The sequence below is a fragment of the Paraburkholderia fynbosensis genome, from assembly GCF_902859935.1.
Classification (GTDB): Bacteria; Pseudomonadota; Gammaproteobacteria; order Burkholderiales; family Burkholderiaceae; genus Paraburkholderia; species Paraburkholderia fynbosensis.
The window spans coordinates 1-57,438 of sequence record NZ_CADIKI010000017.1; the positions used below are offsets into that span (position 1 = coordinate 1).

Annotated in this window: 52 protein-coding genes and 1 pseudogene (1 of these 53 only partly in view); 30 read left to right on the top strand and 23 right to left on the bottom strand. The window is 64.1% G+C overall.

Translation table 11 applies throughout. The features are described 5' to 3' along the window. The 3 genes and pseudogenes from HV770_RS25195 to queF form a co-directional block, all read left to right on the top strand. Positions 1 to 220: pseudogene (locus tag HV770_RS25195) on the top strand (threonine ammonia-lyase, biosynthetic); the annotation flags it as partial. Positions 221 to 239: 19 nt separating this feature from the next. Beyond that, positions 240 to 1,142, top strand: a complete 903-nt coding sequence (locus tag HV770_RS25200) for a 5'-nucleotidase (protein WP_175164087.1) — start codon at positions 240 to 242, stop codon at positions 1,140 to 1,142. Next, complete coding sequence (gene queF / locus HV770_RS25205; protein ID WP_175164089.1) at positions 1,139 to 1,963, top strand: NADPH-dependent 7-cyano-7-deazaguanine reductase QueF; 825 nt, start codon at positions 1,139 to 1,141, stop codon at positions 1,961 to 1,963. The genes HV770_RS25200 and queF overlap by 4 nt, the downstream gene beginning before the upstream one ends. A 50-nt stretch (positions 1,964 to 2,013) precedes the next feature. Here queF and HV770_RS25210 read toward each other — a convergent pair whose 3' ends face one another. The 3 genes from HV770_RS25210 to HV770_RS25220 form a co-directional block, all read right to left on the bottom strand. Continuing rightward, entirely contained in the window at positions 2,014 to 2,400 is a 387-nt protein-coding gene (locus tag HV770_RS25210; RefSeq protein WP_175164410.1) for a RidA family protein, read from the bottom strand. 77 nt (positions 2,401 to 2,477) lie between these two features. Continuing rightward, positions 2,478 to 3,959 carry an N-acyl-D-amino-acid deacylase family protein gene (locus HV770_RS25215; protein ID WP_175164091.1) on the bottom strand — a complete coding sequence of 494 codons (1,482 nt, stop codon included), beginning with the start codon at positions 3,957 to 3,959 and terminating at the stop codon, positions 2,478 to 2,480. A 3-nt stretch (positions 3,960 to 3,962) separates the two neighbouring features. Next, complete coding sequence (locus tag HV770_RS25220; protein WP_175164093.1) at positions 3,963 to 4,853, bottom strand: MurR/RpiR family transcriptional regulator; 891 nt, start codon at positions 4,851 to 4,853, stop codon at positions 3,963 to 3,965. Positions 4,854 to 4,999: 146 nt separating this feature from the next. Here HV770_RS25220 and HV770_RS25225 point away from each other — a divergent pair, with 146 nt between their 5' ends. After that, entirely contained in the window at positions 5,000 to 6,277 is a 1,278-nt protein-coding gene (locus HV770_RS25225) for an amino acid deaminase (RefSeq protein ID WP_175164095.1), read from the top strand. A 141-nt stretch (positions 6,278 to 6,418) separates the two neighbouring features. Here the strand turns inward: HV770_RS25225 and HV770_RS25230 are convergent, their stop codons facing one another. Continuing rightward, positions 6,419 to 6,922 (bottom strand): MarR family winged helix-turn-helix transcriptional regulator, encoded by a 504-nt coding sequence (locus tag HV770_RS25230; protein WP_175164412.1) that lies wholly within the window; start codon positions 6,920 to 6,922, stop codon positions 6,419 to 6,421. Between the two features lie 31 nt (positions 6,923 to 6,953). Further along, on the bottom strand, positions 6,954 to 8,549 hold the full coding sequence (locus tag HV770_RS25235; RefSeq protein WP_175164096.1) for an MDR family MFS transporter: 1,596 nt from the start codon (positions 8,547 to 8,549) through the stop codon (positions 6,954 to 6,956). Positions 8,550 to 8,703: 154 nt separating this feature from the next. On the opposite strand from HV770_RS25235, the gene HV770_RS25240 reads away from it, so the two are divergent. Next, entirely contained in the window at positions 8,704 to 9,543 is an 840-nt protein-coding gene (locus tag HV770_RS25240) for an EcsC family protein (RefSeq protein WP_175164098.1), read from the top strand. Here HV770_RS25240 and HV770_RS25245 read toward each other — a convergent pair. After that, positions 9,513 to 10,490 carry an alpha/beta hydrolase gene (locus tag HV770_RS25245; protein WP_175164100.1) on the bottom strand — a complete coding sequence of 326 codons (978 nt, stop codon included), beginning with the start codon at positions 10,488 to 10,490 and terminating at the stop codon, positions 9,513 to 9,515. The genes HV770_RS25240 and HV770_RS25245 overlap by 31 nt on opposite strands. Before the next feature lie 114 nt (positions 10,491 to 10,604). Then, positions 10,605 to 11,039: a CHRD domain-containing protein gene (locus tag HV770_RS25250; RefSeq protein ID WP_175164102.1), complete on the bottom strand. Its 435-nt coding sequence runs from the start codon at positions 11,037 to 11,039 to the stop codon at positions 10,605 to 10,607. A gap of 102 nt (positions 11,040 to 11,141) precedes the next feature. Between HV770_RS25250 and HV770_RS25255 the strand changes: the two genes are divergently transcribed. Next, complete coding sequence (locus tag HV770_RS25255) at positions 11,142 to 11,420, top strand: hypothetical protein (protein ID WP_175164104.1); 279 nt, start codon at positions 11,142 to 11,144, stop codon at positions 11,418 to 11,420. Between the two features lie 137 nt (positions 11,421 to 11,557). Here the strand turns inward: HV770_RS25255 and HV770_RS25260 are convergent, their stop codons facing one another. The 6 genes from HV770_RS25260 to HV770_RS25285 form a co-directional block, all read right to left on the bottom strand. After that, positions 11,558 to 15,976, bottom strand: coding sequence for an ATP-binding protein (locus HV770_RS25260; protein WP_175164106.1), 4,419 nt, complete (start codon positions 15,974 to 15,976; stop codon positions 11,558 to 11,560). 55 nt (positions 15,977 to 16,031) lie between these two features. Further along, entirely contained in the window at positions 16,032 to 16,778 is a 747-nt protein-coding gene (gene aqpZ, locus HV770_RS25265) for an aquaporin Z (protein ID WP_175164108.1), read from the bottom strand. A gap of 242 nt (positions 16,779 to 17,020) precedes the next feature. Next, positions 17,021 to 17,665 (bottom strand): response regulator, encoded by a 645-nt coding sequence (locus HV770_RS25270; RefSeq protein ID WP_175164110.1) that lies wholly within the window; start codon positions 17,663 to 17,665, stop codon positions 17,021 to 17,023. A gap of 140 nt (positions 17,666 to 17,805) precedes the next feature. Continuing rightward, entirely contained in the window at positions 17,806 to 18,495 is a 690-nt protein-coding gene (locus HV770_RS25275; protein WP_175164112.1) for a response regulator, read from the bottom strand. A 139-nt stretch (positions 18,496 to 18,634) separates the two neighbouring features. Then, entirely contained in the window at positions 18,635 to 19,261 is a 627-nt protein-coding gene (locus HV770_RS25280; protein WP_343048333.1) for a response regulator, read from the bottom strand. 333 nt (positions 19,262 to 19,594) lie between these two features. Beyond that, on the bottom strand, positions 19,595 to 21,016 hold the full coding sequence (locus HV770_RS25285; protein ID WP_175164116.1) for an MFS transporter: 1,422 nt from the start codon (positions 21,014 to 21,016) through the stop codon (positions 19,595 to 19,597). Positions 21,017 to 21,113: 97 nt separating this feature from the next. Between HV770_RS25285 and HV770_RS25290 the strand changes: the two genes are divergently transcribed. The 7 genes from HV770_RS25290 (at position 21,114) to HV770_RS25320 (ending at position 27,792) form a co-directional block, all read left to right on the top strand. Next, the gene (locus HV770_RS25290; RefSeq protein ID WP_175164119.1) at positions 21,114 to 22,001 is read left to right on the top strand and encodes a LysR family transcriptional regulator; all 888 of its coding nucleotides are present in this window, start codon (positions 21,114 to 21,116) and stop codon (positions 21,999 to 22,001) included. Between the two features lie 419 nt (positions 22,002 to 22,420). Next, positions 22,421 to 23,137: a c-type cytochrome gene (locus HV770_RS25295; RefSeq protein WP_175164121.1), complete on the top strand. Its 717-nt coding sequence runs from the start codon at positions 22,421 to 22,423 to the stop codon at positions 23,135 to 23,137. Continuing rightward, positions 23,134 to 24,597 carry a c-type cytochrome gene (locus HV770_RS25300; RefSeq protein ID WP_246291155.1) on the top strand — a complete coding sequence of 488 codons (1,464 nt, stop codon included), beginning with the start codon at positions 23,134 to 23,136 and terminating at the stop codon, positions 24,595 to 24,597. Before HV770_RS25295 ends, HV770_RS25300 begins: the two co-directional genes overlap by 4 nt. 25 nt (positions 24,598 to 24,622) lie before the next feature. Continuing rightward, positions 24,623 to 24,799, top strand: a complete 177-nt coding sequence (locus tag HV770_RS25305; RefSeq protein WP_168670655.1) for a hypothetical protein — start codon at positions 24,623 to 24,625, stop codon at positions 24,797 to 24,799. 2 nt (positions 24,800 to 24,801) lie between these two features. Beyond that, the gene (locus HV770_RS25310) at positions 24,802 to 25,374 is read left to right on the top strand and encodes a cupredoxin domain-containing protein (RefSeq protein ID WP_175164123.1); all 573 of its coding nucleotides are present in this window, start codon (positions 24,802 to 24,804) and stop codon (positions 25,372 to 25,374) included. Beyond that, the gene (locus HV770_RS25315) at positions 25,361 to 26,986 is read left to right on the top strand and encodes a b(o/a)3-type cytochrome-c oxidase subunit 1 (protein ID WP_175164125.1); all 1,626 of its coding nucleotides are present in this window, start codon (positions 25,361 to 25,363) and stop codon (positions 26,984 to 26,986) included. Before HV770_RS25310 ends, HV770_RS25315 begins: the two co-directional genes overlap by 14 nt. Continuing rightward, the gene (locus HV770_RS25320; RefSeq protein WP_175164128.1) at positions 26,983 to 27,792 is read left to right on the top strand and encodes a c-type cytochrome; all 810 of its coding nucleotides are present in this window, start codon (positions 26,983 to 26,985) and stop codon (positions 27,790 to 27,792) included. Before HV770_RS25315 ends, HV770_RS25320 begins: the two co-directional genes overlap by 4 nt. 118 nt (positions 27,793 to 27,910) lie before the next feature. Here HV770_RS25320 and HV770_RS25325 read toward each other — a convergent pair whose 3' ends face one another. Beyond that, positions 27,911 to 29,563 (bottom strand): methyl-accepting chemotaxis protein, encoded by a 1,653-nt coding sequence (locus tag HV770_RS25325; protein ID WP_175164130.1) that lies wholly within the window; start codon positions 29,561 to 29,563, stop codon positions 27,911 to 27,913. A 302-nt stretch (positions 29,564 to 29,865) separates the two neighbouring features. Here HV770_RS25325 and HV770_RS25330 point away from each other — a divergent pair, with 302 nt between their 5' ends. After that, positions 29,866 to 30,663 (top strand): bestrophin-like domain, encoded by a 798-nt coding sequence (locus tag HV770_RS25330; protein WP_175164132.1) that lies wholly within the window; start codon positions 29,866 to 29,868, stop codon positions 30,661 to 30,663. A 98-nt stretch (positions 30,664 to 30,761) separates the two neighbouring features. Here the strand turns inward: HV770_RS25330 and HV770_RS25335 are convergent, their stop codons facing one another. Together HV770_RS25335 and HV770_RS25340 are read right to left on the bottom strand one after the other, a co-directional pair. Beyond that, positions 30,762 to 31,301: a single-stranded DNA-binding protein gene (locus HV770_RS25335; protein WP_175164134.1), complete on the bottom strand. Its 540-nt coding sequence runs from the start codon at positions 31,299 to 31,301 to the stop codon at positions 30,762 to 30,764. 166 nt (positions 31,302 to 31,467) lie between these two features. Further along, complete coding sequence (locus HV770_RS25340; protein WP_175164136.1) at positions 31,468 to 32,655, bottom strand: MFS transporter; 1,188 nt, start codon at positions 32,653 to 32,655, stop codon at positions 31,468 to 31,470. A 374-nt stretch (positions 32,656 to 33,029) separates the two neighbouring features. Between HV770_RS25340 and uvrA the strand changes: the two genes are divergently transcribed. From uvrA to HV770_RS25355, 3 genes are all read left to right on the top strand, one after another. Next, the gene (gene uvrA, locus HV770_RS25345) at positions 33,030 to 35,903 is read left to right on the top strand and encodes an excinuclease ABC subunit UvrA (protein ID WP_175164138.1); all 2,874 of its coding nucleotides are present in this window, start codon (positions 33,030 to 33,032) and stop codon (positions 35,901 to 35,903) included. 34 nt (positions 35,904 to 35,937) lie between these two features. After that, entirely contained in the window at positions 35,938 to 37,023 is a 1,086-nt protein-coding gene (locus HV770_RS25350; protein ID WP_175164140.1) for an AI-2E family transporter, read from the top strand. A 225-nt stretch (positions 37,024 to 37,248) separates the two neighbouring features. Beyond that, positions 37,249 to 38,475 (top strand): PepSY-associated TM helix domain-containing protein, encoded by a 1,227-nt coding sequence (locus HV770_RS25355; RefSeq protein WP_175164142.1) that lies wholly within the window; start codon positions 37,249 to 37,251, stop codon positions 38,473 to 38,475. Between the two features lie 111 nt (positions 38,476 to 38,586). On the opposite strand, the gene purU is transcribed toward HV770_RS25355, so the two are convergent. The 5 genes from purU to HV770_RS25380 all read right to left on the bottom strand — a co-directional run bounded on the left by purU (position 38,587) and on the right by HV770_RS25380 (position 43,885). Continuing rightward, entirely contained in the window at positions 38,587 to 39,456 is an 870-nt protein-coding gene (purU, locus tag HV770_RS25360) for a formyltetrahydrofolate deformylase (RefSeq protein ID WP_175164144.1), read from the bottom strand. A 110-nt stretch (positions 39,457 to 39,566) separates the two neighbouring features. Then, the gene (locus HV770_RS25365; RefSeq protein ID WP_175164146.1) at positions 39,567 to 40,439 is read right to left on the bottom strand and encodes an NUDIX hydrolase; all 873 of its coding nucleotides are present in this window, start codon (positions 40,437 to 40,439) and stop codon (positions 39,567 to 39,569) included. Between the two features lie 74 nt (positions 40,440 to 40,513). After that, complete coding sequence (locus tag HV770_RS25370) at positions 40,514 to 41,128, bottom strand: LysE family translocator (RefSeq protein ID WP_175164148.1); 615 nt, start codon at positions 41,126 to 41,128, stop codon at positions 40,514 to 40,516. Between the two features lie 59 nt (positions 41,129 to 41,187). Further along, positions 41,188 to 41,754, bottom strand: a complete 567-nt coding sequence (locus HV770_RS25375; protein ID WP_175164150.1) for an adenine phosphoribosyltransferase — start codon at positions 41,752 to 41,754, stop codon at positions 41,188 to 41,190. A gap of 127 nt (positions 41,755 to 41,881) precedes the next feature. Next, a complete protein-coding gene (locus tag HV770_RS25380; protein WP_175164416.1) occupies positions 41,882 to 43,885 on the bottom strand; it encodes a monovalent cation:proton antiporter family protein in 2,004 nt (667 codons plus the stop codon). A gap of 171 nt (positions 43,886 to 44,056) precedes the next feature. On the opposite strand from HV770_RS25380, the gene kdsD reads away from it, so the two are divergent. The 11 genes from kdsD (at position 44,057) to HV770_RS25435 (ending at position 53,451) form a co-directional block, all read left to right on the top strand. Continuing rightward, positions 44,057 to 45,040 (top strand): arabinose 5-phosphate isomerase KdsD, encoded by a 984-nt coding sequence (gene kdsD, locus HV770_RS25385; RefSeq protein WP_175164152.1) that lies wholly within the window; start codon positions 44,057 to 44,059, stop codon positions 45,038 to 45,040. Further along, a complete protein-coding gene (locus HV770_RS25390) occupies positions 45,040 to 45,600 on the top strand; it encodes a KdsC family phosphatase (protein WP_175164154.1) in 561 nt (186 codons plus the stop codon). The genes kdsD and HV770_RS25390 overlap by 1 nt, the downstream gene beginning before the upstream one ends. Beyond that, entirely contained in the window at positions 45,597 to 46,196 is a 600-nt protein-coding gene (gene lptC / locus HV770_RS25395) for an LPS export ABC transporter periplasmic protein LptC (RefSeq protein WP_175164156.1), read from the top strand. The genes HV770_RS25390 and lptC overlap by 4 nt, the downstream gene beginning before the upstream one ends. Before the next feature lie 29 nt (positions 46,197 to 46,225). Then, positions 46,226 to 46,897 (top strand): lipopolysaccharide transport periplasmic protein LptA, encoded by a 672-nt coding sequence (gene lptA / locus HV770_RS25400; protein ID WP_175164158.1) that lies wholly within the window; start codon positions 46,226 to 46,228, stop codon positions 46,895 to 46,897. Next, entirely contained in the window at positions 46,894 to 47,679 is a 786-nt protein-coding gene (gene lptB, locus HV770_RS25405; protein ID WP_121316468.1) for an LPS export ABC transporter ATP-binding protein, read from the top strand. The genes lptA and lptB overlap by 4 nt, the downstream gene beginning before the upstream one ends. A gap of 188 nt (positions 47,680 to 47,867) precedes the next feature. Further along, a complete protein-coding gene (locus HV770_RS25410) occupies positions 47,868 to 49,382 on the top strand; it encodes an RNA polymerase factor sigma-54 (protein ID WP_175164160.1) in 1,515 nt (504 codons plus the stop codon). 170 nt (positions 49,383 to 49,552) lie between these two features. Continuing rightward, positions 49,553 to 49,909 (top strand): ribosome hibernation-promoting factor, HPF/YfiA family, encoded by a 357-nt coding sequence (gene hpf, locus HV770_RS25415; protein ID WP_020066967.1) that lies wholly within the window; start codon positions 49,553 to 49,555, stop codon positions 49,907 to 49,909. Positions 49,910 to 50,187: 278 nt separating this feature from the next. Continuing rightward, positions 50,188 to 50,703, top strand: coding sequence for a PTS sugar transporter subunit IIA (locus HV770_RS25420; protein ID WP_175164161.1), 516 nt, complete (start codon positions 50,188 to 50,190; stop codon positions 50,701 to 50,703). 112 nt (positions 50,704 to 50,815) lie between these two features. Beyond that, positions 50,816 to 51,784 carry an HPr(Ser) kinase/phosphatase gene (hprK, locus tag HV770_RS25425; protein ID WP_121316466.1) on the top strand — a complete coding sequence of 323 codons (969 nt, stop codon included), beginning with the start codon at positions 50,816 to 50,818 and terminating at the stop codon, positions 51,782 to 51,784. Between the two features lie 98 nt (positions 51,785 to 51,882). Then, positions 51,883 to 52,776 (top strand): RNase adapter RapZ, encoded by an 894-nt coding sequence (rapZ, locus tag HV770_RS25430; protein ID WP_121319229.1) that lies wholly within the window; start codon positions 51,883 to 51,885, stop codon positions 52,774 to 52,776. 39 nt (positions 52,777 to 52,815) lie between these two features. Beyond that, positions 52,816 to 53,451 carry an LON peptidase substrate-binding domain-containing protein gene (locus tag HV770_RS25435; RefSeq protein WP_175164171.1) on the top strand — a complete coding sequence of 212 codons (636 nt, stop codon included), beginning with the start codon at positions 52,816 to 52,818 and terminating at the stop codon, positions 53,449 to 53,451. 34 nt (positions 53,452 to 53,485) lie between these two features. Here HV770_RS25435 and mutY read toward each other — a convergent pair whose 3' ends face one another. Further along, positions 53,486 to 54,640, bottom strand: a complete 1,155-nt coding sequence (gene mutY, locus HV770_RS25440; RefSeq protein ID WP_175164173.1) for an A/G-specific adenine glycosylase — start codon at positions 54,638 to 54,640, stop codon at positions 53,486 to 53,488. A 7-nt stretch (positions 54,641 to 54,647) separates the two neighbouring features. Further along, entirely contained in the window at positions 54,648 to 55,478 is an 831-nt protein-coding gene (gene mutM, locus HV770_RS25445; protein WP_121316463.1) for a bifunctional DNA-formamidopyrimidine glycosylase/DNA-(apurinic or apyrimidinic site) lyase, read from the bottom strand. Between the two features lie 87 nt (positions 55,479 to 55,565). Here mutM and HV770_RS25450 point away from each other — a divergent pair, with 87 nt between their 5' ends. Then, entirely contained in the window at positions 55,566 to 57,407 is a 1,842-nt protein-coding gene (locus HV770_RS25450) for a tetratricopeptide repeat protein (RefSeq protein ID WP_175164175.1), read from the top strand. Beyond that, positions 57,407 to 57,438 carry the 5' portion of a lipoprotein insertase outer membrane protein LolB gene (gene lolB, locus HV770_RS25455; RefSeq protein ID WP_175164177.1) on the top strand. Its footprint extends 601 nt past the window's final position, so the window shows 32 of its 633 coding nt (coding positions 1-32); it begins with the start codon at positions 57,407 to 57,409; its stop codon lies off the right edge, out of view. Before HV770_RS25450 ends, lolB begins: the two co-directional genes overlap by 1 nt.

Here is a 57,438-nt window from a genome sequence, read left to right on the forward strand (position 1 = left end):
GCGCCCGGGCGCGCTGATGAAGTTCCTGTCGTCGATGGCGCCGAACTGGAACATCAGCCTGTTCCACTATCGCAACCAGGGTGCGGACTACAGTTCGATCCTCGTCGGCATCCAGGTGCCCGCGAGCGAGACCGAAGCGTTCGAACGTTTTCTCGCCACGCTCGGTTATCCGAACTGGGAAGAGACGCAAAACCCGGTGTATCGGCTGTTTCTCGCATAACAGGGACTGACACGCGCAGATGGCTCTCTCGCTCGCCGACAAGCTGGTGGTGGCAATCTCGTCGCGCGCGCTGTTCGACTTCGAAGAAGAGAACCGCGTGTACGAAGAAGGCGACCTGCACACCTATGAAGCGTTGCAGCGCGACCGGCTCGCGGTGCCCGCCAAACCGGGCGTCGCATTTCCGCTGATCCGCAAGCTGCTTGCGCTGAATGCCGGCGGCCATCGCGTCGAAGTGGTGATCCTGTCGCGCAGCGATCCGATCAGCGGATTGCGCGCGTTTCATTCGTGCCGCGAACATGGGCTCGCGATCGAGCGCGGCGTCTTCACGCGTGGACGCGCTCCGTTCGGCTATCTGAAGCCGCTGAACGCGTCGCTGTTTCTGTCCGCGAATCAGCAAGACGTGCGCGACGCGCTGGCCGCCGGATTTCCCGCCGCACGCGTGTTGCCCGAATCGGCGAAAATGGCGAGCAAGTATCCCGACGAAATCCGCATCGCGTTCGACGGCGACGCCGTGCTGTTTTCCGACGAAGCGGAACGCGTGTTCCAGAAAGACGGCTTGCGCGCCTTCGTCGGCCACGAGATTCACAACAAGGACTTGCCGCTCGCGGACGGTCCGTTGAAACCGTTGCTCGAAGCACTGCACCGGCTGCAAAAACTCGCGGATGAAGCCGCGCCGATGCATATTCGTACGGCATTGGTGACGGCGCGCTCGGCGCCCGCGCATGAGCGCGCGATCCGCACCCTGATGGCGTGGAACATCGAAATCGACGAAGCGATGTTCCTCGGCGGCCTCGACAAGAGCGCATTCCTGCGCGAGTTCGAGCCGGACTTTTTCTTCGACGACCAAATTGGCCACTGCGAATCGGCTCGCATCGTGACGGCGACCGGGCACGTGCTGAGTGGCATCGTGAATGCATCATGACACCCGAACAATCTCCGCTGGGCAAGGCCTCCACTTACACCGAACACTACGACGCATCGCTGCTGTTTCCGATCGCGCGAAAAACCGCGCGCGAGGCGATCGGCATTGGCGCGCAGTTGCCGTTCTTCGGCACGGACATCTGGAATGCTTACGAGTTGTCCTGGCTGAACGCGCGCGGCAAACCGCAGATCGCGGTGGCGACGTTCTTCGTGCCGGCGGACTCGCCGAATATCGTCGAGTCGAAGTCGTTCAAGCTGTATCTGGGCTCGTTCGCGCAGACGGCGTTCGAGTCAATCGACGTGGTGCGCGACACGATCAAGCGCGACGTATCCGCTTCCTGCGGCGCGACGGTGTCGGTTCGTCTGGCCACGCCGCATGAATTCGGCAAGCTGCAGATGGAAGAATTCGAAGGTTTGTCGCTGGACCGGCTGGATCTGGATACCGACATTTATCAGCCGGACGCGTCGCTGCTGAGCGCGGCGCACGATGAAGCGCCGGTCGAGGAAACGCTGTTTTCCAACCTGTTGAAGTCGAACTGCCCCGTGACCGGGCAGCCCGACTGGGGCAGCGTGCAGATTCACTACATCGGCCCGCAGATCGATCACGCGGGCTTGCTGCGCTACATCATCTCGTACCGTAATCACACCGGCTTTCACGAGCAGTGCGTCGAGCGGATTTTTATCGACGTGCTGAAGGCCTGCAAGCCGGTCAAGCTCGCGGTATATGCGCGCTATACGCGGCGCGGCGGGCTGGACATCAACCCGTTCCGCACCAACTACAACCTGCCGATGCCGGACAACATGCGTCTGGCCCGGCAGTAACAACGCAGTGGTTCGCCGCGGGTTCAGTCAACCGCGGCGAACGCAATGCCTCAAGCCGTCGGCTTCTTATACGCGACGCAATCCACTTCCACCTTGCAGTCGATCACCATCGACGACACCACACAGGCGCGCGCCGGCGGATTGTCGCCGAAGTATTCGCGGAACACCTTGTTGAACGACGCGAAGTCACGCGGATCGTCGAGCCACACACCGCAGCGGACCACATGCTCCGCGCCGTAGCCGGCTTCCTTCAGAATGGCGAACACGTTCTGGATCGCCTTGTGCGACTGCTCGACGATGCCGCCATTGATCACTTCGCCGTTTGCCATCGGCGTCTGGCCGGACACGAAGAGCCAGCCGTCCGCTTCGACCGCACGCGAAAACGGCATATGCTGACCGCCCGTTCCCTTTCCGCCTTCAACGCCATAACGCTTCATCATCACACTCCTTAAAAAGTCCGGCACGCGCCCCGGCACCAGCGCCACGCGCACCGCAATCAATCGAACAAAAATAGTTAGAACGCGCCGTGCGCGTCACCCTTCGACGCCGCGCCGCGCGCCACGAAATGACCAGCCCGCTCGCCCGTCACCGCGCCGTCGCGATACGACAGCACGCCGTTCACCCAGACCGCGTCGATGCCGTCCGCCGCCTGCTGCGGCTTGTCGAACGTCGCCGCGTCGCGCACCTTGTCCGGGCTGAACAACACCAGGTCGGCGTGATAGCCGATATGCACTTCGCCTCGCTGCGCCAAACCAAAGCGACGCGCCGACAGACTGGTCATCTTGCGCACCGCCTCTTCGAGCGGCAGCAGACCGGCGTCGCGCACGTAATGGCCGAGCACGCGCGGAAACGCGCCCCACAGGCGCGGATGCGGCAGCGGATCGTTCGGCAAGCCGTCCGATCCGACCATCGTCGCCGGATGCGAGAGGATGCGCCGCACGTCGTCTTCGGACATGTTGTGATACACCGCGCCCGCCGGTTGCAGACGCTTGCCCGCTTCCTGCTGCGTGACGCCCCACTCCGCGGCGATCTCCTTGACGAGCTTGCCCGCCATCTCGGGATGCGGCTCGGACCACGTGATCGTGATGTCGATGTCGCCCGTCACCTGTTTGAGATCGAGCGTCGACGAGCTACGGTTGTACGGATAGCAGTCGCACCCGATCGGCTGCATGCGCCGCGCCCCTTCGAGCGACTTCAGCACTTCTTCGCTGCGCCCCCAGTTCGACGGCCCCGCGCACTTCAGATGCGAGATCACGACCGGCACATGCGCGTGACGGCCGACGCGGTACGCCTCGTCCATCGCGTCGAGAATCGCATCGAATTCGGTGCGCATGTGTGTGGTGTACAGCGCGCCCGCTGCGGCGAGCGGTTCGGCCAAGGCCATCACTTCTTCGGTCGGTGCGGCGAACGCCGAGCCGTATGCGAGCCCCGAACTCAAACCCAGCGCACCGTTGGCCAGCGCCTCTTCGAGCTGCGCACGCATGCCGTCGATTTCCTGCGCCGTGGCCGCGCGATCGAGCCGGTCCATCTGATTGCTGCGCAACGCCGTGTGGCCGATCAGCGCGCCGACGTTCACCGCCGGACGCGCGGCGTTCACCGCCTTCACATACTCGGCGAAAGTCGCGTACTGGAACGCGTCGCGCTCGCCGAGCAGGTTCATCGGATCGGGCGGGTCGCCCTTCAGTGCCACCGGCGACGCGCTGATGCCGCAATTGCCGACGATCACCGTTGTTACGCCTTGCGTAATCTTCGGCAGCATTTGCGGCGCCTGAATCACGTGCGTGTCGTCGTGCGTGTGGACGTCGATGAAGCCCGGCGCCAACGCGCGCCCCTCGGCCTCGATCACCTCTTCGGCGAGCCAGTTCGACAGATTGCCGATCGCGACGATGCGGCCGTCGCGCACCGCCACGTCGCGTTCGACAGGCGGTGCGCCCGTGCCGTCATACAGTTGCGCGCCGACGATCAGCGTATCGGCGGCTTCGGGATGCGAGTGCATGGATCAGTCTCCTAACGGTTGTCGATCGCCGCCGCCGCGATGCGCGTCGAGCGCGTGCTTCATGCGGCGCAGCAATTCGCGGCTCTCGTCACCCTGACTGACGGCAAGTTCGGTGACGAGCACATCGAGCGCCATCATCATCGCGTAGCGCGACGACGACGGCTTGTAAATGAAATCGGTTTCGAACGCGACGATCGGGATCACCCAGTCCGCGAGTTTCGCCAGCGGCGAGGTGGGCGCGGTCAGCGCGATCACGGTCGCGCCGTAGCTGCGCGCGATCTTGCAGTTCTCGATCATCTCCGGCACGCGCCCGGTGGTGGACAACGCAATCACCACGCATTCGCGCGATACGGTGCTCGCCACCATGCGCTGCAACAAGCCGTCCTGATAGGTCGCGACCGGGCGGCCAAGGCGCACGAGCCGAAAGCGCATTTCATCGGCAAGCGCGGTCGAGCCGCCCCCCATGCCGAACACGTAGATCATGCGCGCCGCGCGCAAGGCGCTGGCCGCTTCATCGAGCGGCGCCTTGCGCAGTAGTTGATGGTTATGGGCCAGCGCGGTTTGCAGTTCGTCGAATACGCGGGTCGCGATCGGCTCGGGTACGTCTGTTGCGCCGCCCGGCTGCAGGAAGCGCTGCCCCACCGCCGCCGCCTGCGCGAGCCGCAGCTTCAGCTCGCGCACGTCGCGGCACCCGACCGCCTTGGCGAAACGCGTGACGGTCGCGACGCTCACCTGCGCGTGCTGCGCGAGCGCGCCGATGCTGGCGCGCGAAGCGCCCGTCAGATCGTCGAGGATCAACGCGGCGACCTTGCGTTCGGCCGAGCGCAGGTCCGGCGCACATTCGGCGATGCGCGCGACGATGTCGAAAGCCAGCGGTTCGGCGGTTGAGTTCATGGCGGACTGGGGCAGGTCGCGCGAAGACTTGCAATACGCCTTCGGAACGCCGTGGTACTAAATAACATTTCTCCTCGCATCGTACTTTCGGTAACATGATAAAGTCAAATTTGATTCAATTTAACTGGACGATGGAGCAAGGAGACATGAAAGTTACAAACTATCAGGGCGCAACGATTGATCCTTATAGCAAGGGCTTGGGCATGGTTCCGGGCACCAGCATCCAGCTCACGGATGCCCCGCGCCTCGAATGGAACCTGCTCAACGAAGACGTGAGCCTGCCGGCGGCCGTGCTGTATGCGGATCGCGTGGAGCACAACCTGAAGTGGATGCAGGCGTTCGTCGCGGAGTACGGCGTTAAGCTCGCGCCGCACGGTAAGACCACGATGGCCCCGCAGTTGTTTCGCCGTCAGCTCGAAACCGGCGCGTGGGGCATCACGCTCGCCACCGCGCATCAGGTGCGCGCGGCGTATCACGGCGGCGTCTCGCGCATCCTGATGGCCAATCAGCTGGTGGGCCGCCACAACATGATGATGATCGCCGAACTCCTGAGCGATCCTGACTTCGAATTCTTCTGCCTCGTCGACTCGGTCGAAGGCGTCGAGCAATTGGGCGAGTTCTTCACGTCAGTGAAGAAACCGTTGCAAGTGCTGCTCGAACTCGGCGTGCCGGGCGGCCGCACGGGCGTGCGCGACGAAGCGCAGCGCAACGCGGTGCTCGCCGCGACCGCCCGCTATCCGAATGTGCTGAAGCTCGCCGGTGTCGAGTTGTATGAAGGCGTGCTGAAGGAAGAGCACGAGGTGCGCGAGTTCCTGCAAAGCGCGGTCGCGCTCACGCGCGCGCTCGTCGAAGAGGGGCGTTTTGCGCGCACGCCGGCGGTGCTGTCGGGCGCGGGCTCGGCGTGGTACGACGTGGTGGCGGAAGAATTCGTGAAGGCGTCGGAGACCGGCAAGGTCGAAGTCGTGCTGCGTCCCGGCTGCTATCTGACGCACGACGTCGGCATCTATCGCAAGGCGCAGACGGACATTTTCGCGCGCAATCCGGTCGCGAAGAAAATGGGCGAGGGCCTGCTGCCCGCGCTGCAGTTGTGGGCGTACGTGCAGTCGATTCCGGAGCCGGATCGCGCCATCATTGGTCTCGGCAAGCGCGACTCCGCGTTCGACGCGGGCATGCCGGAACCAGCGCGTCACTATCGTCCGGGTAACGTTGCGCCGCGCGATATCGCAGCGAGCGAAGGCTGGGAAATTTTCGGCCTGATGGATCAGCACGCGTATCTGCGGATTCCCGCCGGCGCCGATCTGAAAGTGGGCGACATGATCGCGTTCGACATCTCGCACCCGTGTCTGACGTTCGATAAGTGGCGTCAGGTGCTGGTGGTCGATCCCGCGTATCGCGTGACGGAAGTGATCGAAACGTTCTTCTGACGCGGCCGTGAGCGGCGCGCGCCTTGCGGTCACAAGGCGCGCCGCTTGCGGTGGTTCTGATGACGAGTGGCTTGCGCAACGCAAGGCCAATGCTTGCCAGCGGCATCCGTAAGCCATCCACGCGACGAACGCGGTAGTGAATCAGGGTTGTCGCAACGCCCCACTGTGTGCAGCTTCACCTGGCTGTCCTACCTCAGCACCAGCCGCGCTCGCCGCGGCTGCCACTTCACCGATCCGCGCTTCGAGCATCCTCAGCGCGCCCGATAGCGCTCCCAAGGCCTCGTCTGGCAGCGAAGCCATCGTGTCGTGCAAAAATGCGTTGCGACGCGGCAAGCTCGCTTCGGTCGCCGACTGTCCCGCCTGCGTCAGACGCACATTGGTGACGCGGTTGTCGCGCGTATCCATGCTGCGCGCAATCCAGCCCAATCCTTCCAGCGTTTTCAACTGCCGTGTGAGCGCGCCCGGATCGACCCGCAGGCGCTCGACCAGCCTTTTCTGTGACGACTCGCCCGCCTGCTCGTGCAACGCAAGCAAGATGCGCCAGCGCGGCAGCGGATGGCCGACCTGTGCCTCGAACGCCGACATGAACGCCCGATAAGTGCGGCCAAATTGTTGCATGACGGCGACGCGGTCCTGTTCTTCCATGATCTGTTCAGTCAAACGGTAAGTCTAAAAATCAGTCCGCGTGGATCACGGGCTCGAGCTTGCGCTGGAGCTTGATCGGCGGCACGCGGCGGCTTTGCCACACGGACACCACGGCGATCATCGCCGCCATCGCGAGACCCAGATGAATCGCCCCGACGAGCGCCTCGCGCGCGCTTTCCAGCAGCATCGCGCCGTTGTGGCCCGCATGCGTCAACTGCTCGACCAGGGTGGTCTGCGCTTCCCGGTTGATCAGGATTTGCGGATCGCCGAGATCGGCAAACCAGTGCGATGCGCTCGCGCTATCGAGCGCGCTGCGCACGCCGCTCGCGTACATGTGGCTGACGAGCGTGCCGGTCAGCGCCGTGCCGATCATCCCGCCGATCATCCGCAGCGACTGCAGCAGCGCCGTCGCGATGCCGAGGTGTTCGCGGCCGGCCGTCTGCTGCGCGAAGATCGTCAGGTTCGGCATCACGAAGCCGAGCCCCAGACCGCCCACCACCATGAACGACATCAGCACCCATTGCTGCATGGAACGCGTCGCGACGACAATGCCGAGGCACGACAACGCCACCAGCGAAAAGCCGATATACAGCATCAGATTCGGATTGCTCACGCGCGACACGATGCGCCCGTTGGCAATGCTGCCGATCGTGATGAACACGACCAGCGGCGTAATGACGAGCCCCGCTTCTTTCGGCGACATGCCGAAGCCGCCCTGAAACAGCAGCGGCGCGTAGAACAGCAGCGAGAACATCGTGAAGCCGCCGAGCACCGCGAGCGTGAAGAGCGCGGCAAGACTGCGGTTGCGGAACATGTCGACCGGCAGGATCGCCGTCGGGCAGCGCTTTTCCCACTGCCAGAGCGCGTAAGCCGAGGCGATGCTCAGCGCGAGCAGCGCAAACGCGCTCAGAGTGACGCCGTGTTTCGGCAGCAATTCGACGAACAACTGCAGCGAGCCGAGCGCCACCGCGATCAGCACCGCACCGGGCCAATCGAGCCGCATCTTGCCCTCGTGCTCGACATGCCGCAAGTGCGGCAGGAAGCGCCAGACGAAAAACAGCGACAACAGCCCGACCGGCAGATTCACGTAGAACACCGAACGCCAGCCGTAGTACTGCGTGAGAAAGCCGCCGAGCGACGGCCCCACGGCGTTGGCAATGCCGAACGCCGAGCTCATCAGCACCTGCCAGCGCAGGCGCACGACCGAGTCGGGAAAGAGATCGGGAATGCAGGCGAACGCAGTGCCGACCAGCATCCCGCCTCCGATACCCTGCAAGCCGCGCGCAAGCACGAGGAACAGCATGTTGTTAGCCGCACCGCACAGCACCGACGCCGCGGTGAACACGACGATCGACGCGATCACGAATGGCTTGCGCCCGTAGTAATCGCCGAGGCGGCCGAAAATCGGCACCGTGATCACCGAGGTGAGCAGGTACGACGTGGCGACCCACGCGTACAGTTCGAAGCCTCTCAGTTCTGAGACGATGGTGGGCAGCGCGGTGCCGACCACGGTCTGGTCGAGCGCGACCAGCATCGTTACGAACGAGATGCCGAGCATTGCCAGCAAGGATTCACGGAAGGGTAAGACTTGCCCACTCGAGTGGTGGGCCGCGGTATGGACAGCCATTTTTTTTAATGGAGCTTTTGATAGCGCAACAGTTGACTCGTCAATCGATCGGGAATCATACCACGGTGTGGCGCTCTAAGCGGGACGTGCTCGCGCGGTTCGACGCGTCGGCAATCGACTGAAAAACGCACACGACATGACGCCAGGGAGGCCCATGCAGCCGAGTTCGCTCGCAACACCATCCTTAACGGAGCAGGATCTGAACGCGCTGCGGCGCGCGAAACATCAACTCGAAAGCCCCGCGCTGGCGATGAAGCTCGCGAGCGTCGTCGGCGCGCCGATCGAAAAGCTGTTGGCGCGGCTTCCGGCATTCGCCAACGCCAAGGTCACCGACGCGACCGAGCTGGCGCTGCGCAAGTGCCTGTCGATCGCGCTGCGCACGCTGAACCGGCGCGATGCCACGTCCCTGATTGCGCCGGACAAGCCGAGCAACCTGCTGCACAAGTTCGCAGTGGCTACGACCGGCGCGGCCGGCGGCGCATTCGGACTGTTCGCGCTGCCGGTCGAGTTGCCGGTTACCACCACGCTGATGTTCCGCTCGATCTGCGATATCGCGCGCAGCGAGGGCGAGGATCTGTCGTCGATCGACACGCAACTGCAGTGTCTGACCGTGCTCGGCATGGGCGGCACGTCGAGCGAAGACGACGACGCCGAGTTCGGCTATTTCTTCATGCGCGGCGCGCTCGCGCAGGCGGTGTCGAAGGCGTCGTCGGAGATTGCGACCAAGGGCTTTACCTCGCATGGCTCGGCGGCGTTGCTGCGGTTGCTGCATGCGATCGCCGCGCGCTTCTCGGTGCAGGTGAGCGAACAGATCGCTGCCAAATCGATTCCGGCGATCGGCGCGGTGCTCGGCGCGATGGTCAATACCGTCTTTATCGACCATTTCCAGCAGGTCGCACATGGCCACTTCACCGTGCGTCGGCTGGAGCGGCAGTACGGTCAGGCAGCGATCGAAGCCGTCTATCAGACTCTTGACATCGCGCTCGACGGTTGAGCGGCCGCTTGTGCCCCGTTCGCAGCGCGGCTCGTCGCGCGCCGCACGAAAGCAGCTGCATGATCGAGCGCGCGGTTCGCTTCCGGGATGAACGGTGCGAACAGCGGCCAGACGTGCGGCATCTTCTTCCATACTTCGAACTCGCAGTCGACGCCCGCCGCGCGCGCGTTGTCGGCGACGCGTTGCGAGTCGTCGAGCAACACTTCGGTACTGCCCGCCATGATGAAAAGCGGCGGCAAGCCGTGCAGATCGGCATAAACCGGCGACGCATACGGATCGGTGGCCGGCGTATCACCGAGATAGACCTTCGCGGCACGCGCGATCGCCGCGCCGCAAAACATCGGATCGACGCTGTCGTTACCGCGGATGCTGGCGCCGGCCGCCGCCAGATCGGTCCACGGTGAAAACAGCAGGCCGCCTGCGGGACGCGGATCACCGGCGTCGCGCAGCGCCACCAGCGTGGCGAGCGCAAGGCCGCCGCCGGCTGAATCGCCCGCGATCACGATCGACTCGGGCGCGATGCCCATGGCGAGCAACTGTCGATACGCCGCGCTCGCATCGTCGAGCGCCGCCGGGTAGCGATGCTCGGGCGCAAGACGGTAGTCGAGGGAAAAGACCCGCGTATCGGCACGCGTCGCCAGTCCGAACACGAGCGAGCGATGCGTACGTGGCGAGCAGAAGTAGTAGCCGCCGCCGTGGCAGTACAGCACGGTCGGCGGCGCGTGGCCGGCCGGCGTCTGAGCGACGCGCTCCAGCCACTCCCCGCGCAGCGGCGCATCGTGCGTGCGGTAGGTTTCGCGCAGACGCCAGTCGCGCGGCACGCGCGGCGACCAGACACGCTTCGCCGTCAGCGCACGCGCTTTCGCGACATCGACGCGAGGCGCGAGGGTTTGCGGACGAAACTGCCTGCGCAGATACCAGCACGCAAGTGCGCTTTGCCAACTCATCAGGACACGCTCCTTCGATAATGTCCCGTCATGGGACGTGCATTCGCGGCTGCGCCTGTGGACGGCGGCTTCTAAGCGGATAACGGCGGCTCTGCGCGCAGACCGGCGCGCCTTCTAGTTCGCCGGTAACACCTGGCCGCGAATCTCGCCCATCGGGTTCTGCGCGGTATGCACGTTGAAGTACCACTGTCCCGCCATCAGGTCGGTGACCTGCTGCTCGGTGAGCGCCGCCGATCCTTTGATCGGGCTCGCGAGCGCGCTCTTGTCGATCGGTACCTGGACTTTCGCGTTCTGACCGACCGGCGCCGGTCCGTGGAAATGCGCGGCGGTGGGCGCGCCGCTCAAGCCTTCATAGGTGACGGTCCATTGCAGGGATTGCGTCTTCGTGTCGAAGGTGGCGTTCAGCATGCCGTGCCCGTGACTCACGCGAGGCGGCACTTCGCTCGACGGCTCGAGGTCCGCCTTCAGCGCCACCGTATCCGCGAACGCGGCTCCCGACGCCAACGCCCACACCACTACCGCCAGATTCAATTTTCGCAGCGAAATCATGGTCTTCTCCGGACTTTGATGCGCCGCCGCACCGACAGTTCGGCCACGTGCGGAGCCACCACATACTAGTGCAAATCCCTCCGATATGTTGGCGTGGCAAGCGTGTTCGAATCGATGGCGACCTTGCCGTTATATCGCGGCGCGGATTGGATCTGTAGTTATCCGAAACTGTTTGCCGTGTTGGTCATGCGTGTTCGGGTTCACGAGGTCGAGCAGGACGTGCACGCCATTGAGGCATTTCGAACTCCGGTTCGGAGCGATTTGACAATCGATCCACTCGTCTTCACCGGTGCTTTACTCGAATTATCCGAACAATTATTTGCGAATTTTGTAATGAATCAATCGCGGCATCCCGGTTATGCTTCCGCCTGCGAGAAGTGACTCCTTCATCGAGGGAAGTCTCCAAACCTTTTAACGCGGCCTCGGCCGCGTTTTTTTTCGTCCGCTTTGCAGCTGGTTATCGCGCGCTCGTCTGCATTTTTTTGCATTCGGCTGCACTCGCTTGCAGGTGTTGTCGCCTACGCGAGCAAAGCCGCCTGCTGCTCGATGCCGTCCAGCATCGCATTGCACTTCTTGATCAGTGCCCGCCCTTCGCGGCGCAAACGTTCCGGTGACTTCAGGGCGATGTCGCGGCGATAGTCGTCGAGCGCGTTGAGCAACGGCGGATATTGCAGGACGCCCGCCGCCCCTTCCACCCGGTGCAGCCACTCGCGCACATCCGCAATCTCCATGCGTTCGAGCAGCGGCGACAACGACTGCATGTCTTCACGCACCGCTGAAACGAACGCGTCGAGCAATGCCTTGACGGTCGATGCGCTGCCCCACAGCTGCGTCATGTGCGTGAGATCAACGGGAACGAACGGCTCCTCGCCACCCTGAACGAGCGGCCCGGCAATCTCCGGCTCGCTCTGCGTTTCCGCGGGCGCGGTCTGCCACGCGCTGTCGGTGCCGAACCAGCGGCTCAGATAGTCGCGCAACGTGGCGAGCCGGGTCGGCTTCACGAGGCTGTCGTCCATGCCGGCATCGCGGCATAGATTCAGATCGTCGGGCGCGGTATTCGCCGTGATGCCGAGGATCGGCAGACGCTGCGTGCCGCCCCGCTCCTTCTCCCGGATGTGCCGCGTGAGTTCGTAGCCGGACAGATTCGGCATATGGCAATCCGTGATCAGACAGCCATAGTTCGTGCGCTCCAGCGCGGCAAGCGCCTCCACGCCGTCGTTCGCCACGTCGCACGCGAAACCGAGCAAAGCCAGTTGATGGCGAATCAGCTCCTGATTGACCGGATGATCTTCCGCGACAAGGATCAATCGGCCGCTCGCGATCGCGCGCTCACGGTCCGGCGGCGTCGTGACGCCTTGGGGTGTGCGCGAGAGGCCCGCCGCGGGCCGCGCCACCGAAGGCAGCCCCGTCATCGCGGCGGCGCACGCGGCGCCAAGACCGCGCCACGAAATGGGGTTGACGCTCACGCGCACGGTATCGTCGAGAATGCGATACCCCGTCGGCTTCGGCTTCTCTGTGAGGATGATGACCCGTGTGTCCGGGCCGATGCATGCGGGCAACTGCACCTCCTCGCTCACGAACAGCAAATCCACGTTGGCCAGCGTGCCGCGATCACGCAACGCACTGGCGTGCGGCGCGACGCTGCGCAACTTGAGCCCGAGCGCCTTGCCGAAGTGCATCAGCGCACGGCCGACCCGCCTGTCGCCGGTAGCGACAATTCCGCGTTTGCCCCGCAAGCGGCTCACGGAATAGTGCTGCGCCACGACTGGCATCGTGACCCGCACGGTCATGCAGGTGCCGTGACCCGGCGCGCTCCGCAACGCGAGCGTGCCGCCCATCAGGTCGATCAGCTTGCGGCAGATCGTGAGCCCGAGCCCGGTGCCGCCGAAGCGCCGCGTGGTGGACGACTCCGCCTGCACGAACGGCTCGAACAGACTGGCCTGCACGTCCGGCGCGATGCCGATGCCGGTGTCCTCGACGCTCATTTCGAGCGTCTGCGCGGCGCCATTCTGTTCGACGACCGACACGTCAACGTCGACCTCGCCCTGCGGCGTGAACTTGATCGCATTGCCGAGCAGGTTGAACAGAATCTGCCGCAAGCGCACGCTGTCGCCACGCATGACGGCGGCGACGCCCGACGCGATGTTCACGCGCACTTTCAGCCCCTTCTCGTGCGCGCGGCCCGCGAGCAGTCCGACGGCGTTATCGACCAGCTCACGCAGGTCGATCGGTTCAGCTTCGAGCGTCAGCCGCCCCGCCTCGATTTTCGAATAGTCGAGCAGATCGTCGAGAATCTGCAGCAGCGCGCCCGCCGACTCGTGGATCATGCTCAGCATCTCGCCTTGATCCGTATTGAGCGGCGTGCGCTCCAGCACTTCGACCAACCCGAGCACGCCGTTCATCGGCGTGCGGATTTCGTGGCTCATCATCGCGAAGAAATCGTCTTTCGCGCGCGAAGCCGCCTCGGCCATGTCGCGTGCGCGAGCGAGTTCCTCGGAGCGGGCACGCTCCACACTCGCGTCCACCCAGAAGCCGCTCCAGACGACGCTGCCGTCCGCCTCGCGGCGCGGCACCAGCTCCGCGCGCACCCATTTGGGCTGCTGTCCGCTGCGCAGGCGAAACTCCATGTGCACCGGCGTTTCGCTGCGCGCAGAGCGCTCCAGTTCGGCCTGCACGAACTCCCGGTCTTCCTCCGCTATGCGATGGAAGTCCACCTGGGCGCGATGACTCAGCGACACGCCGTTGTCGCCGAGCAGGTGCCGCGTGTCGCCGCCGATATACGGAAACGAGTACGCGCCGCTCGCGGTGCGGCGCAACTGAAACACCACGGCCGGCAATGAACGCGTCACATCGAAGAGGCGCCGCTCGGTATCGCGCGCGAGCATTTCGGCACGCCGGATAGTGGTGATGTCGACCATCGCGCCGACGAGGCAAACGGGTTGTCCGTCACTGCCGCGGCACACGCTGTTCCAGAACAGCCCGTGCCGCACATCGCCCGTGCTGCTGCAGAACTGCAACTCCACTTCGGCGATGCCGCCGCTCTTCAGCACCTCGCGCGTCATGCCGTCGAGAATGCGGCTGTTCGCTTCGCCCCATGTCTGCACTTCGATCGTCGTGCGTCCGAGCACTGCCTCGCGGCTGATACCGCACGCATTCTCATAAGCGCGGTTGACCGCGATATAGCGTCCATCCAGATCTTTGGCGACCAGCGCATAGGGCACCGTCTGCATCATGGATTCCTGGAAATTCAGTTGCAGCGCGAGCGCACGCTCGGTCTTCTTGCGCAGCCTGACTTCCCGTTGCAGCAGCAGATAGGCGCGCAACGTGACCACCAGTACGACGCCGACGCCGATCAGCACTGGCAGCAGGCGCACCGCGGTCACGCTCCATATGCCGCTGTGCGGAACCGCGTCGACCACCCAGCGTTGCCGGATGCGCTGCGTTTCCGCCGCCGGCATTGCCAGCAGTGCTCGGTCGAACAACCCGGCGAGCGGCTTCAGGTCCGAGCGTACCGCGATGTCGAGCGAGTCGGATTCGCCGAGCGCGCCGAGAATCTTGAGAACGCCGGCATAGCGGCGCTTCAAACGGATATCGACAGCGGCCATGTTGCCGACCGTCACGTCCGCTTCGCCGGCGGCCACCATTCGCAGCGCGTCGTCCGTACTGGGCGCGACGACGATATGATCGGGCGCAACGGCCTCGAACGCGTGCGGGACCGAGCCGGCAATCCGAGCCGGGATGACGATGCGACGCGACGTGACATCGTCGAACGCGCGCGCCGGTTCGCCAACGCGGCCGACGACCACCATCGGGTAGCTCGCGTAGGCGCGAGTATGGGCGGCGTTATTCAGTTTCGGACCGTTGCTGGACGCCATCGGCAGAATGGCCAGTTCGCCGCGCTGGAACGCTTCGACGTTCGCGGACCAGTCGGACAGTCGGGCCCGGTTGAAGACGACGCCGAGAGTCCGGCTCAGGTATGCCAGATAGTCGGCGGTCATGCCGGCGGGACGGCCCGATTCGTCGATGAAACTGAACGGCGGGCAGTGGCTGTCAAAGCCGATCTGCAACGGCGGCAAGGAGCGAAGCCACGCTTTCTCTTCCGATGTCAGCACGAACTGACGCGCCGCGGCGGCCGGCTGTGCGTTGACGCTGTCGGACAGCCAGCGCACGCGAATCGCCGTAGCGTCTGCCGGGCTCATCGACGCGAGTGCGCGATCGAGCTGGTCGCGCAGCGCGACCTGATTGGGGGGCACGCCAAAGCGCAGGTTGGAAATTCTCCCGCTCTCGTCGAACGCAACGTGCAGATCGCGGAAAGGCTCCGTCGCCAACTCGTACTGGACGACCGTGGTCAGGCCGAAATAGGCATCGGCCTCACCGCGGGCCACCGCAGAGAGCGCGGCGCGCGTGGTGGCGAACGCGTTGACTTCGGCGCGTGGAAAACTCTCGCGGATTGGACGCTCGAGCGCGAAACCCCGCTCTATCGCGATGCGCGCGCTGGCCAGTTCGCCACGGCTCGCGTACCGTTCGCCGCCGCGCCGCACCACTGCCGAGACCGACGAGCGGAAATACGGCGCCGTGAAACTGAGGCACCGTTCGCGCTCGGGCACGCGAGCGACGCTCATCATCAGATCGATATCGCCCGCGCAAGCCGCGGCCAGCAACTGCGGCATGTCGGGAAACGCTTTGGCTTCGATAATGACGTTCGGCCCCACCAGCGCGCGCAGATAGTCGCCGCTGATGCCGGTGAGGCGGCCGTCCTGCAGCATGTCGAACGGCGGCCAGCCACCCGCGAGCACGCCGACGGTCAGCCTGGCAGGGAACGCGCGCGCGGCCGGATAGCGCGCGTTGCTGCCGAACGGCTCGGCGACGGACGTCACGGCCACCGACAGGCAGACGGCGAGCAGCCACAGCGGCAGGTGCCGGAACGCTCGCTTCATTGCAATGCGCTCGACGAGACCCGCGATGAACGGACCACGCGGCACCAGGCTAACCTCACGCTGCGTCGCCAGGACCGTCGGCTAGCGTCGCCGCGGAGGGATCGGTGTCGCCATTCAGGAACGAAAACAGCACGCCGGCAACGACGCCGCCCGACAGCGGCGCGGCCCAGAACACCCAGAGTTGGTCCAGCGCCCAGTTGCCGACGAACAGCGCCTGAGCCGTGGAACGGGCGGGATTGACCGAGCCGTTGGTCACCGGGATCGACACCAGATAAACAAGCGTCAGACACGCGCCGACAATCAGCGGAGCAATCGGCGCGAGGTTCTTTCGGTCGACGATCAGCAGGCACACCATGACGAACGCGAACGACAGCACGAATTCGATGGCCAGCGCCGAGTGCAGTTGATAGTCGGCGGGAGAATGGGCGCCGAAGCCATTCGCGGCGAATTCGCTTGCGCCCGGATCGAAGCCGGGGCGGCCGCTCGCCACGTACACGAGGAGCGCCGCCGCGGAGATTGCGCCAACAACCTGCGCGGCAATGTAGGGCAACAGATCACGCACCGGAAAACGCTGGGCGACCGTGAAGCCTACAGTGACGGCGGGATTGAAATGCGCCCCTGAAATGCCACCGAACGCATAGCCGGCCGTGGCGAATGCAAGGCCGAACGCCAGCGACACGTCCAGGCTGCCATAGCCCTGCAGGATCACGCTGGTATCCAGCACGGTGCTGCCGCATCCAACGAACACCAGCCACGCCGTTCCCACTCCCTCCACCCACAACCGCTTACCCAGCGTGACCATCCGCCCCTCCCATTTTTTCTCTGTACGAGGCAGACGCACCGCATGATTGCACCGGACCTCTGCTCTGAACTGTCTAAGGCCCGTTACTTCCTGGACAACGAAATACGAGTCGCCGTCAGGTAGGCAAGCAATAACGCCTCAGTCAATTCAGAATTATTGAATTCGGGGGTTGTTATACGAATCAGAAAATTCTTAAATCTACTGCCCTTTAATCATCAATGTTATTCAAAAGTCAAGCAATGTCAGATCACGCCGATTTGCCTTGCGTATTCGACTAAATCGTCTTCCGTTTCCAATCCGAGCTTGCGCATCGCGCTGCGTTTTTGCGTGCTGATGGTCTTGCCGCTGCGCTGCAGGCGTTCGGCGATTTCATGAACCGCGAGGCCCTGCGCATAGAGCTGGAAGACTTCCCATTCCCGCGCGCTCAGCGCATTGGCGTAAAGGTGCGGCGCCCGCTGTGCGACGTTCAGTGCGACACGCACCTGCTCCGACAAATGAACGCGGCCGGAAACCACGACAGCGATGGCATCGACCAGCGTTTGAGCCGCGTCGCGCTTGTCGATTATTCCGCTCACGCCGATGCTTTGCAGTCCGGACAACAGGTGACCATTGCCGACCATGGTCAGCGCGACGACATGCGGATGCGGCCGGCGCCGCAGCAGCCGGCGCAGAAACGGCACCGCGTTGCTGCTTCCGTCGATCCCCGGCATGGCGATGTCCGAGACGACGACGTCGCACGCGCAGGCATCGAGCAGGACAGCCAGGCCATGGGTGTCGGCCGCCTCGCCGACCACTTCGATATTGGGCCTCGCCTGCAGCAGATATTTGACGCCGACGCGAATGCATTCATGATCGTCGGCCACGATGACGCGGATCTTGTGTGTCATTTTGTTGTTGTCTTTGTCGACTGACACTGCCCGCACGCGCTGTGCTTCCCCGGGCTGTGTCAACACTTGTGCTGTTCGCCATGCGACGGCATGGCGCGTCACTGGATTGCCAGTGGCTTTAGTCGCATCTTCATGACCTTTCAGCGGCTTTGACCACGCCACGCGGAAATGACGCCGTGCTCGGCGGCGAAGCGAAACAGTTCGGCGTCACTGCGCAACGAAAGCTTGCGCATCGCCGTGCATTTCTGCGCGCTGATCGTCTTGACGCTGCGCCCCAGGCGCGCGGCGATTTCACTGACGGCGAATCCCGACGCGTACTGCACGAACACCTCGAGTTCACGACGCGATAACGCACTGCGAACGAGGTCGAGCCGCTGGGTCACCGTTGCTTCGGCAATCAGCGTGCGCACCGCCGGTCCGACATAACACTCGCGCGCGAGCGCCGTGACGACCGCCACGTGAATCAGATCGATCCGGTCGCGCTTGCTCACGAGTCCGTCGACCCCGAGCGCGATCACGCTCTGCAGCGCGGCCGCCTCGGTTTCCATGGTGAGGACGATGAGCGCGACATCGGGATAACGCGTTTTGAACTGCTTGACGACATCGAGCCCGCTACCGTCGATATTGCCCGGCATGTAGAGATCCATCAGCACCAGGTCGCATGGGCCGCGATCGACTTGCAGGAAGAGTTCGGTGGCGTCGGCGGCGCGTCCGACGATTTGCATGTTCGGATAAGTGCGCACGAGATTTTCGATTGCCAGCAGAACCAGTGGATGGTCGTCCGCTATGATGGCTCGAACCGGTGCGCTCGCCTCAGCGGTGTCGTTCATCGTCTGCTGCTCCTCGGTATTTTGTATTTGTGCCGCTTTCTACGACGCAACCGGCTCGATCACCATATTTGAATATTTTTGCGCCGATAAACATAAGAGCGTTCCGAAATAACCTTAGTCAATTGGCCAGGGACAATGCTTAAATGTGCGAATCAATTTCAACAATGCCGCATGCGTACAGGCGCGAAAATAGACCCGGGTTGTTGGTGACGCCGAGCTTCGTCATCGCTGCGCGCTTTTGCCGGCTAACCGTACGGCGATGACAACCGAGCGCCTCCGCTATCTCGGCGATAGACTGCCCTCTGACAAGCCGCTTGACGACCTCCGTCTGTCGCCATGACAGACGGACTGCCGGGAGCGACGTGCGCTCGTCGTTCTGCGGGCACGCGAGTGGGTCCGCGATAGAGCGGCCGAGGTAGCGCGCACCGTTTGCGCTGGCTTCGATCGCCTGCCAGAGCGTGTCCATCGACTCGGCTTTACCAAGCGCGCTCACCGCGTCGTCCGCCGCGACCGCGCGCAGGACCGAAGGGTCCGTCAGCGTCGTGACCACGACGACGCGCAACTGCGGCCAGTCGCGGCGAATCCGCCGCATCAGGGCGAGATCGTCTTCGGGGGCGCCGTCGGCGTCCGGCATGAAGAGGTCGGTCACGAGCACATCACAAGGGACGCGCTGCAGCAGTTCAATCAGCGCCCGAGGCGTGTGCGCCTCGCCGGCGATCGTGACGCCGGCCTGGGTTGCCAGCATCGCCCGGTAGCCGAGCAGCACGAACGGATGATCGTCTGCCAGAATGATTCGCAGATGCACGGGAATTTAGCTCGTTCGTTGTAGGAATGATTGGCTCGCGCGCCAGACACTCTGAGCGCACAGCGCGCTTTGACTTAGCGCATGACGACGACGTCATGCGCTAAGGCGCCCATAAAATCATCACTAAAATTCCGCAAAAATCAGAGCATTCCGAATCATGTAAAAATAAATGGTCTATTTTTGTCCTTATGAAATAGATCAAAATTAATTATCCGGGCTGAATCAGTCCGGCATTGGCATATCGCTTTTTCTGTGCTTTTTCTGTGTTTGTTCTGTTAAAAGGCAACGGTTCGACTACCGGATTGCATCGCAAGCCCCCGCCGCCGCCCTGGACCTCGGCATCGCGCGCGGGAAAACGGGCAACGCGAGCAGCGCGCACGCACTCGCCACCGCCCACACCATCGGCCACGAACCCACGGACAATAGCGGCGGAATCCCGAGCGGCGTCAGAAAGAGTGTGAGAAACACGCAGGTGTTGCCGATCGCCAGCGCCGTGCCCGCGCGGTTCGTCCCAGCCAGCGTGGCGAGTTCCGTGAAGGCGACGCCGTGCCATGCCGACGCGCTTACGCCGCCCAGCACGACCATCAGCGCGAACAGCGTAGTGATCGCCGTGTGATGCGGGCCGGCGAGCCCCGTCGCCAGCGCCAGCGACGCGAACAGCATCGCGGTCAGCAAGCTGCACGCGCGCATGTAAGCCCGGCGATTGCCACGCCGATCGGTCCAACTGCCGCTCCAGACCCGCGCGATCGCTGCGCCCGTTTGCACGGCGGCCATCGTCACGCTGATCGCCAGCACGCCCGCGTGGCCGTAATCATGCAGAAACACGGTGCCGAACGTGACGACGGCGAGTTGCGGCACGCACAGCACGCCGGCGCCTAGCGCGACCCGCCAGATGCCGACGTCGCGTAACGGCGAGACTTTCGCAGGGGCGTCGGCCGCCGCAGTCTTGCCGCGCCTCGCAGTGCCGACCGCGGGCATCGAGCCGTGCGCCCCCGAAGCGAGCGCACCTGCACCTGCACCATGCGCCTGCCGGGTCGGCCGAAGCAACCGGGGAGCGGGCCAGCCCTCCGCTGCCTCAGCGTGCGCACGCGGCGGCTCGTGCAGCCAGCGCCATGCGAACAGCGCCGTGACAGCACACGCGAGAGCCAGCACGGTATAAGCGCTCGCAAAACCGAATCGCGACGCGAGCGCCGGCAGCATCAACGCGCCGATCCCTCCGCCCGCGGGCACGGCGGTCTGACGGATGCTCATCGCCAGCCCACGCTCGCCCTCGCGAAACCACGCCATCACCGCGCGGCCGCTCGATCCGTTGACGCTGCCGCCCAGCAGGCCGACCAGCAGCAGCCCGAGCGCGAGCATCGTCACGCTGGGCACATGGGCGCCGCTCGGCGCGACGAACAAGGCGAGGCCGGCGAGCGCGGCGGCGGTCGACAGCAGCCCGAGCAGCAGCACACGGCGGTCGCCCCAACGGTCGGTCAACAGGCCCCACGGCAACTCGCTGATCGCAATGCCGAGGCCGAGCATGCCGAGCACCAGTCCCAGTCCGTCATTGCCGAGGTGATAGCCCGAGCGCAGAAACACCGCGGTCGTCGGAATACCCGAAAACGCGGCGGAAAAGCTCGCGTTCGCGGCAAATCCGACCCCGAGCACCTTCCACCGGTGATTCGCGCCACGCTCGTGGGTCCCGCCTGCAACCGCAATCGACCTGTTTCCCATGACACCCCTCCGCAATGATCTTTGGCGGTATCCTACGGCTGGGCTTTCCATCGGAAAAGCCGGAAATTCAGATGTCTTCTATCGGATATACCGAATCATGAGCCAACGCGGATTCGACCTCACCCAGTTGCGCACTTTCGTCGCCGTTGCGGAATCGGGCAGCGTTTCGGCGGGCGCGGAGCGTGTTTTCCTGTCGCAATCGTCGGTGAGCGAGCAGTTGAAAAAACTCGAGGAGCGCGCCGGCCAGCCACTGTTCCTGCGCAGCAAGCAGGGCGTGAGCGCTACGCCCGCCGGCAGCCGCCTGCTCGATCATGCGAGACGCATCATCGCGATGAGCGAAGCGGCGTTCGAAGACCTGCAAGGCCGCTCGCTCGACGGCGAGCTGCGCATCGCGATCACGGACTACTACCGGCCGCACGACATTGCGCGCATTCTCAAAGCGTTCTCCGAACAGCATCCACGGCTGAAGCTGCACGTCACCGTGTTGCCGAGCGCCGTGATCGACAGCAAGGCCGATGACGACGCGTCGTTCGACATTGGCCTCTCGCTACGGCTCGTGACCGGCAACCCGCGCGCCGCCGGCCGGCGCAGCGGCGCGCCGAGCACCGTGGTGCGGCGCGAGAAACTGCTATGGGTGTGCGCCGCCGATGCCCAGCAACGGCCGGCCGCGCCGTATCAACTGGTACTGCTGCCGTCGAGCTGCCAGTTGCAGCGTTTCGTCGTGAAGCTGCTCGACGAGCACAAGGTGCCGTATCTGATCTCGCATTCCGCGTCGGGCGTGGCGGGCTTGCAGCTGGCATTGAAGGCCGGGCTCGGCATTTCCTGTCTGAACGAATCGTCGATCGGCGGCGGTCTCCTGGCCTGTCCCACCAACGTCGGACTGCCTGCGTTGCCGGCCGTGGAGTTTCATCTGCTGCCCGGACGACTCGGCGAAAGCGAACTGGTCAGCAATGCACGCACGGCCTTGATGCGCCTGTTCGCGTGACGGCGTCGATACGGATGCGTGCGCAATCCCATTTGAAAGCGTTTTAGCCGACGCCTATGATGGTTTGATATAGATCAATTCGAGGTTTTTTCGGCTATTGACGCGTCGGATAAATTCCTGCACCCTGCTACACGCTGCCTGACGTTTCAAACGTCCTTTCTCGCGGCCCGGAAACCGCAGTCCCGCCGCGCATTCAGCGCAGATTATCGTTTTCGCCAAACATTTGTATCGCCGTACAGCATCAACGCTTCGTCATCCGAATAAGTCCGTTTCGATTCGCCGTAATGCAGTCGTTATAAGAAAAAAAGCAAAACAACTGGCAGACCCGCGATGCGTCGTGCGTCAGATTCGCGCATGAATCCACGAACGAACGCGTGACAAACAAATCGAGAAGCAGAACGCTCCCAACGAGGCTTGGCGTGCATCGTAGAACTATCGGATCTTCGGTTCTGTTCGTGCTTCATGTCGTGTGGAGTGGCGCGGCGCTCGCGGCCACCGATACGTCCAGCGCGATGCCTTCCGCGATGGCCGAGCGCATGCGCGCCTGCACCTCGTGTCACGGCGTGCAGGGCCAAGGCCGCAACAACGACTACTTTCCGCGCATCGCCGGCAAACCGGCCGACTATCTGTTCAATCAGTTGACCGCCTTTCGCGACGGCGGCCGCACTTATCCCCCGATGGGCTATCTGCTCGCCTTCCTGCCCGACGACTATCTGCGCCAGATCAGCCAGTACTTCGCCGATCTGCAACCGCCCTTTCCCGACGCCGATCACACCGACGTCTCGCCCAAGGTGCTCGCGGCCGGCGAACGACTGGTCATGCACGGCGACCCGGCGCGCGGCATACCGGCGTGCATCGCCTGCCACGGCGCGCGCATGACCGGCACGCAGCCGGGCATTCCCGGCCTGCTTGGCTTGCATGCGAGCTACATCGCCGGGCAGATGGGCACGTGGCGCTCGGGCTCGCGTCGAGCGCTCGCGCCGGACTGCATGCATTCGATCGCGGTCAAGCTGAGCGATCGCGACATCACCGCGGTATCGAGCTGGCTGTCCCGCCAACCGCGGCCGGACGATCCGCGGCCCGCACCGGCGTCCGCTGAGCGGCTGCCTCTAGCATGCGGGAGCCAACCACAATGAAGCCGATACTTTGTTCGCAGGGTTGGGGGCGGCTGCGGGATGCGGTTTTTGGTGGCGCTTCTGGCCGCGATTCCCGCGCCGTTTTGCGCGCCGTTGCCCGCGCTCCGACGCAAGCTCACCGCACGGCCTCGTCATTCACCTCGGGCACGCTAAGCGCCGCCCTCATCGCGACCGGCTGCGCCCTCTTCCTTCATGCCCTGCATGCGCCACTGATCTCCGAGGCGCGCGCCGCCGATACCGCGCCGGCCACCCCGACCGCCTCGCCATCGACCGCAGCGACGCACGGCGGCGCCCCCGATACACGCCCCGAGATCGTCCAACGCGGCGAATATCTGGCGCGCGCCGGCGACTGCATCGCCTGTCACACCGCGCCGCGCGGCAAGCTGTTCGCCGGCGGCCTCGCGATGGAAACGCCGTTCGGCACGCTGTTTTCGCCGAACATCACACCGGATGCGCAATACGGCATCGGCACGTGGAGCGAGGAAGCGTTCTTCAAGATGATGCGCACCGGCCGCAAACCGGACGGCACGCTGATTTACCCCGCCATGCCGATCGCCCAGTACACGAAGGTCACGCGCGAAGACTCGGACGCGATCTTCGCGTTCCTGCGCACCGTCGAGCCGGTGCGCGAGCCCAACCGCAAGCACACGCTGCGCTTCCCGTTCAACAAGCGCGAACTGCTATACGGCTGGCGCACGCTGTATTTCCACGAGGGCGAGTTCAAGCCCGACCCGACCAAGTCGGTCGAATGGAATCGCGGCGCGTATCTGGTCGAAGGGCTCGGGCACTGTTCGATGTGCCACACCAAGATCAACATGCTCGGCGGTTCGTCGCAGCGCGATCAGTTCGCCGGTGGCCTGATTCCGGTGCAGAACTGGTACGCGCCGTCGCTGACATCGGACAAGGACGGCGGTCTCGGCGACTGGAGCATTCAGGACATCGTCGACCTGTTGCAGACCGGCGTCTCCGCGCGTGGCGCCGTGTACGGCCCGATGGCGGAAGTCACCTATCACAGCCTGCAGCATCTGTCGGATGAAGACGTCCGCGCGATGGCCGTGTATCTGAAGTCGCTGCCGGACAATCGCGGCCGCAAGACCGGCCCGTCCGCGCAAGCCGATCCCAAGACGTTCGCCCTCGGCAAACAGATCTACGCCGACAAGTGCGCGCTGTGCCACGGCGCCAACGGCGAAGGCCAGTTGCCGCACTATCCGCCGCTCGCTGGCAACCAGTCGATCGAAATGAATTCGGCGGTCAATCCGATCCGCATCGTGCTCAACGGCGGCTTCCCGCCAGGCACGAAGCGCAATCCGCAGCCATATGGCATGCCGCCGTTCGGTCAGGAACTCAACGACGTCGAAGCGGCGGCCGTCGTCACCTTTATCCGCACGGCATGGGGCAATCACGGCCAGCCGGTGACGGCCCGCGAGGTCAACGAATTGCGTAAGGCGCCGCTGCATTGAGGCGCCGCACCGGAGAACCATCGAGATGGAAGCGAACGACACCCACAGCGCGGCCCCGCCCACCGATGACGAAGTGGAGCGCGTCGTCGCGGCCGGTCCGCATGGCGCGGTTGCGCTCGCCGGCGTCGCGACGCTGATCGTCATGGCGATCTGGTTCGGCTTCTACTTTTTCGCGTTCCTGCCGCGCGGCATCATTCACTGACCATGTCGACCGATTCCAACCCTCAACCGGAGAGCGGCCACGCGGTCGCGTTGCGCGCCGAGCGACGCTGGGCGATTTTCGCGGTCGGGCTGATCGTGCTGATGCTGGCGGTGATCGTCTTTTCCGGCCTGCATTGGGCGATGATGCCGCCGTCGCGCGTCGAAACGATCGACCCGGCGCGCTTGCAACTGTCCGGCGAATTCGTCGAAGACAATCTCGGCAGCGCGGTGCAGCCGGACGGCTCGGTGATCGTGCGCTTCATCGCGCAGCAGTACTCGTTCACGCCACAATGCCTGCTGGTACCCGCCGACACGCCGATCACGATCCGCACCACCAGCGCCGACGTCTTGCACGGCCTGCTCGTCACCGACACCAACATCAACACGATGGTCGTGCCCGGCTACGTCGCCACGCTGAACACCCAGTTCGACCAGCCCGCCGATCACACCATGCCGTGCCACGAATTCTGCGGCTTCGGCCATCAAACCATGTGGGCGCATGTGAAAGTGATCGACAAAGCCGCCTTCTTCGAGCAGGCCCGACAATCACGGAGGCTGAGCTGTGTTTCACGCTAAGCGACTCGTTCTCGCGCATTTCTGGCTCGCCTTCATCACGTTTCTGATCGCGCTGTTCCTCGGCGCCTGGCAGATGCTTGTGCGCAGCCCGCTCGTGCCGTGGATCGGCGACCCCGAGTTGTACTATCGATCGGTGACCGCGCACGGCACGGTGATGGCCTATGTGATGCCCACGCTGGTGTCGATGGGCTTCGGCTATGCGATCGTCGAGCTCGCGCTCGCGCAGCGCCTCGCCGGCCTCAAATGGGCATGGGCTGCGCTCATCATGCTGGCAGCCGGCGCCGTCATGGCGATGGTGCCGGTCGCACTCGGCACGGCCTCGGTGCTCTACACATTCTATCCGCCGATGATCGGCAGCCCGTTCTACTACCTCGGCGTGGTGCTGGTGGTGGTCGGCTCGTGGATCTGGGTCGCGCTGATGCACGTGAACCTGCGCATCTGGAAACGCGCGAATCCCGGCAAGGCGGTGCCGCTCGCGATGTTCGCCAACGTGGCGGGCGCGTATCTGTGGGCGTGGACCGCCGTCGGCGCGGCGGCCGAGATCCTGTTCCAGATCCTGCCCGTCGCCTTCGGCCTCACGCGAACCATCGATGCCGGCCTCTCGCGCGTCCTGTTCTCGTGGACGCTGCATGCGATCGTCTACTTCTGGCTGATTCCGGCGTATATCGCGTACTACACGCTGGTGCCGCGCGCGATCGGCGGACGGCTGTATAGCGATTCGATGGCGCGCGTGTCGTTCATTCTGTTCCTCGTGTTCGCGATGCCGATCGGCATCCATCACCTGTTCGTCGATCCGCAGGTCGGCTCCGGCTTCAAGTTCCTGCACGCGGTGTTCACCGGCATGGTGTCGGTGCCGACGCTGCTGACCGTGTTCACGATCTGCGCGTCGGTGGAAATCGCCGGCAGGCTGCGCGGCGGCAAGGGTGCGTTCGGCTGGCTCACCGCGTTGCCGTGGCGCAATCCGATGATGCTGGTGATCGCGTTCTCGTTCGTCATGCTGGGGTTCGGCGGCGCGGGCGGGCTGATCAACATGAGCTATCAGCTGAACTCGACGGTCCACAACACGCAGTGGGTGACCGGCCACTTCCACCTGATTTTCGGCGGCGCGATCGTCATCATGTACTTCGCGATCGCGTATGAACTGTGGCCGCAATTGACCCACCGCGCGATCGTCTCGGTGAAGCTCGTGCGCACGCAATTGTGGCTGTGGTTCATCGGCATGATGATGGTGACGCTGCCGTGGCATTACGTCGGACTGCTCGGCGCGCCACGCCGCATGGCCTATTACGACTACACGATGACCGGCATTCAGGGCCAGGCGTTCTGGGTGAGCGTGTCGGCGGTGGGCGGCCTCGTCCTCGTTGCCTCGGGCGTGCTGTTCGTCTACATCCTCGCGAAGTCTCAATTCGGGCCGGCGGTGCAACCGCAGGCGTTCCGTTTCGCGAGCGCGGTGCAGCCGGTCGACCGTGTGCCGGCCGCGCTCAATAGCTTCGGCTTGTGGGTCGCGCTGATGATCGGCCTGACGGTCGTCAATTACAGCGTGCCGATCGTACAGTTGCTCAGACTGCCGCAGACGTCGGTGCCGGCGGTCGTCATCGGAGCGCAGCGATGAGTGAGGAACGCGTCTTCAGCTTGCGTAACCCGTGGTTCACCTGGAGCGTGGGCGGCACGATCGCGATTGCGATCGTAGGAATACTGATCGGTTTCATCTGGCTGCCGTCGGCGAGCAGTGCCTTCGGCGATCGCGGCTTATGGGCGACGATCTGCGGCGCCGCCGGCGCGCCGTCGAACTGGTATAGCGGTGCGAGCGCAGGCAGTCCGGTGCCGAGCGAGGTGGTCGTGTTGCCGCCGTGGCACCCGACGCGCTTGGCAGCGGATTCGATCGGCCGCGGCGCGACGATCGCGACGCAGCACTGCTCGATGTGCCACGGTGTGCTCGGCACGCCGCAGGTCACTGCCCCCGGGTTGGCCGGACAGTACGGCGATGCGGTCTATAAGGAATTGCGCGACTACCAGAGCGGGCGGCGGCAAAACGCGGTGATGCAGGCGATCATCGCGGGGCGCAGCGATCAGGATCTGCAGGATCTCGCGGCTTACTACACGTCGCTGACGAGAGGTTCCGGCGCCGAGACGCGACGCGTCGGCGAAGAGCCGGATGCGAACGCGGTGAAGCTGGCCATGCAAGGCGATCCACAGCGCAATATCGCGCCTTGCGCAGCCTGTCATGGAGAGCTCGATCGCAAAGGCGCGACACCATGGCTGGGCGGGCAGTCGTCGGCTTATCTCGCCGAACAGATGCGCGCGTTCGCTTCCGGCGCGCGGCGCAACGACATCAACGAGCAGATGCGCAATGTGGCGCGGCAGTTGACCTCGGCGGAGATAGATGGCCTCGCCAGGTATTACGCTGCCATGCAATGACGCTGCGCTCGAATGCGCGGTGCCCGTCGTCGTTTTCGAAGACGCTGCGCGCCGCCGTGCGCTATGGGCCTGAACCGAACGGCCTCGATGAACGAGCGTCAACGAACGGGATTCGAAGTCACGCCGCCAAGAACTCGCCCGCGTCATCGCGCTTCGACGCTGCAGCGGAAGCGTCCCGGCGTCGCGCGCCCGCGGCGCCGACCGCCGCGGAGCCGCTCCCCGTTTGGAACACCGCCACCGCCGACGACAACCGCCGCGCCTGATCTTCCAGCGAACTGGCCGCCGCCGCAGCCTGCTCGACCAGCGCGGCGTTCTGCTGCGTCACCTCGTCCATTTGCGCGACCGCGAGATTGACCTGATCGATGCCGGTGCTCTGTTCAATCGCCGCCGCCGCGATCTCGCCCATGATCGAACTCACGCGCGCAATCGCGTCGACGATCTCGGCCATCGTCGAGCCCGAGCGTTCGACCAGTTGCGAGCCCGCCTCCACTCGCGCCGTCGATTCGTCGATCAAGCCCTTGATCTCCTTGGCCGCCGCCGCGCTACGCTGCGCGAGCGAGCGCACCTCGCTCGCCACCACCGCGAAGCCGCGTCCCTGTTCACCCGCGCGCGCCGCTTCGACCGCGGCGTTCAGCGCGAGGATGTTGGTCTGAAACGCGATCCCTTCGATGACGCCGACGATATCGGCAATCCGCCGCGAGTCGTCGACGATGCCGTGCATCGTGCCGACCACCTGCTCGGTGAGGTCGCCGCCCTGCGCGGCCAAGCTCGACGCGCCCTGCGCGAGCGAACTCGCCTGCTTCGCGTTGTCCGCCGTCTGTTTGACCGTCGACGTGAGTTCTTCGATGCTCGCTGCCGTTTCCTCGAGCGACGCGGCCTGCTCTTCGGTGCGCTGCGACAGATCGGCATTGCCGGCCGCAATCTCGCTCACGCCGGTATCGATCGATTCGGTGCCTTGACGTACCGCATTCACCGTCCCGATCAGCGACTCCTGCATCTTGCGCAGCGCCGCCGCGAGACGGCCCATTTCGTTGTCGCTGGTGACGTCGATCCGGCTCGTCAGGTCGCCGTTGGCGATGCGCTGGAATTGCGCGATGGTCGCGTCGACCGGATTGACGATCGCGCGCACCAGCACCATGCGCCCGAGCAACGAACCGAGCAGTGACACCACCATGCCGATCGCCACCGCGATACAGATCGCGTAGAACAGGTCCTGCGCCTCCTGGTAGCGTTGCGCGCCGTGATCGAGCTGCAACTGTTCGAGCGCGAGCATCGCCTTCTCGTACGTGCTGTAGAGCGACGGCAGCTTGTGCGCCTGCAATTGATTGAATGCGTTTCTGTCGCCCGACTTGAGCGCGGCGAGCGCTGGATCGACGCCTTCGCGCAGGAAGCTGTCGCGCTTGGCCTGCATGTCCTTGATCAGACGCTGCTCGTCGTCGTTCGAACTCGCGCGGCTCATATAGTGGGCAATGCGTTCGTTGGATACTTTCTGGTACTGATCGAAACGCTTGAGCACGGCATTCGCGCCGTCCTGATCGTTCAGCTCGATCAGCGATGCGTACGTCGCGAGCGCGAGACGCAGGCGCAGCAACTGGCCGGAGCTGCCTTCGAGGTCCGCGACGGCGGGGGTGTCGACGGTGTACATCTGTTGCAGCGACGCGTTGCTCGAGCGCAGCGACAGTAGGCCCGCGGCGGCGCCGAGCAGTAACACGACGCCAAAGAACACGATCATCAGGCTAAGGCAGGTGCGAATCGACAGATTTCTCAACATCGGGCTTGTCTCCAATGGGCCGCTCGGCCGGTGCCTCGATAGTTCCGGCCACGCGTGCTGCGCCCAAACCCTTCCGGCCAGGTCCGCAACTTTTGTCTAGAATTTAAGCAACCACCACACTGAGGGACTACGGCGGCACAGCAGAAAACTTTATGGTCGATGACGCATACGGTTGCGATACATCAAGGACGGGCGCGAGCGCAGGGCCGTTCCCGCCGCGCATTCCGGTGCGGGACTACCCGGGTATGCGGCGCCCGGCAGTTGATGGAAAGTGACGACGCACCAGTCTTCGGAGTATTTCTATGGCGGAAGTCGGATCGGCTCTACTGGTTTTTGCGCTGCTGCTCTTGGCGACCAGCCTGGGGGTGTGGGTACGGCCGCTTCTGCCCGAAGAGCACAAGGCGCACGAGACCGTTCAGCTCGTCCAGCTGGTGATCGGCATGCTGGTGACGTTTGCCGCCCTCGTGCTCGGCCTGATGACGGCCTCCGCGAAATCCAGCTTCGACACCGCGTCGAACGATCTGCGTAGCTACGCGGCCGATCTGATCGAATTCGACACGACCTTGCGCGACTTCGGCAACGATACCGACGAAGCGCGCCGCCTGTTGCGCCAGTACACTTCGGCGGCGATCGCGTCGACCTGGCCTCACGAGCCGGCGCCGAGCGGCGATTACCCCAAGAACATCGGTCCGCAGGATTCGAAGCGGCTGGAAAACGTCCAGCTTGGCGATATGTTGACCGACGTGGGCCGGCAATTACGGCAATTGCGAACGCGGGATTCGCTGGAGGCGGGTGCGCTCGACGACGCGTTGGCGCAATACCGGCGCGTCGTGGACGCGCGGTGGAAGCTCATCGAAGAAGCGCATAGCTCGATATCGCAGCCGTTCTTCAAGACGCTCACGTTCTGGTTGTGTGTGATTTTTCTGAGCTTCGGCTTGATTGCGCCGCGCAATGCACTGGCGCTCGTCACCATTTCGCTGGGGGCGGTGTCGATTGCTTCGGCGATCTATGTGATCGTCGATCTGGATACACCCTTTTCCGGGCCGATTGTGATTTCCAGCCAGCCGTTGAGAGATGCGCTGACGCATTTGAAGCGGTGAGCGCAAGAAGCAATAAAAACGGCCCCTGAAATTCTCGCCAAACCATTTGAACGGTTGGGAGAACCCGGGGCCTGCTGTACTTGCTGCCGATATGCCTGTTAGAACGGAATATCGTCATCCATCTCATCAAAGCCGCCGCCTGCCGGCGCGCTCGGACGGCTGGAACCGCCGCCACCGCCGCTGCCGCCACGCGAAGCACCGCCGCCCGACGACATCGCGCGGCCACCACCGCCGCCGCCGCTACGCTCCGACGGCTCGCCGCGGCTATAGCCGCCTTCGTCGCCGCCGCCGCCCATCGAGCCGCCGCGGCCACCCAGCATTTGCATCTGCTCGGCGACGATTTCGGTCGAGTAACGATCGGTGCCGTCCTGCGCTTGCCACTTACGCGTGCGGATGCGCCCTTCCAGATAGACCGACGAACCCTTCTTCAGATATTCCGAAACGATTTCCGCGAGGCGGCCGAAGAACGACACGCGGTGCCACTCGGTGGCTTCCTTCATCTCGCCGGACGCCTTGTCCTTGTACCGGTCCGTCGTCGCAAGGCGGATGTTCGCCACTGCGTCGCCGCTCGGAAGATAACGGACTTCCGGATCGGCTCCGAGATTGCCGACGAGAATGACCTTGTTCACGGATGCCATGTGTTTCTCCTGTTGATTCCGTTGCGGCGGCGCGGCGCTGCGCGGTTTGCGTCTCGTGCCCCGCAGGCCGAGATCGGAACAGCGCCTCTGCCCGCCGCCGGGTGAGTTCTGGATGAATTCGGGTGTGCTCCCGGGTGCGCCGCGACAGCCCGGCGAGTGTTGCGTACTATGCCTTGCGCGGCGGCTGTTTCATCTTTGCGGCGATTATAAGCCAGCAAAACACGAGCCCCGAGCAAGTGAGGAACACCGTGCTTTGACCGTCCACTTTCAGCAGCCAGCCGCCGACCACCCCGCCCAGTGCAAGGCCGATCGACTGGGTGGTGTTGTACACGCCGGCAGCCGCGCCTTTGCGGGTGCCCGGCGCCAGTTTCGACACCAGCGAAGGCTGCGACGCTTCGAGAATATTGAAGCCGAGAAAGTACACGAAAAGGATCGCCGCCACACTCAGAATCGTATGCGGAGCGACGCCCAATAACAACTGTCCGATCAGGATAAGACCGATCGCGGACAGCAGCACGATCTTCATCTTGCCGCGCTTCTCGGCGGCGATGATTGCCGGCACCATCATCACGAAAGACAGGCCCATCACCGGCAAATACACCTTCCAGTGCGATGCGACCGGCAGGCCGCCGGCTTCGAGAATGCGCGGCACGACGAGGAACAGCGCGGTTTGCGTCGCGTGCAGCACGAGCACGCCGAAGTTCAGGCGCAGCAGCTCGACGTTGTGCAGCACTTCGGCGAACGGCGCACGCACGTGCACCGGTCTCGGCGCGTCGGGCACGACCCACAGCACCACGCCGATCGCGAGGATCGAGAAGATGCCGACCAGCGTGAATAGGCCGCTCATGCCAACCCACTGGAACACGATCGGCGCGCCGACGATCGCCACCGCGAACGACACGCCGATGCTGCCGCCAACCATTGCCATGGCCTTGGTGCGATGCTCTTCGGAAGTAAGGTCGGCGATGAACGCGATGACCGCGGACGATACCGCGCCCATCCCCTGGATCACGCGGCCGACGATGATCCACGTCATGTCGTGCGCGCCCGCCGCGACGAAGCTGCCGAGCGCGAAGATCAGCAGGCCGGTGGCGATGACCGGCTTGCGCCCGACCTTATCGGAGACCCAGCCGTAGAAGATGTAAAGCATCGACTGGGTCACGCCGTACGCGCCGAGCGCGATGCCCACCAGCAGCACGTTGTCGCCGCCCGGAATGGTCTTCGCGTAGATCGAGAACACCGGCATGATCATGAAGAGACCGAGCATGCGCAGCGCGAAGATGGCGGCGAGCGACACGGTCGCGCGCAGTTCAGGCGCGCTCATGCGTGTGGAAGTGGCGGACGGATTGGACATCGGAAGCGTTCTTTGAATGAGCTGGACGGCACACTGCGGGCGACCGGCGGCGGGCGACCGGCGGCGGGAACCGGCTGCGAAACAGGCCCGTTGAGACCGCCACAAGCCGGCAGCTTGCCACGGCATAGCCGCAGTACCCGCGGGCGCGGCGTTCGAGCCGGCGGCCTTGCAGCATGCCCGCCCACGCCTCGCTGTGTCTTGTACTCGCGGAAAACGGCCCCAGTTAAACCCCTTCCCCGCGGCGCGAAACCGCACCCTTACAGCTTGCCTCGCGCGTGATTCGCGCTGTCAGGAAGCCGTAACGACGGCCTTGAAAGTCGTTATAGTAGCAGGTTTAGCCTTTTCCTCTTTCCGCCAGTTCATGGAATAAATCCGTGGAACAAATCCGTATTCGTGGGGCTCGCACCCACAACTTGAAGAACGTCAATCTAGACCTACCCCGTCACAAGCTCGTCGTCATTACGGGCCTTTCCGGCTCGGGCAAATCGTCGCTGGCGTTCGACACGCTCTATGCGGAAGGACAGCGGCGCTACGTCGAAAGCCTCTCCGCCTATGCGCGCCAGTTTCTTCAATTGATGGAAAAGCCGGACGTCGATCTGATCGAAGGTCTGTCGCCGGCAATCTCGATCGAACAAAAAGCGACCTCGCACAATCCGCGCTCCACGGTCGGCACCGTCACCGAAATTCACGACTATCTGCGGTTGCTGTTCGCGCGGGTCGGCACGCCTTATTGCCCCGATCACGAGATTCCGCTCGAAGCGCAAAGCGTGTCGCAAATGGTCGATGCGGCGCTCGCGCTGCCGGAAGAGACCAGGCTGATGATCCTCGCGCCTGTCGTGGCGGACCGTAAAGGCGAGCACGTCGAACTGTTCGAGGAAATGCAGGCGCAAGGCTTCATCCGTTTCCGCGTGCGCTCGGGCGGCGGCACTGCCAATGAAGGCGTCGCGAAGATCTACGAAGTCGACTCGCTGCCGAAGCTGAAAAAGAACGACAAGCACACGATCGACGTCGTCGTCGACCGTCTGAAAGTGCGCCCGGACATGAAGCAGCGGCTCGCCGAGTCGTTCGAGACGGCGCTGCGTCTGGCAGACGGCCGCGCGATCGCGCTCGAAATGGATACGGACAAGGAGCATCTGTTCAGTTCGAAGTTCGCCTGCCCGATCTGCTCGTATTCGTTGCAGGAACTGGAGCCGCGGCTGTTCTCGTTCAACAACCCGATGGGCGCGTGCCCGGACTGCGACGGCCTCGGCCAGATCACCTTCTTCGATCCGAAGCGGGTGGTCGCGCATCCGTCGCTGTCGCTCGCGGCGGGCGCGGTGAAGGGCTGGGACCGGCGCAACCAGTTCTACTTCCAGATGCTGCAAAGCCTCGCGGCATTCTATGAGTTCGACATCGACACCGCCGTCGAAGATCTGCCGGAGAAAGTCCGCAAGATCCTGCTGTTCGGTTCGGGCAAGCAGGAGATTCCGTTCTCGTACATCAACGAACGCGGCCGCACGTCGGTGCGCGAGCATGTATTCGAAGGCATCATCCCGAATCTGGAGCGGCGTTACCGCGAGACCGATTCGGTCGCGGTGCGCGAAGAACTCGCCAAGTATCAGAACAATCAGCCGTGCCCGGCCTGCGCCGGCACGCGACTGCGCCGCGAAGCGCGCTTCGTGCGGATCGGCGCGGACGGCGACGCGCGCGGCATCTTCGAAATCAGCGGCTGGCCGTTGCGCGATGCGCTCGGCTATTTCCAGACGCTGCGGCTGGAAGGCTCGAAGCGCGAGATCGCCGACAAGGTCGTGAAGGAAATCGTCGCGCGGCTGATGTTCCTGAACAACGTCGGGCTCGATTACCTGTCGCTGGAACGCAGCGCGGAAACGCTGTCGGGCGGCGAGGCGCAACGGATTCGCCTCGCGTCGCAGATCGGTTCCGGGCTGACCGGGGTGATGTATGTGCTCGACGAGCCGTCGATCGGCCTGCATCAGCGCGACAACGACCGGCTGATCGCCACGCTCAAGCATCTGCGCGATCTCGGCAACTCGGTGATCGTCGTCGAACACGACGAGGACATGATCCGCATGGCCGACTACGTGGTCGACATGGGCCCCGGCGCGGGCGAGCACGGTGGCATGGTGATCGCCGAGGGCACGCCCAAACAGGTGCAGGCGAACGCGGCGTCGATGACCGGCCAGTACATGTCCGGTGCGCGCAACATCGAATTCCCCGACGAGCGCAAGGCGCCCGACGAGCGGCGTCTGCGCATCGTCGAGGCATACGGCAACAATCTGCAGCACGTATCGCTGGATCTGCCGGTCGGGCTGCTGACCTGCGTGACCGGCGTGTCCGGTTCGGGCAAGTCGACACTGATCAACGACACGCTGTATCACGCGGTCGCGCATCACCTGTACGGCTCGGCCGCGGAGCCGGCGCCGTACGAGTCGATCGAAGGCCTCGAGCATTTCGACAAGGTCATCAACGTCGACCAGTCGCCGATCGGCCGCACGCCGCGCTCGAACCCGGCCACCTACACGGGACTGTTCACGCCGATCCGCGAGCTGTTCGCGGGCGTGCCGGCCGCCAAGGAACGCGGCTACGATCCGGGCCGCTTCTCGTTCAACGTGAAGGGCGGGCGCTGCGAATCCTGTCAGGGCGACGGCGTGCTCAAGGTGGAAATGCACTTCTTGCCGGACGTGTACGTACCGTGCGACGTCTGCCACGGCAAGCGCTACAACCGCGAAACGCTGGACGTCCAGTACAAAGGCAAAAACATCAGCGAAGTGCTCGACATGACGGTGGAGAACGCCTACGAGTTCTTCAAGCCGGTTCCGGTCGTCGCGCGCAAGCTCAAAACCCTGCTGGACGTCGGTCTGGGCTATATCCGGCTGGGCCAGTCGGCCACTACACTGTCGGGCGGGGAGGCGCAGCGCGTCAAACTATCTTTGGAACTGAGCAAGCGTGACACGGGTCGCACGCTGTACATTCTTGACGAGCCGACCACCGGTCTGCACTTTCATGACATTGCGCTGCTGCTGGAAGTAATCCACCGGTTACGCGACCAGGGTAATACCGTCGTGATCATCGAGCATAATCTCGATGTAATTAAAACCGCCGACTGGGTCATCGACCTCGGTCCCGAAGGCGGTGCGGGCGGCGGGCAGATCATCGCTCAAGGCACGCCGGAGCAGGTCGCGAAGTCGAAGGCAAGTTTTACCGGCAAGTATCTGGCGCCGCTGCTCAAGCGGGCGGCCAGCACAAAGTAACGCTGCACAACAAGGGTGGGAGACGGGATAAGCCATGGCCAAGCGGAATCAGGCGCGCGACGACGGGCAAGTGCAGGACCTACGCCCACGCCCGGTCAGGCTGACTAGCGACATGAGCCTGCCGAAGCTGTCGGCGGTCGAAATCGGCAGTTACGTTCTGATGCTGGCCGGCATGTGGGCGGTCATCGCACTGAAGCTGCTCGGCGCGTTGCTCGCCGGGCTGCTGGTGTTTCAGCTCGTGCATACGATCGCGCCGCGCATCGAGCGCCACATGTCGAGCATGCGGGCGCGCTGGCTCGCGGTGGTGATCCTGTCGGTGGTGATCGTGGGGGCGCTGACCGGGCTTACGCTCGGCATCATCGAGCATTTCGAGAACGACGTGCCGAGCGTGCAGTCCCTGCTCGATCAGGCCATGCAGCTGATTCACCAGGCGCGCGGCCGGATTCCGCAATTCATCGCCAATTCGCTGCCGGTCGACACCGAGCAGATGAAGGCCCAGGCCGAAGAGCTGATGCACACGCACGCGAACATGCTGCAGCAAAGCGGCACGATCGCGGCGCGTGGCTTCACGCACATCCTGATCGGCATGATCATCGGCGCGATCATCGCGGTCGGCGCGCAGAAGCATATGCACCGGCTGCCGCTGTCCACGGCCTTCATCACGCGCGTGACCCGTTTCGCCGATGCGTTTCGCCGCATCGTGTTCGCCCAGGTGAAGATTTCCGCGCTCAACTCGGTCTTCACCGCCATCTTCCTGCTGGTGGTGCTACCGATCTTCCACGACCAGTTGCCGCTGTCGAAAACGCTGGTGCTGGTGACGTTCATCGTCGGTTTGCTGCCGGTGATCGGCAACCTGATCTCGAACACGATCATCGTCGCGGTGGCGCTGTCGGTGAGTTTCCCGGCGGCGGTCATGTCGCTCGTGTTCCTGATCCTGATTCACAAGCTGGAGTATTTCCTGAATGCGCGCATCGTCGGCGGACAGATCGAGGCGCGCGCGTGGGAACTGCTGATCGCGATGCTCGTGATGGAAGCCGCGTTCGGCATCCCCGGCGTGATCGCGGCGCCGATCTTCTATGCGTACATCAAGCGGGAATTGATCTACCTGCGGCTGGTGTGAATTCCGGACGAGTCACGGGCGCCCGGTCGGGCAAGCAAAAAACGGCACTTCGGTGCCGTTTTTTTGGTCTTTTTCCTTTGACCCCATCAAGCGCCCGCGCTCGCCGCTGCACGAGGAACTTGCGGTAGTTTGCGCAAGCCCCTAAGATGCGAACAATTCCCATTCGCATATCGCTTACGCCGTGACGCCCGCCCAGCTTTTCCTCCCCCTCGTGCCGGATCGCGCATGAGGCGCCAGCTCGTCCGCCTGCACCGGTGGTTCGGGGTCGCCACCGCGCTGTTTCTGTTCGTCGCCGGCCTGACCGGCGCGATCATCGCGTGGGACCATGAACTCGATGCCGCGCTGAATCCATCGTTCTTCAAAGCCCGCACGGATGCTCCGGCGCTGTCGGGGCTGGAACTGGGCCGCCGAGTGGAAGCCGCCGACCCGCGGCTTCAGGTGACCTATTTGCCGCTAACCGCCGAGCCCGGCCACTCGCTGCAGATGATGGTGCTGCCGCGCATCAACCCGGCCACGAAACAGCCCTACCCGCTCGATTTCAATCAGATCGCCGTCGATCCAGCCACTGGCGAGATCCAGGGACGTCGCGAGTGGGGCGCCGTATCGCTCGCGCGGATCAATCTGATTCCGTTCATCTATAAGCTGCACTACACGCTGCATCTGCCGTTCACCGGCGGTATCGATACCGGCACGTGGTTGATGGGCATCGTCGGCATCGTGTGGCTGTTCGACAGCGTGATTGCCCTCGTGCTGTCGTTCCCGGGCGTCAAGGCGTGGCGCAAGTCGTTCGCGTTTCGTCTGAAACGCGGCGGCTATGCGCTCACCTTCGACCTGCACCGCTCCGGCGGCGTCTGGATCTGGGGCCTGCTGATGGTCATCGCGCTGACGTCGATCTCGATGAATCTGTCGAGGCCGGTGGTGCGCCCAGTCGTCTCGATGCTCTCGACGCTCACGCAGGACCCGATCAACAACCCTGAAATCCTGCGCGCCCCGCAACCCGGCGATCAGGTATTGAGCCGTGAACAGATCTTCAAACTGGCCGAGCAGGCCGGCAAGTCGATGAACCTCGCCGCGCCGCCAGGCGGCATCTATTACGCCGAGTTCCTGCACGCGTATGGCGTGGGCTTCTACGCGCCCGGCAACGATCACGGCGACATCGGCCTCGGCAACCCATGGATGTATTGGGACGCCGCCACCGGCAAGCCGCTCGGCAAAACGATTCCAGGCAAGGGCACCGCGGGCGACATCTTCATGCAAGTGCAATTCCCGCTGCACTCGGGGCGCATCCTCGGACTCGGCGGACGGATTCTGATCAGCGCAATGGGCATCGCGGTCGCTGTGCTGAGCGCGACGGGCCTGCTGATCTGGCTGAAGAAGCTGAATGCGCGCCGCCGTTCGGCGCAGAACGCCGGTCTCGCGCGCGACGCGCGCGGGTCGGCGGCGCGGTCGTAGGGGAAGGAGCTTGCGCCGGCGGCTTCGCGCGGCGCATTTTGCGGCGGCGGCACGAGGACTATCGTCGCCGCCCGCTACGCAGCCGTGGGCGCCTGAACGCCTCGATCGCTTTTACCGGAACACCACCGTCTTACTGCCGTTCAACACGACGCGATGCTCGACGTGCCATTTCACCGCACGCGCGAGCGTCACGCATTCGACGTCGCGGCCAATCGCCGTCAATTGCTCCGGCGTCATGCTGTGGTCGACGCGCTCGACTTCCTGCTCGATGATCGGACCTTCGTCGAGATCCGTCGTCACGTAATGCGCGGTCGCGCCGATCAGCTTCACGCCGCGGTCGAAAGCCTGGTAATACGGCTTCGCGCCCTTGAAGCTCGGCAGGAACGAGTGGTGAATGTTGATCGCACGGCCAGCCAGTGCTTCGCACAGCTTCGGCGACAGAATCTGCATGTAGCGCGCGAGCACCACCAGATCCGCCTGATGCTCGTCGATCACTTCGAGCACGCGCGCTTCCTGCGCGGCCTTCGCGTCGGGCGTGCCGCCCAGCAGCGGGAAGTGATGAAACGGAATGTCGTAGCTCGCGGCGAGTTGATAAAACTCCTTGTGATTCGAGATGATCGCCGGAATCTCGATGTTCAACTGGCCGGTACGATAGCGGAACAGCAGATCGTTCAGGCAGTGTCCAATCTTCGACACCATGATCACCACGCGCGGCTTCACCGACGCATCATGCAGTTCCCAGCGCATGCCGAACTGTTCGGCGAGTTCCGTGAACGACGCGCGCAACGCCTCCAGGCCCGGATCGCCGCCCACCTGCTGAAAATGCACGCGCATGAAGAACTCGCCGGTGCCGCTGTCGCCGAACTGCGCGGAGTCGAGAATATTGCTGCCACGCTCGAACAGAAAGCCCGACACTGCGTGAACGATGCCGGGCCGGTCGGCGCACGACAGTTTGAGGATAAAGCTGTGATCGGTCGACATGACCTGGGTGACTCCCTTCTTCAATGCGTAGTTTGTTCAGTCTGTACGGCTCGATGCTGCGTGCTTCGGGGTGTTCGTCCTGCCGGCGCTGCGGCTGTCAAAGCCGGTGTCTACGCAAGCGCCGGCGGCGCGAACAACGCTTCGATGCCGGCGCACGCCTCTTCATCGAGCCAGCGGCGGCGCAGCAGGCAATCCAGCGTGGCGAGACTCGCGTCCACCGTCATCGCGCCCTCCTCGATCCAGCGCGCCACTTCGTCGATGCGTGCGAGCCGGTGCTCGCCCACTTCGCCGTCCTGATTGCGCGGCGCGAAATCGGCCGGCAGCGCGAGGTCGTAGATGAAAATTTGCTCGGCCTGCGTGCCTTCCGGCAGCGATTGCAGCACATGCGCGGTGCGCCCGGCGACGGCGCGCGCGGCGATTTCCTCGGGGATGCCGGCTTCTTCCCAGCATTCCTTGATGATCGTCGCCTCGATGCCGAAGCCCCAGCCGATCCCGCCCGCGACGACATTGTCGAGCATGCCGGGGTCGGTCGCCTTGGTGTCGCTGCGGCGCGCGATCCACAATTGCGGCGCGCCCTTCTGCGCGCCATCTGCGTATTCTACGACGCCGTTCAGATGCACCGCGTAGGTCATCGTGCCGAAGAAGCGCGACGCCGCGCGCTCGATGTAAGCGAGCGGCGGCGCGTCGAACGCATTGCGGATCGCGTAGGTCTCGTCGCGCCAGCCGGGAATGCGGCCTTCCGCGGCGAGCGCGCCGATCACGGAGCCGAGCGCCGCGCTGCGCAGATCGACGGTATCGAACGCGGCCGCGAGGACCACGAGAGCGTGTCCGCTATTGCTATCGATGTCGAACACGTCGGGCCAGCGCGTGAGCAGGGGCACGTCGCTCGCACGGATCCAGCCGACCTGTTCGGCGCCGATCCAGAACGGCAGGTGCGCAGCCGCATCGAAGCGGCGCGCGGCAGTGATGCAAGGCAATGTCATCCAGAACTCCAAACTGAACGGTGCGCCAGAGGCGGCCGGTGAATGGCGAACGCGCGGTCGGTCACAGGGTCGGGTCAGTCACGCAGCGCCACGCGAATCCCGATGGCGATGAACGTCGCCCCGGCGAGGCGATCGAGCCACACGCCCACTCGCGGCCGACGCTTGAGCCAGCCACCGATGATTCCCGCGCACACGCCGAACAGCGAAAACACCACGACCGTCTGCAACATGAACAGCACGCCGAGTTCGAGCATCTGCACCGTGACGCTTTGCGCGCCGTGCGGCTGCACGAACTGCGGCAGGAACACGACGAAGAACAGCGTCACCTTTGGATTCAGCAGATTGCCGAGCACGCTCTGGCGAAACACCGTCGTCAACGGCTGCGGCGCGCGCTGATGCGCGGTCGCGAGGCCTTGGCTGCGCAGCGCCTTGACGCCGATCCAGATCAGATAGGCGGCGCCGGCCAGCTTGATCGCTTCGAACGCAAGCGGCGACGAACGCAGCAACGCGGCAACGCCGAGCGCGGCCAGTGTCGTGTGAAACGTAATGCCGGCCGCGAAGCCTAGCGCGGCGACGAGACCCGCCGCGCGGCCCTGCGAGATGCCGCGCGCGAGCACTTGCAGGTTGTCGGGGCCGGGCGCCACGGTAATCGCAATCGACGTGGCGAGAAACAGCAGGAAGTTGGGCATCGTCGTTACCTTCTTGTTGTGCGGCGAAGTGCGGCGAACAGCGGCGGCTACGCGCGCGCTCAATGACCTTCGAAGCGCGTCGCGGTGTAGATTGCGAGGCCGGCCTCGCGCAGCAGCTTCGAGCCGCCGAGTTCGGGCAGATCGACGATCGCCGCGCCTTCCACGACGACCGCGCCGAGCCGCTCGAGCAGAAGCTTGCCGGCCATCATCGTGCCGCCGGTGGCGATCAGATCGTCGATGAGCACGACCCGGTCACCGGGCTTGCACGCATCTTCGTGAATCTCGACGGTCGCGGTGCCGTATTCGAGTTCGTACGACTGCGAGAGCCGCTTATACGGCAGTTTGCCCACCTTGCGGATCGGAATGAAACCGATGTTCAACTCGTACGCGAGAATCGGCCCGAAGATGAAGCCGCGCGCATCGAGCCCGGCGACGTAGTCGAGCTGCGCGTCGAAATAGCGCTGCACGAACAGGTCGATCAGCACGCGCAGCGACTTCGGCTCCTGCAAGAGCGGCGTGATGTCGCGAAACTGCACGCCCGGCTGCGGCCAGTCGGGCACCGTGCGAATGTGGCTTTTGATGTAATCGGCCGCATCGAGCGGCGCGCCGACAAGCGCGTTGGACATGATGTCTCCGGATGGACCTCGGCAGGTCCGATGAAAAACTGAATCTGAGCGGCATAAGGGCTGGCGGCTCACAGCTTGTGCCTTGCGGCGCGGCGTCCCGCCGCGCGCATGCGCCCCGAGCGCCGGCCTACGCCGCAGCCGCCCCCGCTCGACGGTGCTTCGAGAGCCGCTCCTCCGCTTGCGCCAATTGCTCGGGCAGACCGCGCAATACCACGATGTCGCTCGCCCGCAGCTTGGTGGACGGGTCCGGCTCGACGCCGCGAATGCCGTGCCGGCGTATCGCCGTCACGTCCACGCCCAGATCCAACAGGCCCAGTTCGGCGAGCGTGCGACCCACCGCGTCCGCGTTGGCGTCGACCGGCACCGATTGTAGCCGCACCTGTTCGTGGCCGTCGTCGTCATCGACGTCGTCCGCGCCGTGGAAATAGCCGCGCAGCAGCGCATAGCGTTCGTCGCGCATCTCCTCGACCCGCCGCACCACGCGCCGCATCGGCACGCCCATCACCACCAGCGTGTGCGAGGCCAGCATCAGACTGCCCTCGACGATTTCCGGAATCACTTCGGTCGCGCCGGCGGCCAGCAGCTTCTCGAGGTCGGCGTCGTCGACGGTGCGCACGATCACCGGCAGCGTCGGTTCTTCCTCGTGAATGTTGTGGAGCACGCGCAATGCCGACGGCGTGTTCGCGTACGTGATCGCGACCGCGGCCGCGCGGTGCACACCGGCGGCGAGCAACGACTCGCGCCTTCCGGCGTCGCCGAACACGACCGACTCACCGGCGGCCGCGGCCGCCGCGACGCGATCGGGGTCGAGATCCAGCGCGACGTACGAGAGGCCTTCGTGCTCCAGCATGCGCGCCAGGTTCTGCCCAGCCCGGCCGTAACCGCAGATGATCACGTGGCCGCTCTGCTTCAGGCTTTGCGTCGCGATGCGCGTCATCTGCAACGACTGCATCATCCATTCGGTCGACGACAGCCGTAGCACGATACGGTCGGCGTTCTGGATCAGGAAGGGCGCAGCCAGCATCGACAGCAGCATCGCCGCGAGAATCGCCTGCAGCAGCGTGGCGTCGACCAGATGCCGGTCGAGAATCAGGTTCAGCAGCACGAAGCCGAACTCGCCGGCTTGCGCGAGGCCGATACCGGTGCGCATCGCGACGCCCGGCGTCGCGCCGAACAGCCGCGCGAGGGCCGTGATCATCACCGCCTTCAGCAGAAGCGGGCCGATCAGGAAGCCGAGCACGATCAGCGGATGTTCCCAGATCACGGTCGGATTCAACAGCATGCCGGTGGTGATGAAGAACAGGCCGAGCAGCACGTCGCGAAACGGCTTGATGTCCTCTTCCACCTGATGCCGGTACGGCGTTTCGGCGATCAGCATGCCGGCGATGAACGCGCCGAGCGCGAGCGACAGCCCGAATTTGTCCGTGATGAACGCGGCGCCGAGCGTCACCAGCAGCACATTGAGAATGAACAGTTCCTGCGAGCGGCGCCGCGCGACCACGTTGAACCAGCGCGTCATGAAGCGCTGCCCGACGATCAGCAGCAGAGCCAGCGCCACGACGATCTTGATCGCCGCGACGCCGAGCGAGGCGACCAGTTCTTCCGACTTGCCGCCAAGCGCCGTGATGATGATCAGGAGCGGCACCACTGCCAGATCCTGGAACAGCAGCACGCCGAAGATGTTGCGCCCGTGCTCCGTTTCGATTTCGAGCCGCTCCGCCAGCATCTTGCTGACGATCGCGGTAGATGACATCGCGAGCGCCCCGCCGAGCGCTACGCTCGCCTGCCACGAGATATGCACCCAGCGCTCCAGCACGAAGCCGAGCGCCACCGCCACCGCGATCGTGCCGAGCACCTGCAACAGGCCGAGGCCGAACACGAGCCGATGCATCGCGCGCAGCTTGGCGAGCGAAAACTCCAGCCCGATCGAGAACATCAGGAACACGACGCCGAACTCGGCGAGGTTCTGCGCACCCGCCGAGTCGGGAATCAGTCCGAACGCGTTCGGCCCGACGACGATGCCGACTGTCAGATAGCCGAGCATCGGCGGAAGATTCAGAAAGCGGAATACCACCACGCCCGCCACTGATGCCAGCAGCAGGAACAACGTCATCTCGAGCGGGGAAATCATCGGCAAAAACGCATGGGTGAAGCGTCCTCGTTCGTCAGCGGAACCGTGCACGCAAAACGCCGTGCGGCGAGGTTGAGGGGCCGGCAAAAAGGCCGAAAAAGGGCTGTCGATGGCAGCGGCTTGGCACAGCAGGCCCGGCGCGGCGAACGGCGCCTTTGCTATACTCCGCGAATGATAGCGAAAATCAATGGCGACCGGGCACTGACGCTCGCTCGCGACGTGCTCGACATCGAAGCGGACGCCGTGCGGGCCCTTCGCGACCAACTCGACGATGGCTTCGTAGGGGCGGTTGATTTCATCCTGGGTTGCCGTGGCCGCGTGGTCGTTTCCGGCATCGGCAAATCCGGCCACGTGGCCCGCAAGCTCGCGGCCACGCTGGCCAGCACCGGTACCCCCGCGTTCTTCGTGCACCCCGCCGAAGCGAGCCATGGCGACCTCGGCATGGTCACCTCGGACGACGTGTTCCTCGCGTTGTCCAACTCCGGCGAAACCGAAGAACTCGTGGCGATCCTGCCGCTTATCAAGCGGATCGGGGCGAAGCTGATTGCGATGACGGGACGCCCGTCGTCGAGTCTCGCACAACTGGCCGACGTGCACCTGAATTCCGGCGTCGCCAAAGAAGCCTGCCCGATGAATCTCGCGCCGACCGCCAGCACCACCGCCGCGCTCGCGCTCGGCGACGCGCTCGCGGTCGCGGTGCTCGACGCGCGCGGCTTCGGCCGCGACGATTTCGCGCGTTCGCATCCGGGCGGCGCGCTCGGCCGGCGCCTGCTCACCTATGTGCGCGACGTGATGCGCACCGGCGACCAGTTGCCGCAGGTCACGCCCGAGGCGACGGTGCGCGACGCGTTGTTCCAGTTGACCGCGAAACGCATGGGCATGACCGCCATCGTCGATGAGGAAGGCCGGGTGGAGGGCATCTTCACCGACGGCGACCTGCGCCGCGTGCTCGAGCGCGATGGCGATTTCCGCCAGTTGTCGATCGCCTCGGTAATGACAGCCGGCCCGCGCACCATCGGCCCGGATCGACTCGCGGTCGAAGCCGTGGAACTGATGGAGCGCCACCGCATCAATCAGATGCTGGTCGTCGACGAAACAGGCAAGCTGATCGGCGCACTCAACATGCACGACCTGTTCTCGAAGAAGGTGATCTGATGGCCATCGCGCCCCCTACCGCTACCGAACGCGCAAGCCGCGTGAAGCTGATGATTTTCGACGTCGACGGCGTGCTGACCGACGGCGGCCTGCTGTTCACGGCAGAAGGCGACACGATGAAGGGCTTCAACTCGATGGACGGCCACGGCATGAAGCTGCTGCGTCAGGCGGGCATCGAGACGGCGATCATCACCGGGCGCAAGTCGGGCATCGTCGCGGCGCGGGCGAAGGAAATGAACATCGTGCACGTGTATCAGGGCGTGCAGGACAAACCTCAGGCGTTTGCGGACCTTTTGCAGCAGACCGGCCTCACCGCGGAAGAATGCGGCTACATGGGCGACGACTGGGTCGACCTCGCCGTGATGCTGAAGGTCGGCTTCGCGGCGGCGCCCGCCAACTCGCATCCTGAAGTGATCGCACGTGCCCATTGGGTCAGCGAGGCGCGCGGCGGTCACGGCGCGGCGCGAGAAGTCTGCGATACGTTGCTGCGCGCGCAGCACAAGTACGAAGCACTGCTCGCTGCTGCCTGCAGCGGCGAACAGCGAGGCCTCGTCGGATGAATCAGTTTCGCTGGACTTCGCTGATTCCGCTGGTCGCGATGGCCGCACTCGCCGGTATCACATGGTGGCTGTTACAAGCCACCCAGCCGCGGCAGAACGAAGGCGCGCCCCGTCCGAAGGGACACACGCCGGACTACTTCGCGGACAACTTTTCGGTTTCCGAACTCGATCAGTCCGGCGCGACGCAATACCGCCTGACCGCCCAATCGCTGATCCACTACGAAGACGACGAACTGAGCGACCTGATCAAACCGGCCATGCGCGCGTTCCAACCCGGCAAGCCGATCGTCACCGCCACCGGCGACACCGGCAAGGTGAACGCCGACGCGTCGATTGTCGATCTATATGGCAACGCGCGCATTTTACGGGCGCCGGGCAACGGCGATCCGCGGATGCAGGCAGATTCGGAGCATTTTAGGGTGCTGGTCAACGACGATGTGATCGAGACCGAAAAGCCGGTTAAACTTCAGCGCGGCATGTCGGTGATGACTGCCAGCGGCATGAACTACAACAACGTCACCCGGGTGATGCAGCTGTTCGGCAACGTGAGAGGCGCCATTATCTCGTCCGACGCCGGCGGCAGCTCGCCCAAGTAACCCGGGTAATCCATTCCAGGCGTGACTGCATGAACGAATCGTTCCCCCGTTTTTTTACCGGCCGCTCGCGCACCCTGTCCGCGTGCCGCGCCGGACTCGCTGCGCTCGCCGTCGCGTTGCCGCTCGCCGGCTTCGCGCCGCTCGCGCACGCGGACCGAGCCGACAAGGACAAGCCGCTGAACATCGAAGCGGACAACATGACATACGACGACCTCAAGCAGGTCAACATCTTCACCGGCCACGTGGTCGCCACTAAGGGGACGATCGTGATCAAGGCCGATCGTGTCGAAGTGACGCAAGACCCGCAGGGCTATCAGTACGCTACCGGCACGTCGAGCGGCGGCAATCTGTCGTATTTCCGCCAGAAGCGTGAAGGTCTCGATGAATACATCGAAGGCACGGCGATCCGCATCGACTACGACGGCAAGCAGGATCTGACCACGCTCACCACGAATGCGACGGTCCGCCGCCTGCAGGGTCTGTCGACGGTGATCGACCAGGTGCGCGGCAGCGTCATCACGTATGACGGCCAGAACGACTTCTATACCGCGAAGGCAGGCAAGGACGTCGCCGGCCCGGGCAACCCGACCGGCCGCGTGCGCGCGATGCTGTCGCCGCGCAACAATGCCGCGGCGGCGCCGAGCGGCGCGGCGGCCACGCTCGCGCCGTCCACTACGATCCAGGGAGCGCCGAATCAGTGAGCACCACCGCGTCCCTCCCCAATCGCAAGCCGGCCGGCACCAGCAGTTCACTGGTCGTGCGGAATCTGAAGAAGCGCTACGGTTCGCGCACTGTCGTCAAAGACGTATCGCTCGATGTGAAAAGCGGTGAAGTGGTCGGTCTGCTCGGGCCCAACGGCGCCGGCAAGACGACCTCGTTCTATATGATCGTCGGCCTCGTGCCGCTCGACGCAGGCGAAATCGACCTGGACGGCAAGTCGATCAGCCTGCTGCCGATCCACAAGCGCGCGTCGCTCGGCCTGTCGTATCTGCCGCAGGAAGCGTCGGTGTTCCGCAAGCTCACCGTCGAGCAGAATATTCGCGCGGTGCTGGAACTGCAGCACGAAGACAACGGCAAGCGGCTCAGCAAAGACACCATCACCGCCCGCACCGAAGCCCTGCTCGACGAGCTGCAAATTGCTCACTTGCGCGAGAACCCGGCGCTGTCGTTGTCGGGCGGCGAGCGTCGCCGGGTCGAGATTGCCCGCGCGCTGGCCACCAATCCGAGCTTCATTCTGCTCGACGAGCCGTTCGCGGGCGTCGACCCGATCGCGGTGCTGGAAATCCAGAAAATCGTCAAGTTTCTGAAGCAGCGCAATATCGGCGTACTGATCACCGACCACAACGTGCGCGAGACGCTCGGCATCTGCGATCACGCGTACATCATCAGCGACGGCAGCGTGCTGGCCGCCGGGGCGCCGAGCGAAATCATCGAGAACGAAAGCGTGCGGCGCGTCTATCTGGGCGAGCACTTCCGCATGTAAGCGCACACGGGATTGCCGGCGGTGCGAACGCGCATCCGCCGGTCCTTTTTGCGGCAAGCGCACATCAGCATTTTCGACCTGGGCCGCTCGCGCCCAGCGCCGCCGAAAACGGGCGCACGCGCAATTGCGAATGTCGCAAGGTGGTATCGCGGTCGTGGCAAACTCTCTACAATGAATCTCAACCTGCCATGAAAGCCAGCCTCCAACTCCGCCTATCGCAGCATCTTGCGCTGACCCCGCAACTGCAGCAGTCCATCCGGCTGCTTCAGCTGTCCACGCTCGAACTGCAGCAGGAAGTCGCAATGGCGATCTCGCAGAATCCGCTCCTCGAGAACGAGGACGACTGGATCGCGAGCCCATTGCGGGTGGCGGCTGACGGTTCGCTGATTACGCAGGCGCCCAATTCGTCCCCGCCGCCTGAGCAGATGGGCGGCAACGGGTCATCTTCATCCAGCAGCAACGAGCGCGCCGAAAACGGCGAGCCGCAAGGCGTCGACGAATACAACGGCCTCTCGGGCGACAGCAACGGCGACGCGTCGCAATGGAATCTCGACGATTACGGCCGCTCCGGCAACGCGTCGGACGACGACGACCTGCCGCCGCTGCAAATCCACGAATCGAGCACGTCGCTGCGCGACCACCTGATGGCGCAATTGCGCGTCACCCAGGCGGGTCAACGCGACCGGGCGCTGATCACGTTCCTGATCGAATCGCTCGACGACGACGGCTACCTCGCCGCCACGCTCGAAGAAGTGCTGGCCGACCTGCCCGAAGAACTCGAAGTCGATGTCGACGAAATGAACGCCGCGCTCGCGCTGCTGCATAGCTTCGACCCGGCCGGGGTCGGCGCGCGTTCGGCGTCCGAGTGTCTGAAGCTGCAACTGCTGCGGCTCGATCCGTCGCCTACGCGAACGCTGGCGCTCGACATCGTCAGCCACTACCTCGAACTGCTCGCCGCGCGCGATTTCACGCGGCTGCGCAAACACCTGAAGGCGAACGACGACGACCTGCGTGATGCGCATGCGCTGATCCGTTCGCTCGAACCGTTCCCCGGCGCCGCCTACGGCAAGGCCGAAGCGGACTACGTGGTGCCGGACATCATGGTGCGCAAAACGGCCCAGGGCTGGCTGGCCGAACTGAATCCGGAAGTGGTGCCGAAGCTGCGCATCAACCACCTGTACGCGAATATTCTGCGCAATAACCGCGGCGATCCGGGCAGCGGATCGTTGCGCCAGCAACTGCAGGAAGCGCGCTGGCTGATCAAGAATATCCAGCAACGTTTCGAGACGATCCTGCGCGTCGCGCAGGCCATTGTGGAGCGTCAGAAGAGCTTTTTCGTGCACGGCGAAATTGCCATGCGCCCCTTGGTTTTGCGAGAAATTGCTGATACGCTGGGCCTACACGAGTCGACTGTCTCGCGTGTGACAACCGGTAAATACATGCTGACCCCATTCGGGACGCTGGAATTCAAGTATTTTTTCGGCTCACACGTTTCAACCGACACGGGCGGCGCGGCCTCTTCCACGGCCATTCGCGCGCTCATCAAACAACTGATAGGAGCGGAAAACCCGAAATCGCCTCTCTCAGACAGTCGCATAGCCGAACTGCTGGCGGAACAGGGCTTCGTGGTCGCACGGCGTACCGTTGCGAAGTACCGCGAAGCGCTCAAGATCCCGGCAGTCAACCTGCGCAAGTCTCTGTAGCCCGTCGCCTTCCGTGGCGGGCATTTACCGGCCGCTCCGCAGTTGGCGGACAGGCCGGCCGATGCGACCTGCCAGATGTCAGTCGCCGGGGGGCGACTCAGGCAAGCCGACATATCGACCGGACCTTTGTCATCGTGCGGAACAAGCGGCCACTAGCTTGGAGAAGCACTATGAATCTGCAGATCAGTGGACACCACCTCGAAGTAACGCCTGCGTTGCGCGAATACGTGATCACCAAACTGGATAGGGTGCTAAGACATTTCGATCAGGTAATCGACGGCAGTGTGGTCCTCTCGGTCGACAACCACAAGGAAAAGGACAAGCGTCAAAAGGTTGAAATCAACCTGCATCTCAAGGGCAAAGACATCTTTGTCGAGAGCTGCGACAGCGATCTCTACGCTGCGATCGATCTGATGATCGACAAGCTCGACCGACAAGTGATACGCCACAAGGATCGTCTGCAAGGTCATCAGCACGAAGCGATCAAGTATCAACCGGCGCCGCAACTGGATGTGCCGCCGCAATAAGGAAAATTAGAGGGCTTTCTCATTTTCCTTACCCCTGGCAAAACCGCCCCAAATCGGGCGGTTTTTCGTTTCTGGGCGCATTTTTCGCACGTCGGCGCAGCTTGTGGACCAAATCGTTAAAAACCCATCGCGCATCGATGGCGCGCCGCACCATCCGTAGCTACCCTGTTCTATAATGTTCCGGTTACCATCGGGGTCAAGCTAGCTCGTACGGAAATCGGCCGGCCAGAGTCTCGCACTTTCCGACTCCAAGGCAGGTCTTCGCGAGCATCGAACGAATGGAACGCCACTCAAACGCCCCAGCGAGGAGAACCCAGGCCACGTTTTCGCCTGTCAACATGAATCGTTTAGCCAAATTTCTTCCCCTCGAGAACGTCGTCGTCGGACTATCGGTCACCAGCAAGAAACGTGTGTTCGAGCAAGCGGGCCTGATCTTCGAGAACCAGAACGGCATCGCCCGAAGCACGGTCACTGACAATCTGTTTGCGCGCGAGCGCCTCGGATCGACGGGCCTCGGTGAAGGCGTCGCGATTCCGCATGGCCGGATCAAGGGCTTGAAACAGCCGCTCGCCGCGTTCGTCCGACTCGCCGAACCCATCCCCTTCGAGTCGCCCGACGGTCTGCCCGTCTCGCTGCTGATCTTCTTGCTCGTGCCCGAACAGGCCACCCAGCAGCACCTCGAAATCCTGTCGGAAATCGCGCAGCTGCTGTCGGATCGCGAGGCCCGCGAGCGCCTGCACACGGAAGAAGACCGCGAATCGTTGCATCGCCTGCTCACTCAGTGGCAACCTTGATGCAGCGGCGGTTATCCGCCCGCATTCGAGTACCGGCTGGCAACGCGCGCGGCCCGCGTTAGCGCGTCCGCCTCTTAGCCCGGCAAGCGGCCCACACTGGAGTCACTGACTCATGGATACGTCCAGCATCAACGCCCAAAGCATTTTCGACGACAACGCCGCCATGCTGAAGCTCAGCTGGCTGACGGGGCATGAAGGCTGGGAACGCGGCTTTTCTTCGGAATCCGTCGCGAATGCCACGTCGAGCGCCGACCTCGTCGGCCACCTGAACCTCATCCACCCCAACCGGATCCAGGTGCTCGGCGACGCCGAAATCGACTACTACAAGCGCCAGACCGATGAAGACCGCTCGCGCCACATGGCCGAGCTGATCGCGTTGGAGCCGCCGTTCCTGGTGGTCGCGGGCGGCGTCGCCGCGCCGCCGGAGCTGGTGCTGCGCTGCACGCGCTCATCCACGCCGCTGTTCACCACGCCGATGTCCGCCGCCGCGGTGATCGACAGCCTGCGCCTGTACATGTCGCGCATTCTCGCGCCGCGCGCCACCTTGCACGGCGTGTTTCTCGACATCCTCGGCATGGGCGTGCTGCTGACCGGCGACTCGGGCCTCGGCAAAAGCGAACTCGGGCTGGAGCTGATCAGCCGCGGCCATGGCCTCGTTGCCGACGACGCGGTCGACTTCGTGCGCCTCGGTCCGGACTTCGTCGAAGGGCGCTGCCCGCCGCTCCTGCAAAATCTGCTCGAAGTGCGCGGCCTCGGCCTGCTCGACATCAAGACGATCTTCGGTGAAACGGCGGTGCGCCGGAAAATGAAGCTGAAACTGATCGTGCAACTGGTGCGCCGTCCCGACGGCGAATTCCAGCGGCTGCCGCTGGAAAGCCAAACCGTCGACGTGCTTGGCCTGCCGATCAGCAAGGTCACGATTCAGGTGGCCGCGGGCCGCAACCTCGCGGTGCTGGTCGAAGCGGCGGTGCGCAACACGATCCTGCAACTGCGCGGCATCGATACGCTGCGCGACTTCATGGATCGCCAGCGCCTGGCGATGCAGGAACCCGACAGCCAGTTTCCGGGCAAACTGATCTGAGTCGGCATGCGCCATGAAGCGCCCGCAGCCGGAGGCCGGCAGCAGCTACGCGCAGGGGGACCAGATGCTATGATGAAATGTACGGTTTCGACGACTCCATGCGCATAATCCTGATCACTGGTATATCCGGCTCCGGCAAGTCAGTTGCCTTGAACGCGCTTGAAGACGCAGGCTACTATTGCGTCGACAATCTGCCGCCGCGCTTTCTGCCGCAACTCGCTACCTACCTGGCCGAAGACGGGCAAGACCACCTCGCGGTCGCCATCGACGCTCGCTCGAGCGCTTCGCTCGACGAAATGCCTGCCATGATCCGCGACCTGTCGCGCGCTCACGACGTGCGCGTGCTGTTCCTGAGCGCGAGCACGCAGTCGCTGATCCAGCGCTTCTCCGAAACGCGCCGCCGCCATCCGTTGTCGGGTTCCACCGCGCACGACGCGGACGTCGGCCTGCTCACCTCGCTCGCGGAAGCGATCGAACGAGAGCGCGAGCTCGTCGCCGGCCTTGCCGAATTCGGCCACCAGATCGATACCAGCAATCTGCGCGCAAACGTGTTGCGCGCATGGGTCAAACGTTTCATCGAGCAGAAGGAAGCGGGACTCGTGCTGATGTTCGAGTCGTTCGGCTTCAAACGCGGCGTGCCGCTCGACGCGGATTTCGTATTTGACGTACGCACGCTGCCAAACCCGTATTACGATCATGAATTGAGGCCCCTCACTGGCCTCGACAAACCGGTGATGGATTTTCTCGGTGCACTGCCGGTCGTGCATGAAATGATCGACGACATCGAGAAGTTTCTCTCCAAGTGGCTGCCGCATTTCCGCGACGACAATCGCAGTTATCTCACCGTCGCGATCGGTTGCACGGGTGGCCAGCACCGCTCGGTGTTCATTGCGGAGACGCTCGCCGCGCGTCTCGCAAAGTCGGCGAATGTGATTGTGCGGCACCGCGATGCGCCGGTCGACGTCGGCGAATCATCGAAGCTAGTGGCTTAACCGGCCGCATCGCGCGGCCTCAACTCGAAGTGTTGCGCCATGTCTTCTACTTCTACTGTGCTTGCCGATGTGCCGCTGTTTCCGCTGCATACGGTGCTGTTTCCCGACGGACTGCTGCCACTGAAGATCTTCGAAGCGCGCTACCTCGATATGGCGCGCGAATGCCTGCGTGAAAAAACGCCGTTCGGCGTGTGCATGCTGAAAAGCGGCGCGGAAGTTGCGCGCGAGGAAGAGCCTTCGGTGCCCGAAGCAATCGGCTGTCTTGCTGAAATCGAAGAATGCGACGTGGAAGCCTTCGGCATGTTGCTGATTCGCGCGCGCGGCACGCGGCGGTTTCGCCTGCTGTCGCATCGCGTGGAAAGCAGCGGCCTGCTGGTCGGCATGGCGGAACCGATCGGCGACGACCTGCCGCTCGAAGGCAATGAGTTGCTGGCCAAATTCGGCGCGTGCGCGGAGGTGCTCGAACGGATCATCGCGACGATTCGCGAGCGCGACCCGGACAGCCTGCCGTTCGCGGAACCGTTCCGGCTCGAAGACCCGTCGTGGGTGTCGAACCGTCTCGCCGAAGTGCTGCCGATCGCGTTGCGAGCACGCCAGAAACTGATGGAACTGCAGGACGCCGGCGCGCGGATCGACGTGGTTCATCACTACATGCAGCAGCATCAACTGCTTTAACGGCCGCCGCGCCGCCGGCAAATCAGACCGATCGTTAGATCAACGAACCCTGCAGACTGTCCAGCAGTTTGCGCACCGGCGCCGGCACCCCGACCGAATCGAGATCGCCGAGCGCGACCCACGCGGTGTCCGCATCGCCGAGCGCGGCCAATGCGCCGACACTGCGATCGAGTTCCGCGAGCCTCGGCTCGATATCCAACTTGAAATGCGTGAACACGTGCGTGAGCGGCGCGAGCGGCGAGACCACGCCGTCGCTGCCGCAGGCTCGTGCCCGCTCGGCGAGTGCGGCTTCGTCGGCGGCCTCGGGCAGGCTCCACAAGCCGCCCCAAATGCCCGACGGCGGACGCTTCTCCAGCATCACCGCGTTGCCGTCACGCAGCACCAGCATCCAGGTGCGGCGCGTCGGCACGACTTTCTTCGGACGCGATGTCGGCAACTCGCGCTGACGCCCAGTGACGTTGGCCACGCAGTCGGCCGCGAACGGACAACGCAGGCAATCCGGCTTGCCGCGCACGCAGAGTGTCGCGCCGAGGTCCATCAGACCTTGCGTGTACGAACTCACTTCGTCGTCCGATGCATTCGGCGGCAGCAGCGACTCGGCCAGCGTCCACATCGCATTCTCGACTTTCTTCTCGCCCGGAAAACCTTCGACGCCGAATACGCGCGCGAGCACACGCTTCACGTTGCCGTCGAGGATCGTCGCGCGCGCGCCGAAGGCAAAAGACGCGATCGCCGCCGCGGTCGAGCGGCCGATGCCCGGCAACTCCGCGAGTTGTTCGACCGACGCCGGAAACGTCCCACCATGCTGCTCGACCACCACCTGCGCGCAGCGATGCAGATTGCGCGCGCGCGTGTAGTAGCCGAGGCCGGCCCATAACGCCATCACGTCGTCCGAAGGTGCGGCTGCAAGCGCGGCGACATCCGGAAAACGCGCGAGAAATCTGGCGTAGTACGGAATCACTGTCGACACCTGGGTCTGCTGCAGCATGATCTCCGACAGCCAGATCCAATAAGGATCGCGCGTGTTCTGCCACGGCAGATCGTGACGCCCGTGCCGGCGCTGCCACGCGATCAGGCGCGCGGAGAAATCGGGCATGGCTGGAAACGAAGGCGTTCGGGACATGCCGGTATCGGACGTGCCGGACGAAGCTGAACGCGCGGCGGCGCGCGGAGTTACACGAGAAGGCATGGGCGATTTACCGCTGACAGGTGGGACAGAAATACGTAGAACGCTGCCCCTGCACGATCTGTTTGATCTGCGTTCCACACACGCGGCATGGCAGGCCCGCGCGATCATAGACGAAATAGTCGAGTTGGAAATAACCGCTTTCGCCGTCGCTGCCGACGAAATCGCGCAGCGTGCTGCCGCCCTTCTCGATCGCCGCGGCAAGCGTCACGCGCACGGCGTCCGCGAGCAGGTCGTAGCGCACCAGCGAGACCCTGCCCGCAGCAGTGGTCGGACGGATGCCGGCGCGAAACAGGCTCTCCGACGCATAGATATTGCCCACGCCCACCACGATTTCACCGGCCAGCAGTGCCTGCTTCACCGACACCTTGCGCCCGCGCGTGAGCCGATGCATCAGCGCGCCGGAGAACGCCGGCGAGAACGGTTCGACGCCGAGCCCCGCGAGCAGCGGATGCTCAAGAATGTCGCCGGCCTCGCGCGGATGCCACAGCACCGCACCGAAGCGCCGCGGATCGCGATAGCGCAGAATGAATTCGTCGAAGATCCAGTCGACGTGGTCGTGTTTCGCCGCCTCCGGTGGATGCGGCACATGCCGCAGCACCCGCAGCGTCCCAGTCATGCCAAGATGCACAATGAGCCAGCCAGCGTCGATTTCGAACAGCAGATACTTGCCGCGCCGCTCAACTTTGCGCACTACGTGGCCGCGCAAGGTTTTCGCAAGGTCGACGGGAATCGGCCAGCGTAGCGCGGGTGTACGCACGTCGACGCGTTCAACCTTGCGCCCGGACACATACGGTTCGATTCCCCGTCGGGTAACCTCGACTTCTGGCAACTCTGGCATTTCTAACTGGTCTGCAACTTGCGTGAGTGGTTGTGCCCGTATTGTAGCGAGCGCGTTACAATCGTCCGAAACATTGAACGGATTTCCATGAAATTGTCCTTCGTGAAGCTGTTTTCAAAGCGCCCGGCTCGCGCATCCCGCGTGCCGCACGCCGTGTCCGCTCGCCGGATGCTCGGCGCCGCCGCGCTTGCCGTCTGGGCGCTGGCCGCCGTGCCCGCGCACGCGCAGGACCCGTCGGCGGATCCGGACGATACCTCCGTCACTTTGGAGGACCCGCTTGGCCCGGCATCGGCGGAAGACCAGAAATCGTTGCCCGCCGTGCCGCTGTCGAGCCAGATCGTATTTCAGGTGCTCGCGGCCGAAGTCGCGCTGCAGCGCGACCAGCCGGCGCCCGCCTACCAGACCTACCTCGCCCTCGCGCGCGACACGCACGACCCGCGCATGGCGCAGCGCGCCACCGAGATCGCGCTGGCCGCGCAAAGCCCGTCGGACGCGTTGGCCGCCGCGCAATTGTGGCAGCAGTATGCGCCGAATTCGGAGCGCGCCGCGCAACTCGACGCGTCGCTGCTCGTGCTGTCGGGCAAACCTGACGAGGCAGCGCCAATTCTCGCTGGCGAACTCGCGAAAGTGCCCGCGGACAATCGCGGCAGCGCGATTCTCGCGTTGCAGCTGCTGCTATCGCGCGGCCCGAACCGGATCGGCGGCCTGCACGTGCTGCAGGATCTGCTGAAGAACGACATGAACCGCCCGGAAGCGCAACTGGCGATCGCGCGCCAGCAGCTCCTGTCGGACGACGCGCCAGGCGCGCGCAAATCGCTCGAACAGGCGCTGACGCTGAAGCCCGACTACCTGCCGGCGGCGCTGCTGCTGTCGCAGATGGGCCCGGAAGAGCGCGCGGAAGGCATCGCGTCGCTTGAAAAATACGTGCAGCAGAATCCGAAATCGCATGACGCGCGTCTCGCGCTCGCGCAGTTGTATCTCGCGAGCGACCGTCTGGACGACGCGCAGAAGCAGTTCGAGATCATGCACAAGGCCAACCCGAACGACCTCACGCCGCTGATGGCGCTCGGACTGATCAAGATCCAGCAGAAGAATTTCAACGAGGCGCAGACGTATCTGACCCAGTACGCGCAACTGGCCGAAAAGACGCCGGGCGCCGATGCGGGCCAGGCGTACATCTACCTGGCGCAATTGGCGCTCGAGCAAAAGAACGAAGCGGCGGCGAGCGACTGGCTCAACAAGATCTCGCCGTCGAGCCAGCAATATATGGCCGCGCAGATTACGCGCGCGCAACTGCTGGCGAAGCAGGGTAAGACTGACGACGCGCGCAAGCTGCTGGCCAATCTGCAGGTGTCCGATCCGCGCGACCTGGCGTTGATCTCCCGCACCGACGCGGCGATCCTGTTCGACGCGAAGCGCTACCCGGAAGCGGAATCGCGCCTGCAACAAGCCACGGCGGCCTTCCCGAACGACCCCGATCTCACTTACGACTACGCGATGGCCGCCGAAAAGACCGGCCATTACGACGTGATGGAAGCGCAGTTGCGCAAGCTCATCCAGACGCAGCCCGACAATCCGCAGGCGTACAACGCGCTCGGCTATTCGCTGGCCGATCGCAACCAGCGCCTACCGGAAGCGGACAAACTGGTCGAGAAAGCATCGGCGCTGGCGCCGAACGACGCGTTCATCATGGATAGCGTGGGCTGGGTCAAATTCCGGATGGGCGATACGTCGGATGCGATCAAGCTGCTGCGCAAAGCCTACGACCTCCAGCCGAACGCCGAAATCGGCGCGCACCTCGGCGAAGTGCTGTGGAAAAGCGGCCAGCAGGATCAGGCTCGCGCCGCCTTCCGCGAGGCGCGCAAGCTCGAACCGGACAACGAAACGCTTGTCAAAACGCTCCAACGTCTTCAGGTAAACGATCTTTGATGCGTCTTTCCCGTCTGATTTCCTTTCCCCG

Bases quoted from the DNA above. Each gene is read 5' to 3' on its own strand.
- HV770_RS25230 (WP_175164412.1), bottom strand. From the start codon at position 6,922: ATGGAAGAACAGGACCGCGTCGCCGTCATGCAACAATTTGGCCGCACT.
- HV770_RS25370 (WP_175164148.1), bottom strand. From the start codon at position 41,128: ATGCCCAACTTCCTGCTGTTTCTCGCCACGTCGATTGCGATTACCGTG.
- hpf (WP_020066967.1), top strand. From the start codon at position 49,553: ATGAATCTGCAGATCAGTGGACACCACCTCGAAGTAACGCCTGCGTTG.
- HV770_RS25390 (WP_175164154.1), top strand. From the start codon at position 45,040: ATGGCCATCGCGCCCCCTACCGCTACCGAACGCGCAAGCCGCGTGAAG.
- mutY (WP_175164173.1), bottom strand. From the start codon at position 54,640: ATGCCTTCTCGTGTAACTCCGCGCGCCGCCGCGCGTTCAGCTTCGTCC.
- HV770_RS25365 (WP_175164146.1), bottom strand. From the start codon at position 40,439: ATGACATTGCCTTGCATCACTGCCGCGCGCCGCTTCGATGCGGCTGCG.
- HV770_RS25435 (WP_175164171.1), top strand. From the start codon at position 52,816: ATGTCTTCTACTTCTACTGTGCTTGCCGATGTGCCGCTGTTTCCGCTG.
- HV770_RS25240 (WP_175164098.1), top strand. From the start codon at position 8,704: ATGCAGCCGAGTTCGCTCGCAACACCATCCTTAACGGAGCAGGATCTG.
- purU (WP_175164144.1), bottom strand. From the start codon at position 39,456: ATGTCGACCGATCACAGCTTTATCCTCAAACTGTCGTGCGCCGACCGG.
- HV770_RS25325 (WP_175164130.1), bottom strand. From the start codon at position 29,563: ATGTTGAGAAATCTGTCGATTCGCACCTGCCTTAGCCTGATGATCGTG.
- lptC (WP_175164156.1), top strand. From the start codon at position 45,597: ATGAATCAGTTTCGCTGGACTTCGCTGATTCCGCTGGTCGCGATGGCC.
- HV770_RS25330 (WP_175164132.1), top strand. From the start codon at position 29,866: ATGGCGGAAGTCGGATCGGCTCTACTGGTTTTTGCGCTGCTGCTCTTG.
- HV770_RS25270 (WP_175164110.1), bottom strand. From the start codon at position 17,665: ATGACACACAAGATCCGCGTCATCGTGGCCGACGATCATGAATGCATT.
- lptA (WP_175164158.1), top strand. From the start codon at position 46,226: ATGAACGAATCGTTCCCCCGTTTTTTTACCGGCCGCTCGCGCACCCTG.
- HV770_RS25210 (WP_175164410.1), bottom strand. From the start codon at position 2,400: ATGAAGCGTTATGGCGTTGAAGGCGGAAAGGGAACGGGCGGTCAGCAT.
- rapZ (WP_121319229.1), top strand. From the start codon at position 51,883: ATGCGCATAATCCTGATCACTGGTATATCCGGCTCCGGCAAGTCAGTT.
- aqpZ (WP_175164108.1), bottom strand. From the start codon at position 16,778: ATGGTCACGCTGGGTAAGCGGTTGTGGGTGGAGGGAGTGGGAACGGCG.
- HV770_RS25245 (WP_175164100.1), bottom strand. From the start codon at position 10,490: ATGAGTTGGCAAAGCGCACTTGCGTGCTGGTATCTGCGCAGGCAGTTT.
- queF (WP_175164089.1), top strand. From the start codon at position 1,139: ATGACACCCGAACAATCTCCGCTGGGCAAGGCCTCCACTTACACCGAA.
- HV770_RS25340 (WP_175164136.1), bottom strand. From the start codon at position 32,655: ATGTCCAATCCGTCCGCCACTTCCACACGCATGAGCGCGCCTGAACTG.
- HV770_RS25220 (WP_175164093.1), bottom strand. From the start codon at position 4,853: ATGAACTCAACCGCCGAACCGCTGGCTTTCGACATCGTCGCGCGCATC.
- HV770_RS25355 (WP_175164142.1), top strand. From the start codon at position 37,249: ATGAGGCGCCAGCTCGTCCGCCTGCACCGGTGGTTCGGGGTCGCCACC.
- kdsD (WP_175164152.1), top strand. From the start codon at position 44,057: ATGATAGCGAAAATCAATGGCGACCGGGCACTGACGCTCGCTCGCGAC.
- HV770_RS25200 (WP_175164087.1), top strand. From the start codon at position 240: ATGGCTCTCTCGCTCGCCGACAAGCTGGTGGTGGCAATCTCGTCGCGC.
- HV770_RS25335 (WP_175164134.1), bottom strand. From the start codon at position 31,301: ATGGCATCCGTGAACAAGGTCATTCTCGTCGGCAATCTCGGAGCCGAT.
- HV770_RS25350 (WP_175164140.1), top strand. From the start codon at position 35,938: ATGGCCAAGCGGAATCAGGCGCGCGACGACGGGCAAGTGCAGGACCTA.
- HV770_RS25250 (WP_175164102.1), bottom strand. From the start codon at position 11,039: ATGATTTCGCTGCGAAAATTGAATCTGGCGGTAGTGGTGTGGGCGTTG.
- mutM (WP_121316463.1), bottom strand. From the start codon at position 55,478: ATGCCAGAGTTGCCAGAAGTCGAGGTTACCCGACGGGGAATCGAACCG.
- HV770_RS25310 (WP_175164123.1), top strand. From the start codon at position 24,802: ATGTCGACCGATTCCAACCCTCAACCGGAGAGCGGCCACGCGGTCGCG.
- HV770_RS25300 (WP_246291155.1), top strand. From the start codon at position 23,134: ATGAAGCCGATACTTTGTTCGCAGGGTTGGGGGCGGCTGCGGGATGCG.
- hprK (WP_121316466.1), top strand. From the start codon at position 50,816: ATGGATACGTCCAGCATCAACGCCCAAAGCATTTTCGACGACAACGCC.
- HV770_RS25275 (WP_175164112.1), bottom strand. From the start codon at position 18,495: ATGAACGACACCGCTGAGGCGAGCGCACCGGTTCGAGCCATCATAGCG.
- HV770_RS25420 (WP_175164161.1), top strand. From the start codon at position 50,188: ATGGAACGCCACTCAAACGCCCCAGCGAGGAGAACCCAGGCCACGTTT.
- HV770_RS25285 (WP_175164116.1), bottom strand. From the start codon at position 21,016: ATGGGAAACAGGTCGATTGCGGTTGCAGGCGGGACCCACGAGCGTGGC.
- HV770_RS25290 (WP_175164119.1), top strand. From the start codon at position 21,114: ATGAGCCAACGCGGATTCGACCTCACCCAGTTGCGCACTTTCGTCGCC.
- HV770_RS25235 (WP_175164096.1), bottom strand. From the start codon at position 8,549: ATGGCTGTCCATACCGCGGCCCACCACTCGAGTGGGCAAGTCTTACCC.
- HV770_RS25215 (WP_175164091.1), bottom strand. From the start codon at position 3,959: ATGCACTCGCATCCCGAAGCCGCCGATACGCTGATCGTCGGCGCGCAA.
- HV770_RS25410 (WP_175164160.1), top strand. From the start codon at position 47,868: ATGAAAGCCAGCCTCCAACTCCGCCTATCGCAGCATCTTGCGCTGACC.
- HV770_RS25450 (WP_175164175.1), top strand. From the start codon at position 55,566: ATGAAATTGTCCTTCGTGAAGCTGTTTTCAAAGCGCCCGGCTCGCGCA.
- HV770_RS25305 (WP_168670655.1), top strand. From the start codon at position 24,623: ATGGAAGCGAACGACACCCACAGCGCGGCCCCGCCCACCGATGACGAA.
- HV770_RS25380 (WP_175164416.1), bottom strand. From the start codon at position 43,885: ATGATTTCCCCGCTCGAGATGACGTTGTTCCTGCTGCTGGCATCAGTG.
- HV770_RS25260 (WP_175164106.1), bottom strand. From the start codon at position 15,976: ATGAAGCGAGCGTTCCGGCACCTGCCGCTGTGGCTGCTCGCCGTCTGC.
- HV770_RS25225 (WP_175164095.1), top strand. From the start codon at position 5,000: ATGAAAGTTACAAACTATCAGGGCGCAACGATTGATCCTTATAGCAAG.
- HV770_RS25375 (WP_175164150.1), bottom strand. From the start codon at position 41,754: ATGTCCAACGCGCTTGTCGGCGCGCCGCTCGATGCGGCCGATTACATC.
- HV770_RS25320 (WP_175164128.1), top strand. From the start codon at position 26,983: ATGAGTGAGGAACGCGTCTTCAGCTTGCGTAACCCGTGGTTCACCTGG.